Origin of the sequence: Bradyrhizobium sp. AZCC 1577, assembly GCF_036924575.1 — a bacterium.
Classification (GTDB): domain Bacteria; phylum Pseudomonadota; class Alphaproteobacteria; order Rhizobiales; family Xanthobacteraceae; genus Bradyrhizobium.
The window spans coordinates 7703576-7744523 of sequence record NZ_JAZHRQ010000001.1 but is presented as its reverse complement, the minus strand read 5'-3'; the positions used below and the strand labels follow the sequence as shown (position 1 = coordinate 7744523).

32 protein-coding genes and 4 pseudogenes (1 of these 36 only partly in view) are annotated in these 40948 nt (G+C 58.3%); 21 read left to right on the top strand and 15 right to left on the bottom strand.

The genetic code is table 11. The features are described 5' to 3' along the window. Positions 1–576: 576 nt before the first annotated feature. Positions 577–951, bottom strand: coding sequence for a hypothetical protein (locus tag V1278_RS36760; RefSeq protein WP_334384063.1), 375 nt, complete (start codon positions 949–951; stop codon positions 577–579). Between the two features lie 463 nt (positions 952–1414). Between V1278_RS36760 and V1278_RS36755 the strand changes: the two genes are divergently transcribed. Further along, positions 1415–3475, top strand: coding sequence for a glycosyltransferase family 2 protein (locus V1278_RS36755; RefSeq protein WP_334384062.1), 2061 nt, complete (start codon positions 1415–1417; stop codon positions 3473–3475). A 45-nt stretch (positions 3476–3520) separates the two neighbouring features. Beyond that, positions 3521–4222, top strand: a complete 702-nt coding sequence (gene bcsS, locus V1278_RS36750; protein ID WP_334384061.1) for a cellulose biosynthesis protein BcsS — start codon at positions 3521–3523, stop codon at positions 4220–4222. Between the two features lie 455 nt (positions 4223–4677). On the opposite strand, the gene V1278_RS36745 is transcribed toward bcsS, so the two are convergent. Further along, on the bottom strand, positions 4678–6564 hold the full coding sequence (locus tag V1278_RS36745) for a PAS domain S-box protein (RefSeq protein ID WP_442893702.1): 1887 nt from the start codon (positions 6562–6564) through the stop codon (positions 4678–4680). A gap of 719 nt (positions 6565–7283) precedes the next feature. Here V1278_RS36745 and V1278_RS36735 point away from each other — a divergent pair. The 5 genes and pseudogenes from V1278_RS36735 (at position 7284) to V1278_RS36715 (ending at position 11095) form a co-directional block, all read left to right on the top strand. Next, positions 7284–7580 (top strand): hypothetical protein, encoded by a 297-nt coding sequence (locus V1278_RS36735; RefSeq protein WP_334384060.1) that lies wholly within the window; start codon positions 7284–7286, stop codon positions 7578–7580. 764 nt (positions 7581–8344) lie between these two features. Next, positions 8345–8737, top strand: coding sequence for a hypothetical protein (locus tag V1278_RS36730; RefSeq protein WP_334384059.1), 393 nt, complete (start codon positions 8345–8347; stop codon positions 8735–8737). Beyond that, on the top strand, positions 8706–8996 hold the full coding sequence (locus V1278_RS36725; RefSeq protein WP_334384058.1) for a helix-turn-helix domain-containing protein: 291 nt from the start codon (positions 8706–8708) through the stop codon (positions 8994–8996). The genes V1278_RS36730 and V1278_RS36725 overlap by 32 nt, the downstream gene beginning before the upstream one ends. Positions 8997–9146: 150 nt before the next feature. After that, positions 9147–9515 carry a hypothetical protein gene (locus tag V1278_RS36720; protein WP_334384057.1) on the top strand — a complete coding sequence of 123 codons (369 nt, stop codon included), beginning with the start codon at positions 9147–9149 and terminating at the stop codon, positions 9513–9515. Between the two features lie 547 nt (positions 9516–10062). Next, a pseudogene (locus V1278_RS36715) lies at positions 10063–11095 on the top strand (IS110 family transposase). A 429-nt stretch (positions 11096–11524) separates the two neighbouring features. Here the strand turns inward: V1278_RS36715 and V1278_RS36710 are convergent. Then, positions 11525–11932: a hypothetical protein gene (locus V1278_RS36710; RefSeq protein ID WP_283032868.1), complete on the bottom strand. Its 408-nt coding sequence runs from the start codon at positions 11930–11932 to the stop codon at positions 11525–11527. Between the two features lie 679 nt (positions 11933–12611). Here V1278_RS36710 and V1278_RS36705 point away from each other — a divergent pair. Beyond that, positions 12612–13379, top strand: coding sequence for a dienelactone hydrolase family protein (locus V1278_RS36705; protein ID WP_334384056.1), 768 nt, complete (start codon positions 12612–12614; stop codon positions 13377–13379). A gap of 956 nt (positions 13380–14335) precedes the next feature. After that, complete coding sequence (locus V1278_RS36700) at positions 14336–15196, top strand: SDR family oxidoreductase (RefSeq protein WP_334384055.1); 861 nt, start codon at positions 14336–14338, stop codon at positions 15194–15196. Between the two features lie 415 nt (positions 15197–15611). Here V1278_RS36700 and V1278_RS36695 read toward each other — a convergent pair whose 3' ends face one another. Beyond that, positions 15612–16550: a LysR family transcriptional regulator gene (locus tag V1278_RS36695; protein ID WP_334384054.1), complete on the bottom strand. Its 939-nt coding sequence runs from the start codon at positions 16548–16550 to the stop codon at positions 15612–15614. A gap of 306 nt (positions 16551–16856) precedes the next feature. On the opposite strand from V1278_RS36695, the gene V1278_RS36690 reads away from it, so the two are divergent. The 4 genes from V1278_RS36690 (at position 16857) to V1278_RS36675 (ending at position 20639) form a co-directional block, all read left to right on the top strand. After that, entirely contained in the window at positions 16857–17825 is a 969-nt protein-coding gene (locus tag V1278_RS36690) for a Bug family tripartite tricarboxylate transporter substrate binding protein (protein WP_334384053.1), read from the top strand. A 106-nt stretch (positions 17826–17931) separates the two neighbouring features. After that, positions 17932–18735, top strand: coding sequence for a class I SAM-dependent methyltransferase (locus V1278_RS36685; RefSeq protein WP_334384052.1), 804 nt, complete (start codon positions 17932–17934; stop codon positions 18733–18735). A 422-nt stretch (positions 18736–19157) separates the two neighbouring features. After that, on the top strand, positions 19158–19868 hold the full coding sequence (locus V1278_RS36680) for a Crp/Fnr family transcriptional regulator (protein ID WP_334384051.1): 711 nt from the start codon (positions 19158–19160) through the stop codon (positions 19866–19868). Positions 19869–20396: 528 nt separating this feature from the next. Further along, positions 20397–20639, top strand: coding sequence for a DUF6894 family protein (locus V1278_RS36675; RefSeq protein ID WP_334384050.1), 243 nt, complete (start codon positions 20397–20399; stop codon positions 20637–20639). A 311-nt stretch (positions 20640–20950) separates the two neighbouring features. On the opposite strand, the gene V1278_RS36670 is transcribed toward V1278_RS36675, so the two are convergent. Next, positions 20951–21730 (bottom strand): class II aldolase/adducin family protein, encoded by a 780-nt coding sequence (locus tag V1278_RS36670; RefSeq protein WP_334384049.1) that lies wholly within the window; start codon positions 21728–21730, stop codon positions 20951–20953. Between the two features lie 78 nt (positions 21731–21808). Here V1278_RS36670 and V1278_RS36665 point away from each other — a divergent pair, with 78 nt between their 5' ends. The 3 genes from V1278_RS36665 to V1278_RS36655 all read left to right on the top strand — a co-directional run bounded on the left by V1278_RS36665 (position 21809) and on the right by V1278_RS36655 (position 24008). Next, positions 21809–21943: a hypothetical protein gene (locus tag V1278_RS36665; RefSeq protein WP_334384048.1), complete on the top strand. Its 135-nt coding sequence runs from the start codon at positions 21809–21811 to the stop codon at positions 21941–21943. Between the two features lie 92 nt (positions 21944–22035). Continuing rightward, on the top strand, positions 22036–23475 hold the full coding sequence (locus tag V1278_RS36660) for an IS1182 family transposase (RefSeq protein ID WP_334384047.1): 1440 nt from the start codon (positions 22036–22038) through the stop codon (positions 23473–23475). Between the two features lie 140 nt (positions 23476–23615). Next, a complete protein-coding gene (locus tag V1278_RS36655; protein WP_334384046.1) occupies positions 23616–24008 on the top strand; it encodes a VOC family protein in 393 nt (130 codons plus the stop codon). A gap of 953 nt (positions 24009–24961) precedes the next feature. Here V1278_RS36655 and V1278_RS36650 read toward each other — a convergent pair. The 6 genes and pseudogenes from V1278_RS36650 to V1278_RS36625 all read right to left on the bottom strand — a co-directional run bounded on the left by V1278_RS36650 (position 24962) and on the right by V1278_RS36625 (position 31662). Then, positions 24962–26338 (bottom strand): OpgC domain-containing protein, encoded by a 1377-nt coding sequence (locus tag V1278_RS36650; RefSeq protein ID WP_442893794.1) that lies wholly within the window; start codon positions 26336–26338, stop codon positions 24962–24964. A gap of 255 nt (positions 26339–26593) precedes the next feature. Next, positions 26594–27043: a hypothetical protein gene (locus V1278_RS36645; RefSeq protein WP_334384044.1), complete on the bottom strand. Its 450-nt coding sequence runs from the start codon at positions 27041–27043 to the stop codon at positions 26594–26596. Positions 27044–27736: 693 nt separating this feature from the next. After that, positions 27737–28184 (bottom strand): annotated as a pseudogene (locus V1278_RS36640) (transposase); the annotation flags it as partial. 390 nt (positions 28185–28574) lie between these two features. Next, positions 28575–28742, bottom strand: a complete 168-nt coding sequence (locus V1278_RS36635) for a hypothetical protein (RefSeq protein ID WP_334384043.1) — start codon at positions 28740–28742, stop codon at positions 28575–28577. Positions 28743–28981: 239 nt separating this feature from the next. Continuing rightward, positions 28982–29644: an SOS response-associated peptidase gene (locus V1278_RS36630; RefSeq protein ID WP_334384042.1), complete on the bottom strand. Its 663-nt coding sequence runs from the start codon at positions 29642–29644 to the stop codon at positions 28982–28984. A gap of 1199 nt (positions 29645–30843) precedes the next feature. Then, a complete protein-coding gene (locus tag V1278_RS36625) occupies positions 30844–31662 on the bottom strand; it encodes a Crp/Fnr family transcriptional regulator (RefSeq protein ID WP_334384041.1) in 819 nt (272 codons plus the stop codon). 701 nt (positions 31663–32363) lie between these two features. On the opposite strand from V1278_RS36625, the gene V1278_RS36620 reads away from it, so the two are divergent. The 3 genes from V1278_RS36620 (at position 32364) to V1278_RS36610 (ending at position 35663) form a co-directional block, all read left to right on the top strand. Next, complete coding sequence (locus V1278_RS36620) at positions 32364–33680, top strand: adenylate/guanylate cyclase domain-containing protein (RefSeq protein WP_334384040.1); 1317 nt, start codon at positions 32364–32366, stop codon at positions 33678–33680. 292 nt (positions 33681–33972) lie between these two features. After that, entirely contained in the window at positions 33973–34956 is a 984-nt protein-coding gene (locus V1278_RS36615; RefSeq protein WP_334384039.1) for an ABC transporter substrate-binding protein, read from the top strand. Positions 34957–35240: 284 nt separating this feature from the next. Continuing rightward, positions 35241–35663 (top strand): hypothetical protein, encoded by a 423-nt coding sequence (locus tag V1278_RS36610; protein WP_334384038.1) that lies wholly within the window; start codon positions 35241–35243, stop codon positions 35661–35663. 893 nt (positions 35664–36556) lie between these two features. On the opposite strand, the gene V1278_RS37110 is transcribed toward V1278_RS36610, so the two are convergent. After that, positions 36557–36817 carry a hypothetical protein gene (locus tag V1278_RS37110; protein WP_442894657.1) on the bottom strand — a complete coding sequence of 87 codons (261 nt, stop codon included), beginning with the start codon at positions 36815–36817 and terminating at the stop codon, positions 36557–36559. Between V1278_RS37110 and V1278_RS36600 the strand changes: the two are divergent. After that, positions 36755–36994, top strand: a pseudogene (locus tag V1278_RS36600) (Ku protein); the annotation flags it as partial. The gene V1278_RS37110 and the pseudogene V1278_RS36600 overlap by 63 nt on opposite strands. A gap of 37 nt (positions 36995–37031) precedes the next feature. Here V1278_RS36600 and V1278_RS36595 read toward each other — a convergent pair. The 3 genes and pseudogenes from V1278_RS36595 to V1278_RS36585 form a co-directional block, all read right to left on the bottom strand. Beyond that, the gene (locus V1278_RS36595; RefSeq protein ID WP_334384036.1) at positions 37032–37454 is read right to left on the bottom strand and encodes a hypothetical protein; all 423 of its coding nucleotides are present in this window, start codon (positions 37452–37454) and stop codon (positions 37032–37034) included. A gap of 10 nt (positions 37455–37464) precedes the next feature. Then, positions 37465–37686, bottom strand: a complete 222-nt coding sequence (locus V1278_RS36590; RefSeq protein WP_334365129.1) for a hypothetical protein — start codon at positions 37684–37686, stop codon at positions 37465–37467. A 121-nt stretch (positions 37687–37807) separates the two neighbouring features. After that, a pseudogene (locus V1278_RS36585) lies at positions 37808–38070 on the bottom strand (hypothetical protein). 647 nt (positions 38071–38717) lie between these two features. Here V1278_RS36585 and V1278_RS36580 point away from each other — a divergent pair. Then, positions 38718–40948, top strand: partial view of a peroxidase family protein gene (locus tag V1278_RS36580; RefSeq protein ID WP_334384035.1) — the 5' portion only. Its footprint extends 1066 nt past the window's final position; 2231 of the gene's 3297 nt are visible here — the first part of the coding sequence; its start codon is at positions 38718–38720; the stop codon falls past the right edge of the window.

The following is a 40948-nucleotide window of genomic DNA, read 5'->3' as shown; positions in this document are numbered from 1 at the left end:
CCAGGCCAATCGCGCGTTTTTTCTGATGCTGCTGGCTTCGGCCTATCGACCGAGCGAGCTCGGCGGGCCCGGCGGGTGCCGCTCGCGCCAAAGCCGTTCATCGGCTGACTGAGCCGCCCGTCCTGCTGCAGACCGCCGGATCGGCTTGGGGGCTTCACCGTTGGGCAGCTTCCGCTATTCTGCTCCCATTTTCCCGGACCGTGGGGCGCGTTCGCTGCTCATGAAGCCAAATTTGGAGGATTTGCAGATGATGCGCATTCTCGCCGTGCGTTTTTGACCCTGATTGCAAGCCCGGCAGCCATTGCAACGGGGATCTGTTTCGGCAGCAACGTATGTACGATTCTTCTCGCCTACCGAGCTCCGATAGCGGCGGTTCAGAAGCTGCTGCCGACTGGATGGGAGATAGATCCGCCTGCCGCCGGACCCGCCAAAGGTGCAAACCTCTAAATCGTACCGATCGATTCGGCGCTGACACTCGGCTCGGAAGGCAAACCCGTCGATGGGTCGCGCGGGTTCGTTCTTGCCATCATGCCAAGGACAAGGCGAACTATGCCCGCGGCCAGTTGTCCTGCGCCGCTATTCGACCAACGCCTGCCAGCGCTGCGCCATCAAGCAGAGCTGCGGCCCCAAATGAGCTTTTGCAAAAACGTGGCCTGCAACTCCCGGCTGACGAGCGGTCCGGCGAAACCGTTTGAAATCTTGCAGACGTCCGCTCTTGGACCCACCGCGGATGTAGGGCAGGGCAGGTGAGGACTTCTGCTTCTGACCCTGGCTGTGTAAAAACGCAAAAAGTCGAAACGTGACGAGAATGGCATTCTTCAGTTCGATTTCTAAGTTGAATGCGCTTTCGAATTGAAGGCCTAAGGCGGTCTTGGACGAATAACTTCTTCTATCGCGATTGAGAGTCTTCGCGTTTTCACACAGCCAAGGCCCAAAGCGGATATTGCTCAACTACAATTGTAGTCGGCAAATCCACATTCGGCAGATGATCAAACTAACCTACCGCTAGGTGCGCGAGCAACTCAGCGACGCGAATGGTCTGCACTTCAAATATTGCATGATGTTTAATTGAAGGGTGTGGACGCCGACTTCCAGCGCTATGAGACACTCGCGCGCTGCCTCTTTCTCCCAAAATTGAAGCGGATCGATCGGATTAGCTCTGGAGCAGATGCTTGATCCGTCGCTGCCTTGCCAATTTGCAGCCACTCTAAAAATGGCCGCAACACACGGCTACGACGGTTCCCTATTAGGGAGCGCGGAGCAGGCCATATTCTGCATGTAATTGCCATTTTTTCCCAAAGGCTGAGCCGCATTTGCGTCAACTTCATCCGCGTATTTGACCCATGTAAATCCCTCATCACCGCACCTTTCGCATCACCAGGGGCTTTTCTCCTAAATGAAGCACGAGATCCTATTGACCCGCGTCGCCGCGGGCGTAAGCACGCTCGCGTTCGCGCTTGGCCTTGCCAGCGTGATTTATGATCTGTCTCCGGCCTACGACGGGCCCTTTGTGCAGAAGGCTATCCTGACGCTCGTTTTCTGCACCGCCGTGATCAGCCTCTTCTATGGCAACATTGTTTATCAGTTGACGCGATTGGGCCAGATCAGGCGACACGTCGCTCATCGCGAGGAAGCAAACAATCGCGACATGATTTGTGAGGCGGACGCACCGAGGATCAGCATCCTCATACCGTCTTATAAGGAGCAGATCCCGGTCATAATGCAAACGGTTTTGTCGGCGGCTCTTTCCGAGCATCCCAATCGACGAATTACGCTGCTCCTTGACGATCCACCGACTGGGAAAGCTGTCGCTTTGATGGAGCTTGAAGCCTCGCGCGCCTTAGTTTCGGAGCTGGATGATCTTTTCCGTCGAGCGTCGCAGCAATTTCGTGTGGCCGCTGGCGACCATAACGCGCGCCTTGTCTCGGAAGGCTCGACTTTGGAAAAAGAGCGCATAATCCTTGCTGGACATTACGTAGCAGCCGCGAATTTCGTAAACCGGCTTGGTCGACTTTACGCAGAGCGCTCTCAGCCGGTGTTTGCTCACGCGGACGAAGTCTTCGCTCGAGAAGTCATCGGTCAACTCGATGCCGAGTATCGTAGGCACGCCGCGGCCCTTCGCAATAAGGCGGACCTCGACCTTGAGCGCATTCGGATTGAGTACAGACGATTGGTCAGTCTTTTCGACGTGTCGATCGATTGCTTCGAGCGCAAACGGTTCGGAAACCTTTCGCATGCGCCTAACAAGGCGATGAATCTCAACAGCTATATTGGCCTGATTGGACACGCATTTCGCGTTTCCAAGGACCGCGATGGCACATCGGTTCTCAAGGAATGCCTCGAAAGCGAGGCAGATCTCATCGTCCCGGTGGCAGATTACGTCATCACTATCGACGCTGACAGCATCATTCTACCCGATTACATCGGTAAGCTCGTCTCTATCATGCAATCCGATCCGGCTATCGCCATTGCGCAAACGCCTTATTCTGCCTATCCAAATCCGCCTTCAAGGTTAGAGCGAGTTGCGGGTGCAACAACCGATATCCAATATCTCGTCCATCAAGGTTTTACTGCCTACAACGCGACCTTCTGGGTGGGCGCCAACGCGGTGCTGCGCTATTCAGCACTGAATGAAATCAGAGCCATGACGACCGAGCGCGGTCATGCCCTACCTGTCTTCATTCAAGACAGGACCCTCATTGAAGACACAGGCTCGACGATTGACCTCGTTGCGCGGGGTTGGCGCTTGCATAACCATCCCGAGCGGCTTGCGTATAGCGCCACGCCTCCGGACTTTGGTGCGCTCGTCATTCAGCGTCGGCGATGGGCGAATGGCGGTTTGATCATTTTGCCGAGCCTTCTTGCGCTTTGGCGTGATCGCAGCTCAGCTCGCGCGAGTGGGCTCGAGACATTCGTCCGGTCTCATTATTTGATCTCGCCAGCGCTGGCCAACATCGGCCTGTTGCTGCTTCTCGTGGTCCCTTTCGGTGAGGGCTTCTCTAATATCTGGTTTCCGATCGCTGCTGCGCCGTATTATTTCCTGTACGGACGAGACCTTATTCGATGCGGATACACGTGGTCGGATGCAGTGCGGGTCTATGCGCTGACGCTGCTGCTGGTCCCTGTCAATCTCGCTGGAGTTTATCGGTCTCTGGAACAGATAGTTACCGGGCGTAAGAGCGCCTTCGCTCGCACTCCTAAAATCGACGGTCGAACGGCTGCGCCGCCATCCCATCTGATCTTCTTGGTCGCGCTTCTGACTACTTCCATTATTTCGGCTGCAGCCAATTTGCGGGGAGGTAGCCTGCTGTTCTGTGTCTTTTCCGCGGTGAATGCCGTGTTTCTGGCTTATGGCTTCTGGCGCCTGATTGGCTGGCGCGATGCTGTTGAGGATATCAGAGCTGGCATCTTGCTGCGAAGAGTCATGCGTGATCCACGCGGCGATACAACGGCGCTGGCCGAGCAGCGAAGCTGAGAGGCCCATGATCTCTCCTCAGTCAGACGCATTTGGAGGGAAGCGGTGAAGCTGTTGAAGAGCCTCGCTTCGATGTTTATGGCTGGTTTGGCGAGCGTCGCAGCCGCGGAGGAGGCTCCACGCCTTTCTTTGCAAAGTACCAGTGACTTTGCTTCCTACGGCGCCTTTTACACCGACCTTACGGCCCTGTATTCTCCGTTCGGGAGCTTGTGGGAGCCGGGCTGGCGTGTAGAGGGTATTGCTTCGGCCCGCCGCTACAGTTTTGTCGATAGCGGTCAGAAACGTATCGGGCTCGATGCCACATTGGATGTGCTGGCGGGCTATCAGTTCACTCCGAATGGCTGGTCATGGCTTGTTGCTGCGGGTGTGACCGCCGTGAACAGCCACCTCTATGCCGCGCCTGGCTTGGCTCCATCCAACGCGCAGCTGTACGGGCTTAAAGTTCTAACATCTCTCTACGGCAAGCCGACCGACCAAACGATGGTCTATGTCCAGGCGCATTACAACACTGCCTCGGAGTTCTATTACGCGCAGGGCAAGACAGGGATTGCAATCGCGCCAAATATTTTCGTGGGACCTGAGGCAGCCTACTCGGGCAGCTGGACCTACAACCAGGTTCGTCTCGGTGGACACATTACAGGGTTTACCGTCGCTGGTGTGAACACGGGCGTCTCGCTCGGCTTTGTGCAAGATAGCAACTACGGCAAAGGCGTCTACGGCGGCTTGAACTTTCAGTTCAATTTCTGAGCGGGTTCCCACCTTGGCTGCCCTAGCGATTATTAGTTATGAGCATTTGCATCACACGCTCCTATGCGGCGAAGATCGGCGACGTACGTTTGTGGCCCGTAGGTGAAGTGGCGGCACGTTGCATTGAGGTCCCCTCATGTACGTGTAGCGGACTAGATTTGCTCACGGTGAGTTCTTCGCATTTTGACCCGGAACGGATTGAACCTGGCCGTACTGTCCGGGACGCACCAGCGGTCTAGCGGCAATCCTCTTTTTTCGCTGCTAGTCAGGGCGAGATTGCTGGAGTTGTCTTCTCGGGCGAGGTAGGCGCCTATCTGCGCCCCTATCACTGCCGACGCACGATTGCTTTGGGAAATCGACACGGCGCGCGACTACGCTACCGTGAATGGCGTTTCGGCACGCGGTGGTGCCATGGAGGGATCCGGTCCAACCATCACGCGCGCGGCGCGAACGGGCTATTGTTCGGGAGGCAGGGTGAACTGGAACACAGCCCCCCGCGGTTCATTCGCGGTGACCCACAGCCGCCCTCCGTGCGTCTCGATGATCGAACGGCAGATGGCCAGGCCCATACCCATGCCATTCGGCTTCGTTGTGTAGAATGCCTCGAAGGGGCGATCCTCACTCTTCGGGTCCAGCCCCGGACCGGTATCCCGCACCGCGAAGAGCACACCGTTCGAGGTATCCGCATTCGTGCTGATTCGTAGCTCCCGCGCCCCTTCGTCGAGGCAGCTCATTGCTTCGACCGCATTGAGGATCAGGTTGAGAATGACCTGTTGAAGCCCGACGCGATCGCCTTTGATGAGCGGCAAGCCGGTCGCGAGGTCTGTCTGCAGCGAGACGCCATGTCTGAGCACTTCGCTTCGGGTCAGGGCGATGACGTCGAGGATAGTGTTATTGACGTCCATGCTATCTTTCCGCGCGGGTGTTTTCTTGATGAGGGCACGGATCTGGTTGATGACCTCGCCGGCTCGCTTGGCGTCATTGACAATGCGAGCGAGCGTCTGTCGCACCTCCTCCAGATTCGGAGGTTGAGAGCCGAGCCAGCGCATCGCGGCCTGGGCGTTGGTAAGCGTCGCGGCGATGGGCTGGCTGACTTCGTGGGCGACCGAGGCGGTGAGCTGGCCCATCGTTGCGACACGGCTGGCGTGCGTCAGTTCCACCTGCTTCTCGCGGAAAGCCTCAGCGGCTCGCTTACGTTCGGTGATGTCGCGGCTCAGGGAAATGAACAGTCGCCGGCCGCCGCCTTGGCAGAACTCTCGCACGCGGATCTCGACGGGGAACACCGTGCCGTCTTTTCGGCGATGGCGACTCTCGAACGTTACGATGTCGCCCGCCTTGAGGCGATCGCCGTAACGCTGCCACGTTACTGTGTTCAGATCCGCATCGAAATCGAACGGAGTCATCCCGATTAGTTCGTCCCGGCTATAGCCCAAGCTTTCGCAGGCGTTTCGATTCACGTCGAGAACAATTCCATCCTGGTTGTGGAGCATGAACGTGTCGATCGCGTGGTCGACGAAGGTGCGGAAACGCGCCTCGCTCTCCCGTAGCGCCTGGTCGGTGCGCATGCGCTCGGTAATGTGCCGCCCGACGCCGCGATAGCCGACGAAGCGCCCCGCCTTGTCAAAGACCGGGAGCCCCGAGACGGACACGTAGCGCTTGCCGCCGCCGGGCGTCGGCCGGGCGAGCTCAAAATCGTGGAACGGGAGGTGCGCATCAAGCGTCTCCCGGTGCCTGCGCCAAGCCTCTTCGTCAGGCTCCAGGTACGGCACTTCCCAGCGCGTCTTGCCGATCTCGGAGCCCGGCGCCGGCGCGTCAGCAAGGCGATCGGCGAACTCCTGGCGGATAAAGCGATGCTGCGCGTCGGTCTCCCAGTACACCTGGAAGGAGAATTGCACGAGGATGCGAAAGCGCTCCTCGCTCTCCTGCAGCGCCTCTTCCGCACGCTGGCGCGCTGCCAACGTTTCCAAGTCGGCCTGCAATACGTCGCGCCACATCAGCATGTGTCTGAGGTAAAGCTGGCTATACTCGTTCCGTTTGTTGTCACAAACACAGAGAGTTCCGAATATCTCGCCGTCGGGCCAAGCGATCGGGACACCCAGGTAAGAAATCAATCCCAGATCACTGTCAGGGCACAACTTCCACCGTTCGTCCTCGCGGACGTCAGGGACAAGCAGCGATTGGCGGGTCTTCATCACGGTCTCGCAACAGAATCCCGTATCGAGCGACACGATGTCGCAAGGATCCCTCTTGGGGCTGCTGGATATAAAGACCTTGATGCTGGGCGGCTCCGTCCGCATGATCAAGGCGGAAGGGACATGCACGATCTCGGCAAGTAGATCCACGATCTCCTGCCACTTGCTGACGATCTCAGAGGGTACTTGAGCAGGATGTGGCATGGTCGATTTTGTTGCCGAAGAACAATTGATCTCATCGAATTATATTTTTGGGACGAGTAGCTCGCCATTGCGCGTCCCGCAGCGGCAGATTGCCCCTCAACGGTCTTGAACATTGGATGCCGGTCAATCTCGCTCCAGCAGCGAATGATCGATCATGGCATATCGCATGACCACTATACTTACGTATGGCAGTGGCTAGACCTTCGCACTCCGACGCGGGATTATCCCTGACCGCTCGCTACAAACTCTCAACGTCGAATTGGATACCAACCTAATGTGCCTGCGCCTCCTGCGTTACGTGTTCGGACCGGTATCGGGGAGACAAGAACCATCATGGTCGGTAGGCAGTACCTCACGCGCCAGGCGGCGACCATGAGGGAAGTAGAACTGCCTCCTACTTGAACGAACAGAAAACCACCTCGGTTGGCGGCTTCCTTCAGACTGAGCCCGACGAGGTGATCGAATGATTCTGACTTCCGCTCTTGGCCCTAAGCCGACCAACTTCGTCACCTGCGGCTGGTCTGGTATTGAGGGCAGTCCAGACGTTCGTATCAGCGATCCTTCGACCGCCGCTTGTGACCCATCTCGGAAGTAGGCCCTAGTCCAGCAGCGGCCCAATATGCTTTGATGCCTTGGGGCTCGAACTCCGACGTATGGGTGGCCTCATGTACATGTTCATTCGAAAGTACACTAAGGTTCGTTCGATTGCGGATGCTGCCCGCCGCGCCAAAAGCGGCATCGGTCAGATCCTAAGGGAATCGCACGGATTCAGATCTTATTATGTACTGGATGCGGGCGAAGGCGTCGGTGTCGCTGTGATGATATTCGAGGACCGCGAAAGCGCCAATGCGGCGAACGATAAGGTACTGGAGTTTGTTAAAGCGAGCCTGCTTGACCTTAATCTTGGAGACCCAGAAATCATCGCCGGGGAAGTTTTGGTCAATATAGAATCTGATGCGTAATTGTTCGTAAAGGCGTCAGGGGCAGCGCGTCAAAGCTGCGGCTCCTGCGAGCGCGCTACGAACCCAATCCGTTGCTCCCGACTGTTACAGCAAAATCGACACGTTTGAGACATGTCGACGCACTCCGAAGAAGTTCGCTCATCGGGGCGGACCGGAAGTGGCCGCTCCACGACGCAAATGACCCATGTCGGACATAAACACCGCGCGATAGGAAGCCTGAGCGGCTAGTTCCAAGGCAATTCTTTATCCGTGCAGCAAGCAGCTCGGCGCGTGGAGCTATGCGGGCGTGTGCACCCATGCGCCAACGAGCGGCGGCCCAAGGTCATCGGCGTCGACGGCGTCTCCGACTTCAACGCGCTGCATTCCGGCAAGCAATGAAAAGGTACAGCTCTGCGCGTTCGATGTGCTCGCGCTGGACGGCGACGATTATCTGGATGCGCCTCCGTGCCTCCGCGCCTTACCGGACCGCGTGGGCCGGACTAGGTCAGCCGCGAACGGCGAGCGCGCGCTCTTACCGAAGCTGTTGATCTTTTTCTGTTACGGACAAGCCGATGCAGAGAAACGATCCAGGGCGTACTTGGAGCCGAACGTCGGGTTCATAAGGATGGTGATGGGCGTGCGACTCGGCAATCATGCCCGGCTGCATGGCGACGAAAGGTGCCCATCAAATGGCGTAAAACTTTGCGCGACAGTGCATCCAGATTGTCGGCTTCAGACTAGAAGTAGCGTGACGTTACAGTAACTTGCATCGAAGGAGAGCAGCTATGCCAGATTGGTTGCCGACGGTAGTGCCTTACGGCGCTGATCAGACCGTCTACCTTGTGTTCGATAGTTCCGGAGCGTCACACAATGATTGCCCCAAAAAGGGGATCGAGCGGGACGACTTCGAAACGATCATCTCCGATCTCCTAACCGGCCAATTCAAAGCTCCGGTTCGCGTCATGGCCTTCAACACACTTGAGCACTGGATCGAGGATGTTTCCAACGAAGTAGCCGAAGAAATTCAAACCCGCTGCGATATCGATGGCGTACCAGTACTCGAACACATCAGGGACTTTGTTGCAGGCCACACCGGTGCAATTCAGCGGCTTCACTTGGCTTTGAGCCTGGAGTTTGGAAAAACTCATGACCAACAACATTCTCACAAGCCTTCGTGACATCCGCAAGGCAAACAACATCAGCCAGGAATCGCTTGCTGTCAGCATCGGCATGAACAGCCAGTCGGGCATTTCTGGGCTTGAACGGGGCATCAGGTCTCCGACCTTGGCCACGCTGACCATCTGGGCTGAAGCCCTCGGCTATGAACTCGTGTTGAGGCCGAAGCAAGGAATCCAACTCCCATTCAAGTCATCGCACATAGCCAAGACCCTTAGCGGACGTTCCGAGACGCCAGACAATGCATCTTGTGAGGCATAAGAAATCGACCAAAAACAACAGTCTTGCTCAAAGCAGAAGGCTGCTTAGGAATGGGATTCCATTTTCGTCAGAATGTGGCCTGATTAATCGCCGAAAGTTAGTGTGATTCGCGGATGCTAAAATTGGTGACAGTCCATAACGGAGGCTGCCATGAAAGCGTTCGATCGCGTACTGACGACATTCGGTATTCTTCTTCTGTTTTCCATTCGTGCTGATGCGCACGATCCGTCGATGCCGCATCACGAATGGTTCAACAAGCAGGAAATGAACCCGGCTGCACAGCGTCGGCTCGGTCTTCCATACAAGTCTTGCTGTAACAACGGCGACGTATTCAAGACCCGCTTCAGGGTTGGTGAAGATCGCTCGGACCAGTGGCAATACCTGAAAGATGGCGAGTGGAAAATCATCCCACCCGATATAATAAGGGAAAGTGATACGCCCGATCGTACCCCCGTCCTGTTCATCAACAAATCCACGGGACAGGAGCTCTGCTTCTTCGTACCGCAAGGAGGCCTCTGATGAGTGGCCTAGATCCGATATTGCATCTAAGACTTGCGCAGAAGCCCCCAAGCTCTAGGTTTGGATGCCCGGTTTGTAAAACCTGCTTCGCGGCCGCAGACGGGTATACTTTCTTGACTCACTGGTACGCGGAAAACGATTGCGGTGACCGAGAATGACAAGCTGGCTATCTCTGCTTCGATAAACTCACGTGGATACTCTGTTTTGTGAACGACGAAGAATCCGGACACTGTTGAGGTGACGAAAAACATTGGCAAGCAGTCGCCCAACAAAGGCGGCGTCTCAAAAGCGCAGGCCTTCCAGAGTGACGCCCTTCCATCTTGCGGTACTAGCGAATTGATCGATTAGGCCACGACGCGCCTTCCGCTATTGGCACCTTTGAGACATGCCCGCCTATCCTGAGAATGTCCGTTCACCGGGGTAGACAGGAAGTCGCGGTGGTCCGGCCAAACCGACGCGAATGATGTGGTGGACGACGCCCGCTCCCGACATCGAATGTGCCAAAGGGTGATTGTTCAACAACGAATCACCGGAGGGGGTCGTCCACATGCAGGTTAGCACCATCGGCGTTGATCTCGCCAAGAACGTGTTCCAAGTCCATGGAGTGGACAGTGCGGGCAAGGTCGTCGTCTCCCGCCAATTGCGGCGCAAGCAGGTCATCGACTTCTTTAGCAAGATTCCCCGTTGCCTGGTCGGCATGGAAGCCTGCGGAACCGCTCATCATTGGGCGCGTGAAGTCTCCAAACTCGGTCACACCGTCCGTCTGATGCCGCCGAGCTACGTGAAGGGCTATGTCAAACGGTCGAAAAACGATGCTGCCGACGCAGCCGCCATCTGTGAGGCCGTGACACGCCCATCGATGCGGTTCGTGCCGATCAAGTCGGCCGATCAGCAAGCCTTGCTGATGTTGCATCGAACGCGGGATCTTTTAATCCGTCAGCGCACGCAGCTGATCAATGCGCTCCGAGCCCACCTTGCCGAGTTCGGCCTCGTTGCGGCGACGGGGCGCGAAGGTCTCGCGCAGCTTGCCGCGATCATCACGGACGAGAGTTAACCGCGAAGCTCTTCCATCTGCGATGAAACAGGCGTTGCAGGCCCTTGTCGATCAACTCGCTGCTCTGGAATTGCAGATCGGGACCCTGGATCGCGCCATTCACGCCCATCATCGTGCCAATGACATGAGCTGCCGCCTCGAGACCGTGCCCGGGATTGGCGTGATCGGGGCCACGGCCATTGCTTCCACTGTCACAGACCCGAGTGACTTCAAATCCGGTCGGGATTTTGCGGCATGGATCGGACTTGTTCCGCGGCAGCACTCGACGGGGGGCAAGGAGCGGCTCGGCGGCATCTCCAAGCAGGGAGATCGCTATCTCCGACGGTTGCTCGTCATCGGTGCAACAGCCGTTGTTCGACACGCCCGGCAGCAGCCCCAAAAGCATCCTTGGGTCATGAGGCTGCTGGCCAAGAAGCCGGCCAAGCTCGTCGCCGTTGCCGTTGCCAACAAGATGGCGCGCATCGCTTGGGCGATCATGGCCAAGGGAGGATACTATCGAGCGCCGGAGCTTGCTGCAGCCGCCTGAAGAGGCTTGGCAATGGGAGCCTGAGGCGACGGCGGAGCAAGACAACCGAATTGCGAGGGTGATGATGGCGTGATGCGAAACGGTCGAGCCGTCGATTGGGACAACCCGCTTCTGGGTCATGGGCGTCAAAGCCCGTGCGAATGATTGGGACCCGATCCGCGGACTACATCAGGGCCAGCAGTGTGGTGCCGCGCAAACAGGCCGGACACATGACTTGTACCCGACCGCAAGCCGAACGTCAGCTTCTTCTTGCAACGCGGGCGTCGTCCACACATGACCCAAACAAGACTCTCGGCGCCGCCTTCTCGCATCCTTCAGAGCAGCCCGGGTGCTCCGCGAATATCGAGCGCCGATGGTTGCCAGCGCGGCTGGCGCCTCGTCAGGTGCGCCATCCGCACCTGCAATCGGTCTCTTACGAAGAAACGAGCCTTAAGCCTTCAGGTCCGTGATCCTCATAATTGCGACCACGTTTCCATCATTGAACGCCTGCTCTTTTGTGTCCTTGTTGCAGGTCCAGACAAAGTTCTTCTTGGCCGTAAAGGTCTTTCCCTCCTGCTCGAGCCGAAGCTCGCCCTCGGGGATATGGCAGATCATGGCATTCATCATCGGGGGACCCATAGTCTTCGATCCCGGCTGCATAATAACATCGCGCATTGAGACAGTCTTAAAACCGGGGATGATGGATGGTGTCTCGCCATCGTAAGCGCGCACCACGACACCTGGCCACGGCGTCGTATCCTTGTAGCCCGTGGTTTGAGCGGCGGCTGGCTTTATCATGGCCGCCGAAGCCGCTGCCAACCCGATTCCCAATGCTGACCTTCGATCGATCTTATTCATCGCTTTTCTCCTGAGGTTACAACAACGAGCCGCCGCAGAAGCGGCGCGCGCATTTCGTCGAATGTGAATGGTCGTGCGAACCGAAAAAAGCGTCGGTCTGTTAAGAGAGCGTGCCTGCCGATGGCATCAGTACTGCTCGTTCGCCCCGGACGGCGATTTCGGCTGTCCCGTTTCAAGGGCAACTAGATTATACGCGACCTGACGCGCCTGAGAAACAGCATCCAAAATGCACAATGTCTCAAACTGGTTAGAGCCTGAGACTGAAGATCGGACCCGGCGTCGGCAGCTTCACTCCGGCCAACGGATATAGCAAGTCAGCGTGGCTGACCCGCCCCGCGGCTCGGTCGGCGGTAGGTACGCGGCCACGACCCGACCGACGTCCCGTCCGGAGGCGACGACTGTGGCTCCCAGGATGTCCGGAGTTGGCGCGTTTGAGACATGCCGACCATATTGAGCAATGTCCGCTTTCAGGGGTAACCCGGAAGACATTTGCTCACATTGAGTTCTTCTCAGTTTGACCCGTTGCAGACATTGGGTGGTTGTCTGAAAATGAATGGGGTTGATGGCCAACACTAGTGAGGACCCGAGAATGCTCAAGAGTGTTAACCGGCTTGTAGCAGTTGTCCTACTTGCAACCGTTTCGCCTGCGAACATGCGAGCGCAGCCGTCGGATGAACTCGTGAGATTTGACGCCGCGCCCTATATTCGCAGCCAGTTCCAACAGCGTCGCGCAACGGAGCGCGGTGAGACGGCTATGCCGACTTCTCAGGCCATCGAAGCTCATCTGTCGAAGCCGCCAGGGGCTGGTCCGTTTCCGGCGGTCATTTACTTGCACGGTTGTAGTGGGCTTAATGTCGCCTCGCGTGAACATTTCGCGAAGATGCTGAATGCTTGGGGATACGTTTCCCTAGCCGTGGATAGCTTTGCGACCCGAGGCATTAAGGAGGATTGTGGCCATCCGATGCCGGGTCGAGAAGCGGATGCAACGGGAGCTTTGGTATACTTGTCAAAACTCGCCTTCGTCGATCAAGGACGTATTGCCGTTGTGGGATCATCCGAAGGCGGCATCGTTACATTGCGTTTAGCTGCCGCGCGGGACGCAAAGGTCTTTGACGTCCCAAACGATCTAAGCTTCCGCGCCGCGATTGCCTTCTACCCTCTTTGCAGCGCCGCCTCGGAGCAGATGGCAATCCCAACGTTGGTCCTCATCGGCGAATTGGATGACTGGACACCGGCCAAAAACTGCGAGCGATGGATGCAGTTGCGCAACGGGAAAGGCGCGCCTGTCAAGTTGGTCATTTATCCGGGCGCGTATCACGCTTTCGACTTTCCCGGGCTAAAGGATGGCATGAGCCGACTTGGTCATTGGCTGAAATACGATGCCGAGGCCGCTCGACAATCGACGGAAGAGATGCATGACTTTCTGGCTGCCCGTCTCGCGAGGTAAGCATCGCACCGCTAATTCTGAACGTCGGCTCATGGCACTTTCCGGACCTGCCCGACCTCGCCGATGATGTCCGGTCATTGTGCTAGAGAGGACATGATCTGGGACACTCAGCCCACCAGCCCCGCAGACGCATGCCCTGATAGGAGCGCGCGCGGCTATGTCGAAGATGTTGGCTGACTGTGAAGTACTTTACATCCCTGTGTGTTCTTGGCCCGGGCTAAGATGGCGAAGGCTTTCTTACTTTGAAGGAGGCATCCGATGCTCGCGACAATCAAATGGAACTTCCGATATAACGCTCGCGAATGGGTGATGATGGCTGGGGCGCTCGTCGTCCAACTCAGCGCACTGAATGCAAAACGACAGAAGAGTGAAAGCAAACCAAGGCGGCCACTCTGGAAACACTTTGACGACACCCATCATTGGGACTCAACCGCGGAGGAATGGGTCCCCAACCATGATCGATGATCGTGCAACGCGCTATGCGTCCCGCAGGCCGAATTCCGAGACTTCAAGATTCCTCTCACTGACGGGCCTGTCGAGCGGTGCGGTCGCGTACAAGTAGCTGGATCGGGATGTGAGTTCCTGCCGCCGCTTGATAATGGTCAAGCAATTGACTTATGGGCCACTTGCCGACCGCCTCGGTAAACCGTCTGGATGGCCGATCTTAGCACCTTTATGCGTCATGGGTTGATGTCCGTTGGCGGCGAAGGAGGCGTGCTGGGACGCCGTCGGGGTCGACGCGAATGATCCATGGGATACATGACGATCCCTCACGCATCCTAACCTAACGTCGATCAACGCACGAACGTAATTCTTAGCTTTCTAATTCGTCGCCTCGAAACGTCATTTGAGGCGACCACGCCGTTAATGGGTGTTGCGGCGGTCCCTGGCGCATGACTAGATAATCGGGTTGTATTGTAAAACGCATACGCTTCAGCAGTTTGGGAGAGATACCAATGACCATTGCATTGGTTACCGGAACGAGCAGCGGAATTGGATTGGCGACCGCGGTGACGCTCGCGCGGGGCGGCCATACTGTCATTGCGACGATGCGAAACCTGGAGAGTGCAGGAGAGCTTCAGAAGATCGTCGCGGCCGAGAAACTTCCGGTTAGCCTGGCGACGCTCGACGTGGATGATGACGCTTCGGTCGAAAGTGCGTTGGGCAAGGTCCTCGCGGAGCACGGTCGCCTCGACGTCCTGGTGAACAACGCAGGGATTGGTGGCGGCGGATCGGTGGAGGAGAGCTCCACGGCACGGTTTCGTGAAGTCATGGAGACCAATTTTTTCGGCGCGCTGCGCTGCATCAAGGCCGTCGTCCCCGGGATGCGTGAACGGCGGCATGGTTGCATCGTCAATGTCACGTCGATCTCCGGACGACTGGCCATGGCGCCGGCAGCAGCTTACTGCGCGTCCAAATTTGCCCTGGAGGCACTGAGCGAGTGCCTCGCGCAGGAAATGAAGGCTTTCAACGTGCGGGTTGCCATCATTGAACCCGGCGTCATCGCCACGCCGATATTCTCCAAGGCAAAGCCGACACCCGACAATACTCCTTATCCACATGCCCGGCGCCAAAGGGCTTTGTTTGCCCAGTCGCTGACCAACCCAACATCGCCCTACATTGTCGGAGAAAAAATCCGCGAGATTGTCGACGGCAACAGCTGGCAGCTCCGTTATCCCGTGGGTCCGGACGCGGTACCGTTTCTCAAATGGCGGGCGAGCAAGACCGACGAAGAAGTGGTCAACCTTGGCGGAGCGAGCGACGAGGAATTCAAACTCCTAGCCAAGCAAGAGTTCGGCCTCGACGTAAACCTTTGAGTACCGTCTGACATTTTCTCTAAGGTCAGGGCAGGGGTTTTGCAACGTTAGGTCGGTTGGTGACGGACTTGCTAAGGTCGTGGCGTGTTCGTGCGGTCACGGGTTTGCAAGGAGTGTGGTGGACCTGGCGTTGATTTTCTTGCGAGTGCAGGATTCGATCGCGATGCTGCGGCGGGATTTGGCCCGGCGAAAAAGGGTATATCGGGGTAATTTATAGGCTTGTGGTCGACCGCTCCGCTGCGTTTGGCGGGACGAACGAAGTTCAACAATGTCCTTTCTAGCGCGGAAAGCAGACTTCTCTGTCTGCCGGTTTCAAGGCAGCTTTTGACCCTTCTCGAACCATGATGCGTGCCTTTTGAAGACATAACGTCACGCGGGGATCACGTTTAAAAATTCGACCACGAAACTGTTGACGTTAGCGCGCACGAAGGCCCACGGAGCGGTTGGTCTTGGTAGGCTTTGTGACAGGGAAGACGGTGTGGATGTAGCGGGCCAGGTGTTCGCAAAAAGTGAGGGCGTACGGCGGAAGTGGACGGCGCCTGTCCCACTGAACCGCAACGCGTTCTCGAATGGGCTTGCCCCCGTGCGTTATTCGGGCGACGCGCACTTTGTAGCGATCAGTTCGCTGAAGAGATGGGACGATCGCCACACCTTGCCCAGCCTCTGCCAAGGTCAATAGCGTATGCGATGCGCGGCTCTCCAGCATTACCTTGGGATGGACTTTTGCCAGGCGGCAAGCCGCCTCGAACAGGCGGCGGACGGAATAGCCCGACGGTAACAGGAGCGGGTATGAGATAAGCCGCTCGATCGTTATGACACCGGCTTTGCCGAGTTCGACGGATGCAGCACTGACAGCCAACACATCCGCGGACTGTAGGACGCGCGTCTCGAAGCGAGGATCATCACCTGGGTCAATTCTGATGCCGACATGAGCTTCACCGCGCTCGAGTAGGGCGGGTTGCTCAGGCCCAAGGGCCTCAGTCAATTCGACATGAACCTGCGGAAAGCTCTCAGCATACCGCGGTAGAAACCCGGATAGCACGCTTTCAATCGTGTGCGGCGGGGCTAAGACTTTCAGCCTGCCGCTGTCGCCGCGCCGAAGCGCCGCTGCCCGCTCGTGCACGCTGTTGAGGCCGGTTAGGACGCGCCGACAATCCACGAGGAGCTGCTCGCCTTGGGCCGTTAGAACCAAGCGGCGTCCTACACGATCAAAGAGACGTAGCTCGAGCTCCTGCTGAAGATCGCTGATTTGGCGCGACAGCGCGGGCTGCCCAATGCGCAGGTGCACCGCCGCTTTGGACACCGTGCCAAGTTCGGCAATGGTAACAAATGTTTTCAGGCGCCTCAGATCCATGGTGGCATTTCTATTCCGCGGCGGCATGCTTTACTAGCGCAATTATGCATTGGACGAGCGTCCGGTCGGGCGGCAGTGTTCACACAGCTTGGAAGATGGCTCACGCATGCCACTGACCGCTGAGCGACGCGCTAGGTGGGAACCGCGCAGCCGAGGAGAGGAACCAAGCGACGTCACATGCCGTCAAAGCTCGTGAACCTTCAGCGGCGGCGAGCAATCAATCGTCGTCCTGGCCTTGCTGAGCGATAATGCATTGATCTTTCAACATGCCCCCGAAGGTGAAACCACAAGCGAAGGAGAAAGCCGATGTGCATAAAACAGCTTTTGTTCGCGAGCCTGACATGCGCTGCCGCTTTTGCGACAACCGCTCAAGCGCAGTATCCCGAGCGCGCCATAAAGATCGTCGTCCCGCAAGCCCCCGGCAGCGCCACAGACAATGGCGCACGCATTCTCGCGCAGGAGCTGTCAAAGGAGCTCGGCCAATCTATCATCATCGAGAACCGGCCAGGCGGCGCTTTCGTCATCGGCAATGACGCGGTCGCAAAGGCGCAGCCCGACGGCTACACGCTGCTGTTCGCCAGTATCGGTGCGTTCGCGATCGCGCAGCATATGGTCGCCAAGCCGCCTTACGATATCGAGCGCGACTTCCAGCCTATCGCGCTAGTCACGACCGGGCACCTCCTGCTTGCTGTCGCGCCCTCGCTGCCGATCCACAGCGTCGTCGAACTGGTCGAGTACGCCAAGAAGAACCCCGGCAAGCTTTCGAACGCGTCGTCGGGCAGCGGTTCGCCGGGCCATGTCAGCGGCGAGCTATTCAAATTCATGAGCGGCACCGACATCGTGCACGTGCCCTACAAGGGCGGGACCGCCGCCATCACGGACCTCATTGCGGGGCGCGTCGATCTCATGTTCGAGAGCCTCACGTCCATCGCGCCGCATGCCAGGCAGAAGGCTATCCGGGCGTTGGGCGTCACCGGTCCGAAGCGTTCGGCCGGCTTCCCCGAGCTGCCGACGATCGCCGAGGCCGGCGTTCCCGGTTATGAAGCGCCGATATGGTTTGGCGTCGCGGCACCAGCCGGCACGCCTCGCCCGATCGCCGATAAACTCAACGCGGCCATCAACCGTGCAATCCAATCTGACTTCTTCAAAGCGCGCTATGAGCAAATCGGCGACGAACCGGCTGGCGGGACGCCAGAGGAGTTCGCAGCGCTGATCAAGAAGGAATCGGCGAAATGGGCCGATGTCGTGAAGCGCTCCGGCGCGAAATTGGAGTAGGCGCTTATCACAGCGGACGCATGCCAAAACGAATGCCATTGAAGAGGTTGGATGATGCTCACAGCCAAGAGCGTAGTCCGCCTGAACTACGGAAAAGCGGTGAACAATGCCCTCGAACTTTGTGGCGCGCGATCCGGAGGCTTATGACTCTTACATGGGACGGTGGAGCAAACGACTTGCTTCAGATTTCCTTGACTTCGCGGGGCTCGTTGAGGGTGGGGCGGTTCTGGACGTAGGCTGTGGGACCGGAAGTTTGACCTTCGAAATCGCCGCCCGGCGCAAAGCCGCATCGATCGATGCTTTGGACTATGAGTCCGAATTTGTGGAGGCGCTAAACACCCGGAAGGGAGCAGCATCGATCAATGTACGACAAGGCGATGCGATGGCTTTGCCATACGAGTCGGCTCAATTCGAAATGGCCTTATCTCTTCTGGTTCTTCACTTCGTGCCCGACGCGGTCAGAGCCATTTCTGAGATGGTTCGTGTTGTGAAGCGGGGCGGTGTCGTTGCCGCAGCGGTCTGGGATACTTTCGGAGGAATGCCAAGCCGGCGAATGTTCTGGGACACGGTTGCAGCGATCCATCCGCCGGCGGAGCAGCGAAGGTCAGGTCTACTGATCCGTCCGATGACACGGCCGAATGAGCTGCAGACCGCTTTCCAACATGCTGGCCTCTCGGACGTGGCTGCGACACTCCTCACTATTCGGATGGACTTCGAGAACTTTGAAGACTTTTGGATCCCGGCTGTTTTCGGCCAAGGGACCCACAGTGAGTTCTTGGCTGGTTTGCCTGAGCCGACACAGCGGCAGATCCAGTCAAGCGTCAGGGCAGCTTATCTGGCCGGCCTTCCGGACGGCCCGCGCAGTTTTGCAAGTAGTGCCTGGGCCGTTCGAGGAATGGTAACGCGATGACAAACCCTAGTGAACGGAAACTCGGTGCGGATTGCAGCCCGATTGCGCCCGCTCCTTGTCGATGCTGGCAGGGCCGGAGCACGGCCGGGCCATTCCATTAGAGCGGAATTTCTGCGCACCCGCGTATGTCGGCTTGTGGCACCTTTCGGACCTGACGCACCCGCTCGGCGATGTCCGCTGATCGGGGAAGAGCAGAAGTTCGCGGCGCGCTGTCAAAGTGACGCGATTGACCCTAAGCGGCCATCGAATGCCCAATGCAGGGAATATATCGGGCGAACTGTCGGATACCCGACTATTGTCGCACAATTAATTCGCTATTGGCCGCTTGTGCGCCCATGGTGGGTCTATTGCCGAAATTGTCCTCAGGTATCGGTGACAGAGAGCGTTGAAGCTCCCGCCTGAATTTTTGTGCTGGAGCTAATGTGGCCGCTGAAAATCATCTTTTAAGTTTGCTCGATTCTTCGACGCTAACCCTATTGAAACCTCACATGAGGACAATGACTGTCGAGCATGGTGAGTTGCTTCATGGCTCCTCATCGGACATCGAATTCGCCTACTTCCCGCAATCCACTATCATCTCGGTCCTCGCACGCACCGAACAGGGCGGGAGCGCCGAGACTTCCATCGTTGGCCGAGAGGGAATGATCGGTTCGTCTTCGATCCACGGCATTATGACTTCATTTGCCGAGTGCGTCGTTCAAGTCAGAGGCGAAACTGTGCGCGTCCCGGCGTCGGAAATCCACCGCATCGGGAAAGACAGCGAAAGTTTCCGAAAGATTATTGCGCTGTTCGATTTGTCCCTGCTCGCACAAGCGCAGCAATCGACTGCCTGCCAGGCACTTCATCACGTTGAGAGTCGCGCAGCAAGGTGGCTTCTCCAGTGCAGTAAACGGTTGGGAAGCAATGACATCCGGCTGACGCAGGAATTTTTCGGACAGATGCTTGGCGTCCAGCGAACCACCATCAATCTGGTCGAGCGCACCCTCCAACAAGCCGGCCTTATTCAAATCGGCAGGGGGCGCATCTCCATTCTGGACATCGAAAGCCTCCATGCAGTCGCCTGCGATTGTTACGATCGGATAGAGCAGCGCTACGATGAACTTCTCGGTCCCCTCAAGCCAAACTCCCTTTGATCTTGGAACTATCCGCCGTAAATGGCCATGCACGAGCCACGACGGGCTCGTTGCCACTGTCCTATGTCCTGAATTGGTCCTGTCGGATACCTTACAGACGCCAACATCGTTTTTGGTATATTTTTAACGCGGGGATAGCTCGCTGGGAGGCAGGGATAGCTCACCGGGAGAGTGTCCATGCGCGGAAGTGGATTACCTCAACTGTTGCCGACCGAACGTCCTCGCTGCCCGACGTGTCGCGAATGCATGGATTTGCAGCGTGTAGACCCCGGCATGAGAGGATTCGAGAACCGCGTCTTCGAGTGCGGCAGGTGCTACACGATGAAAGCCGTTCCTGCGGCGATTGGTCGAACGAAATCTCGTAGAGCCAAGTCGGCCGAAAGTCGATTGCTCAGCCAAGGAGAACTCTAACAACCGGGCCGAAACCGGCTCGTACATCAGCGAGTGGCTACCTCGCCCAGACTGCAACCGCCGAAGTAGGAACGTTCATCAAGGCCGGCGGTCGCGGTTTCCAAAGGAGTCTGACGGATGCCCAGATTTTTCATTCATTCACGAGGTGGCGGGGAGATTGTCCGGGATGTTGAGGGCCAAGAGTTGCCCGGCTTGGAAGCGGCCCAAGCGGCGGCGACTACTACTGTCCGAGAACTCTTGGCCGACGGGATCAAGCACGCAACGGGCCTGCCGTTGGAGAGCGTGATTATCGCGGATGAAAGCGGGAAAGAACTTATGACTATCCGGGCAAAGGATATTTTGCCGGAGGCGTTGAAGTAAGGCCGCCTGGCGGCGTCACTTTCATTTCGCGAACGATCCGATGTCGCCTATTGGCACCTTTGAGACATGGCGACCGGCCCTGACGATGTCCGTTCACCGGGGTACACCGGAAGTCTTCGTCGGACGGTGTAAACGACGCTTTTGACCCGGAACGGACCTCGTGATTCAATTTAGTGCACCCTTGGCCGTTGGCTCAACTGCTTGAAGCCGGGCGGGCAGGCAGCCTACCCAGGGCATCAGGCGCGGAGAGTCGGCCTGCTCTTGCACAAGGACACTGGAATCTGCCGAGCGGGCAAGCTAGTCGCAAATAGCTAGTCCCGAAATGACGGATCCAACCGATCCAACTTGCGAAGCAGTGCTGGCCAGGCGAGTGCGCCGGGGCCGACCCCCCGAGTGACCTTATTCCGAGCCATTTGAATGCCGTCGAGAATGGGTTTGGGGATGGGGATCAGCTCGCTGCCACCGGATTGCGCGCGGACCTGAATCATGCAGCTCGCTTCAAAAGTGTACATGAATGCGAATGCGTCGGCGATCGAGGCGGCCGCGGTGAGCAGGCCGTGATTGCGCAGCATCAGGAAGTTCTTGTCGCCGAGATCGCGCACGAGGCGCGGTTTTTCATCCTCGTTGAGCGCGAGGCCCTCGTAGTCGTGATAGGAGAGTGAAGAAAGGACGAACATCGACTGTTGCGAGATCGGCAGCAGGCCGTTCTTCTGCGCGGATACCGCGACGCCATTGGGCGTATGAGTGTGCATCACGCATAATGCGTCCTGGCGCGCAGCGTGCACCGCGCTGTGAATGGTAAAGCCGGCGGGATTGATGTCATATTCCGAGGGCATCACCTTGCGGCCCTCAAGATCAATTTTCACGAGCGAAGACGCGGTGATCTCCTCGAACATCCACCCGTATGGATTGATGAGGAAATGGTGCTCGGGTCCCGGCACGCGAGCGGAGATGTGGGTAAAGACGAGATCATCCCACCCGTATAGCGCGACGAGGCGGTAGGCTGCAGCGAGGTTGACGCGCGCATCCCATTCATCCTTGCTGACTTGATCGCGGACGTTGAGGGAGCTCTTGGGGTTAGCGACGCTCATGGCACTCTCCTTCATGCGGAAGTTGCAGGTACACTTTAGCACGGCTTGGAACGCACAAAATCAGGCAATCTCACGGGTGTGACCTCGTTGAATGTCGAACTCGGATCGAAGCGGCTGGAGTTGCTGACGGCGAAAGTCGATCTGATAAACCTCAAGACCGCTAAGGCGCTCGGCATTACCGTGCCGCAGGCACTCCTTGCCCGCACGAGGTAATCGAATGAATGACGAGATGTCCGTTCATGACCCTGGCTGTGTGAAAACGCCGTGCCGCTGTTATGATTCTCCCGTGATTCTAGGGGGGATCGATGAGGCGCTTCGTTGAGGAGGCCGATCGTGGGCAATGGACGCTACTGCCCGAGTGCCTCGATGATTTCATTGACGAGGGCAACCCCGTCCGCGTCATCGACGTGTTTGTCGGTGCGCTCGATTTGGCTGAGATGAGCTTTGAAGGAGTGGAGCCGGCGGCGACTGGTCGGCCCTCGTACCATCCCTCGGTTCTGCTTAAGCTTTACATTTACGGCTACCTAAACCGGGTGCAGTCGAGCCGCCGGCTCGAACGAGAAGCCGGACGCAATGTCGAGGTGATGTGGCTGCTGGGCCGGCTCGCTCCCGATCACAAGACGATCGCGGACTTCCGGAAGGATAACGGCTTGGCGCTTCGCAAGGTCTGTGCGCGCTTCGTCGAACTTTGCCGCGAAATGGGGCTTCTTGCGACGGCGAGCGTCGCCATCGATGGCAGCAAGTTCAAGGCCGTGAGCAATCGGGACAGGAACTTCACAAAGGCGAAGGTGCAACGGCGGCGTGCTCAGCTTGAGGAGAGCGTCGCTCGCTATCTGAGCCAGCTTGACACGGCCGATCGACAGGAGCCGAGCGAGGCGCTGGCCGCAAAGGTAACAAGGCTCACCGAGAAGCTGACGAAGCTGAAGGAGGAAATGGGCAAGCTTGCGGTTTACGAGAAGCAGATGCTGGATTCGCCAGACCAGCAAATCTCCCTGACCGATCCGGACAGCCGCTCGATGGCGACGAGCGGCCGCGGTTCCGGCGTTGTCGGCTACAACGTGCAGGTCGCCGTGGATACCAAGCACCACCTGATTGTGACGCATGAGGTAACGAACAACGGTTCAGATCGGGCACAACTTGCCAATATGGGCAAGCAGGCGAAGGCTGTTCTACAGACCGAGACGCTCGAGGCCGTTGCCGATCGCGGCTACTTCAGCAGCGCGGAGATCCTCGCCTGCCACGAGGCCGGCATCACAGTAACTCTGCCCAAGCCGCAGACGTCTGGCGCCAAATCGGATGGACGCTTCGGCAAGCAGGACTTTGTCTATTTGCCGGAGGAGGACGCCTATCGCTGTCCGGCTGGAGAGCAACTGCCATATCGTTTTACGAGCGAGGAAGATGGCAAGCAGATAAGGCGTTACTGGACCAGCGCCTGCCAAAATTGTTCGCTCAAGTCTCAGTGCACGACAGGGCCAGAGCGGCGGATTCCGCGATGGGAGCACGAGCATCTGCTCGAAGCTGTGCAGCAGCGCCTTGATGCCACGCCCCAAGCCATGCGCCAGCGTCGCGAGACGGTCGAGCATCCGTTCGGCACGATGAAGGCCCGCATGGGGGCGACACACTTCCTCACCAAAACGCTTCCAAAAGTAGCCGCCGAGATGGCTCTCTCGGTCCTGGCCTATAATCTGACACGGGTCATGAACATCGTCGGAGCCAAGCCGCTGATGGCTGCGATCGCAGCCTGAGACTGAACCGGTCCTGGCCTCTCATCGACTTCCTGGAAGGGCGTTTTTACACGGCCAAGACCCATAGCCGACGAAGAAGAACACCTTGAATAAGTCGTGCTAATCTCCTGCATCCAACTGCGCCGGTAGGAGAGGCGGCTATGGTTCTTGTACATGTTTACGTCGAGGTGACCGAAGCAAATCTGGGAATTGACTTTTATTGTCATGGTCTCGGCCTGATTTTGAAGCGCCGGTTGAGCCCAACATGGATCGAGCTCGCGGGAGCGAATTGCCCCCTTTATCTTCTTGCTAATAGGCCGGCGATTGCGGACCTCGGCAGTACAAAGGTGTGCCGCAGCTACGAACGGCACTGGACGCCGGTTCACCTAGATTTTGTTGTGTCTGATATCGACGCAACTGTCTCGCGATTGATCGCCTTGGGAGGTTCGCTTGATCGCGAAGTTAAGATACGCGAATACGGTCGCATTGCGAACATGGCAGACCCATTTGGGAACGGCTTGGATCTGATCGAAGTTCTCCGGCTCGGGCTATGATGGCGTTTCGCGGTCTTGAGTGTCCGCCGCCGCCGGGCGACTTAAATACGCGCGAGAGAAGCTTCTGCTTTTGGCACGAAACGGGCCTGCCGGGCCGACCTGACGGTGTCCGTTGACGGGGGCTGGCCGGACGTCGGCGCTACGCAGTCAAACCGACGCGATTGACCGTGCGCTCCGAGGGCGCGAACTACCAGTGAGGGAGGGTCTCACCCGGATAATTGTCGATTGGTCCGGAAGCTGGCAGGCGGCACGGCCGGGTAACTGGCTGGGTCGAAGCCCTGCGACGAAGGCGGCCTTGGGCTGCTGAGCGATTCGATGGGCCGTAACAAAGTGAAGCCCGAGCAGGCCTCGAAAGTTCGAATGCGGATGCCGACCCTCCGGTCATTTGGGGAAGGCCGCACGCGTGGGGAAGTAATCGACACGCGCACCCACGCGATCCGCCGGGGTAGTGGGCACGGCACGTCGGAAGGGTGGTTCGCAGTTACAGGGGGAGACCCGTCGCGGACGAGGGTAGCGGCCTCAGCATCGCAATAGGCGGTGGTCACGGCGGGAGTCGGACGGGGCAATAAGAGCGTTGATGCCGGGTAATGCCGGCGGAGCAAAGGGCCCCGACTTCTGGTGCGCTTTTGAAGATGGCGAGGTCGTGGTGATTGGCGATGAGCCTGCAAACACCAACAATGACAGGCGCCGCCGGAGATTGCTGTGTCGAGGGGCGAAGGAGAGTTACTCACCGTGCCGAAGCCGCGTGCGGTTAGTTTGTCTCCGTGTGCCTTGCGGTGAAGCCAGTCGGAAAGCCGGGTGCCGGCAATCGGCACGCCCGGTTTGATGAGCGGGGATGGGAAACGGGGCGTTGGCCATAGGCCCCAAGCTACCGCGCCCATCCTCGACTCTACCGGAACGGACATTTGACTGCTTTGGATAAGCTCAAAAGCGTTTACGCTCCAGTCGCGTCCTCAAGTCACTCCTGGTTGCTGCCTTGGTTTGATCTTGATCGAGCTCAGCAGCGTTGCGGCCGCGATCATCATCAGGATGCCAGCGAGACTGAGCGCGATCTGCATCGGAAGTCCATCCGAGATGTCGACCAGCGCTATGTGGCTGGCGAGCGCCAGCAGAACGCCAAGGCAATAGATTGCCAGGGAGTTCTCGCCACAGCGGATCGCGCCGCGCATCACCGGCGTCGTCAGCCATTGCCAATTCCGAGGTACGAGCCAGACCGCCAAAATCGCAAGTGCAAAAAAATGCAGCAATCGCAAAGGATCGAGATTCGATTTGTCCACCGGGTAAACCAGCTTCGCCAGCGCTTGTGGGACCAGCGCTTCCGGTGGTTTGAGACTCCAACTCAATGCGATGATCAGGCTAACTGCCAGATAGAGAACGGCAAGCACAAGTGCCGTGCGCGAGGTCAACCACGGCCGCAACCCCTTGCCCGCGATAACGCACCACGCGCCAAGCACGACCAGCAACTGCCAGGCCAGCGGATTGAAGAACCAGACGTTGTTTGGCCATGCCGGGACGGTCCAGCCGAAGACGTGCACCAACGCATAAAGCAACAGCGAGGCACTGAGTGTCAGATTCGGCACTCGCAACAGCAGCCACAATAGCGGCGCGAACAAAAGATGACAAACTACGAAGATCGGCAAGACGTCGGTGTTGACCGGACGGTATTGAAGGATCGCCGCGTGTGCGAATGTCGCGCCGGGATATTCCAACAGAATACGCGTATTGCTCTCGTCGGCAAACCGTCCGGCGCCTGCGAGGTAAACCATCATGGCGCAAGCGACAGTGAGCAGCAGAAATGCGGCGTAAATGTCCCAGCTTCGCCACAGCGTACGGCTGATCACGCCGGCCCAGCCGTCGCGCGAACATGCCTTGGCGTAGGCCAGCGCGCAGGTCACACCCGAGACGAATATGAACACTTCCGCGGTATCGCTGAAACCGTAATTCCGCAGCGTCAGCCAGCTTCCGATGTTGTTGGGGACGTGGTCAAGAAAGATGCACCAGAGCGCAATGCCGCGGCAAGCATCGATGCGCAGGTCCCGGCCGAGCCCTTTCAGCTCCGGCAGCGCACCCACCAGTGGCTTCGCAGGTGTCGCGAGCAGCTCGGGTTCGAGGTGCAGATGCCGACCGCGCAACACCTTGGCATTGCGTTCGATCTCCGCCAGCATCCGCCGGATGTCTGGCGCGGCCCTGCCACGATCCTTGTCGAGGTCGACAGCCGCGTCACTATCCGGGCGCCATCGCATCGGCTTCCGAGAAGCGGCCAGATCGATCGAACTGATCGTTACCATCTCGACGGAGCTGTGGGGTGCCGGCGCAGGCACCATCATCATGGTGGCGACGGGCCGAAAGGACGGAAATGACAAGCCTTCCATCGACTCTTCGTCGGTAATAACCTCATATGAGCCAGCCGGAAACAGCCGTTCGACGCTCGCGATCCGGAACGGGTGCTTGAACACCACCGTTTCACGTCGCGATCGGGTCACCGTCATGATCATCCTCATACGTTGGCGACGAGGCGCCGCCGCAGCCGATAAGAACTGGCACACAGAGACGATGTCGCGGGCGCTGCGCGCTCTGAGCAGGCGCTATTCAGCACTGCGGGCGAAAGCGCTTCCACTGCAAACTGAAACCGGAAACTCCGCATCAGAGCCCTGCGCGTCCGGGTTAATACTTATCGAATATTGGTTACCGTCCCGACAGCCAATGCTCCAGGTATCGACCCCAGATTCGGTGCCGCCTTGATACATGGTCCGAACAACAACACCACAAGCCTGCTTTCTATTTTTCAGAACGGAGGTCCAGAAAGCGAGATGCCTAGCCTGATCCAGTGCAAGTATCCTCGTCGTCCTTTGGTTAGCGGCGTGGGCCGTTTTGAAAGGCTCGGAAGCTACGGCCTTGGATGGCATGGCTGTTGATGTAGCGGCATCCGCCTTTCTAAAATGCAGATCAGCATCCAGAACAAACCAGGGAACCAGCCATATGACGGCGAAGCTCGCGGCAGCCACCAAAAAGAGAATAGGCGATCGCTTCATCATGTCTCTCCCTCCCGGAGATCGAGACATTGGCGGCCATCGCGGCGTCGCGAGGCCCGCAGAAACCTGACGAATTAAGGACTTCGCGAATAACGCCGATGGAGCTGCAATCCGCTGCGTGCTGGGCTCGAAACTTCGATGAGTAGCTCATCGAAGGTGTCGCACCACCGGCAAGAGGTTTCAGGCAGCGGCACTTACATGTCGCGAAAGATGAAGGTGGGACTGACTGGCTACTTTTGGAACCGTGTCAGCTCGGCTCGACCCGTTGCGGCGAGTAGCGGACCGAGATGCGTAACCTGGCATCCTTAGCTGGATGTCAAATTCGGTCATACGCGACTTGATCGAAAGGCAGAGGCTGGTCCGATCATCGGCAAAGTCAATTCACGAATTATGAACGCGTGAAGGTTTAACACAACCGCTGGCTAACTAACGGAAGGGCAGGCTGCGGTGTGGCGTCTCTGATCTCGATCCATCGGGTTTATCAGCGATACAGCGCGCCCTCGTTAGCGTCGCACAAACTAATTACATCAACTCGCCCGTCGCGCTGAGCGAGAAGGAACGTCTGCTTCTGGCAGATTCCGTTGAAGAAGTCGGTTCGCGACCGAGGCGGCCGCAAAATGCGGTGCAGCCGACCGCTTCTCAGGCCGGATTTGGCTGCGGCATTGGGACCAGCTTGGCTAGTTTCCGGAGGTTCTGGGCGACTGGCGTCGACCGCAAAGCCTTCTCCGCCAACCAGACCCTCGTCGATGCAGCGGCGCAAGATGGCTTCGAACAGCCGTCGCAGCAGATCACTGTCGCGGAAACGGCCATGCCGGTTCTTCGAGAAGGTCGAATGGTCGGGCACGTCACCATCGAGCCCAAGGCGGCAGAACCAGCGGTATGCCAGGTTGAGGTGAACCTCTTCGCACAAGCGCCGCTCCGAGCGGATGCCGAAGCAGTAACCGACTAACAGCATCCGGATCATCAGCTCGGGGGCGATCGAGGGACGACCGATCGCGCTGTAGAAGGGAGACAACTCTCGCCTCAACTCGTCAAGGTCCACGAACCTGTCAATCGATCGCAACAGGTGATCGGCCGGAACGTGCCGCTCGAGCGAAAACTCATAGAACAACGCGGCCTGCTCAATTCGCTGATGTCCCATCATGATTCAGTCCTCTCGCAACGACTGAATCAGCGAACATCAACCCGCGCAACCGAAGACTTTTTCAACACAATCGGCACAAAGCGGACCAGCCAATCGCACGGGGCGGATGTCCGCTTTCGAGGGACTAGCGAACTTGGACTAAGTACCTGCGAGGCCGCGCGGCCCAGCGTTGCAGCCGCACCGTTTCATCCGGGCTGGCACCGCCACCGCATGGTATTGGCGGACACGGCCCCGCGCCCTCTCGGGGGCATGGGGTTGAGGCGGGGGCCGCGCCGGGCCACCGATACGCGTACTGAGTGGCCCACAAACGAAACTGGTTCGCAGACAAGGTTGTTCCTAGCGATCTGACGTGGCCTGCCCGGATAAGGTTGCGGCAGTGCTGGTGGCAGATTATTTCTTCTTCTCGGTTTTGAATGAAACGCCCAACCGCATTGCAACTTTGCGGATGCGCTCAGGCGTGCGCTTCATGATTCGAGCGGCTTCCTCTAAAGACTTCGATGCTTTGGCAAGCTCGATAACGCGACGTTCATCTGCAAAAGACCAAGACTTGCCAGCCATCGGTGGCGCGCTCCTTTGAAGGCAAAGCCGCCAGCGGAGTATGTTCGCTGACGGCTTTGCTTGGGGACCGGACGAGGGCAATTGCCCGGCGGGTCTATCGATAACTCAACTTCTCGATAGAGCAACGCATGTCGCGCGTTAAGCTAACTGCTCAACCTTACCGATGCGGGTATTCCAAGCGGCGGTTGCACGACTTCCGTATTTTTACGGTAGGTTAGTTTGCGCTTGGAGGAGGCCGTTTATGCTGCAGCCCGATCTTCCTTGTCCGCTCCCCGCATAACGATCTCCAGAGCATCATCCGGCAGCGGTCGCTGCAGCGACTTCGCTTCATCCCGCGGTACCCTCATCCACACATCGCGCTCCTCGTCTGTCTGCAGGATGACCGGCATCGCCTTGGGATGGATCGGCTCGACGACGGCGTTGGGAGAGGTAGTGAGAAAGCCGTAGACATTGTGCGGACCGGGGATGGGTTTCGATTTCGTGCCACGGTCGCCCTTGAACTCGGTCCAAATGCCCGCGAAGCAGGTCAGCGGCCGATCGTCATTGATTGCGAACCAAACGACGTCTTTCTTCTTGGTCTCCGGGTTCGGTTCGGGCGCATACTCAGCGAAGCTATTGAAAGGCACTAGGCAACGGCTTTCCGGCTTCAACCAGCCCTGCCAATGCGGCGAGGAAGTGTTGCGGATATTAGTCACTGGCGGCCCGCCTGTCCGCGGCGGTGGCGGCATGCCCCAGCGCATCAGGACCAATTCGCGTTCAGTGCCCGCGTTGCGGACGATCGGCGCCGGATAATCGGGAAACACTCCCGGCATCGGCGGCAGATTGCCGACGTAGCGGTTCATCACGCGGAAGAGTGCGCGGATCGCTTCTTGGTTGGTGGTGATGCTGTAGAGATTGCACATCGAAGGCTGCCGCGAAGGATCGTTCTTGCGCTAGTCTCTATTGCTATGCAGGTCCCTTAGCTTGCGCATGTAGTAGCCCTGCTTCTGGAGCGCGGAGTTGATCTCGTCACTGACTTTGACAACTCTTTTCTTGCTCTTACGCCATTTCCCCGACGCTCCAACAAGTGCCATCGGAAATCCCTTCTTCACAACGAGCAGATCACGTTTGGCGCTTAAATATACGTCCACCATATGGCCTCACAGGCCGTCTCGGCTTCGGTGTACGTCTTAAAGGGTGATCCGCCCAACCCTGATCGCTGTTTTGTTAATATGGATAGGGCGCCAAGAAGCTACAAAGCCGGGATTGCCGTGAAGTCCCGGCCCACCGCGACTCTCGTTACTGATTACGAACGAAAAGCCGCACTCGCTCGCGCTCCATATCTCTAACTCCTCTGTCGCAGGACCAATGCGGCTGAAGTGCAGGGCCATTTCACCCTCAACGGCGGTGGTAAGGTTTGGTTTGCCTTGACTCGACGCTTCTCCGCTTCCACCGTTCCAACCCTCTTGCAACTTTTCCCTTGGTCCTGCCGCGGCTGGCTTGACCAAGTGGAAGTGCCACGGAGGCGATGTCATCTCTAAGGGTCGTGGATTGCGAGTCGGGCGCCGTAGCGCTGTAATTGCGAGTCATGAGCACCAAGAAACGCGAGGTCATTTGGGGCGGCCGGATCATGGGCGCGGATATGCGCGCCCAAACGGCCCGCCAAAACGCTAAGAAGGCCGCCCGCGCAGCGGGCAGGAGTTCTGGCTGCGAGCAGCTATTGGGCCCATTCCCGGTCAATTCGTCCTGCTGGCCGGACTGGCTTTCCACGCAACGTGGATCGCAATTGCGATTGCCACATATAGAAGCCGAAGGGGCGCAGGGCGCGCGCGGCCGCAGACTCCCGAGAGGGATCGGCTGCTCGATCTTGCACGAGGATAGGGGTAATCACGCAAAGTGCTGCTGGCGACACCGCTGCGCTCATCGTGCATTAGTCCGCTGTTGGCCCTTAGCTGAAGATCAGAACCTACGCCGCAGCGTCGGCTTTTTGAGGTGGATCGGACGTAGCTGCCGTTAGCCTCGACCGCCGCACTTGACCCGAACCGGAAATTGTTGCCTCGCGAGACCCGCACTGCGTCGGGATGTCCTGTTACCAAAAGTGCGGGACATCAAGAGCCAAAGGTTAAGCTATGTCATCCGTAGCTAGAGTCTGCCGCGCGGCTTTCTCTTGTGCGATAATTCCTTCGAGCCGCGAGATGTTTTCCAGCAGGCGCTGGCTGGTCAGGACGAGAAAGTAATAGCCGAATTGCGGATTTTGAAAGTAGATTTCGAGCAGCCTTTCATAAGTTATGGTCAGGACTTGTCCGTCTTCTATGCATTCGACGGTCGCGGTTCGCCGTTTATTGGGAGTAAGGAAGCCAAGTTCGCCCATGAGACGTCCCGGCGGAATTTCGACGCTGATCTCCGTGACCAGGAACTTTCCAGTGACCGTCAGGAACATCTCGGTGGCCGCATCATCTTTCTTGAACAATTTATCGCCGCTGCGATATTTGCGCTCGGTCATGAACGGTTTGAGCCATTCCAATGAGGTATCGCCCTCCGTCGCGATGCGTGCCCTCTTGATCAGATTGAGCATCTGGCGGAGGCGAATTGCATTGATCGGCAGCAACAGCAGATACAGGATAAAAGTCCCGACGTTTCCAGAGAGCGCGCCAAAGGCGACGAAGAATGTACAGCCGGCCATGTTCGCGACGCGCAGCGGCACCATTGTATGCATCAGCAAGGTAGCGACAAGAAAGATGGCGCCAACCAGGGCGAACATATTGGCAAGCGTGATGTTGGCCAGCACAATTTCCAGCAGCCGGTTGAATAGTGCGTCGTAGGTGATGTTGTTCGGATCGAGACCCATCTGAACCAGAATCTTTGCGATCCTGAGATTGTCCGCCGCCGCATCAAGAATGCGGTCTAGTATCGTCGAAGAATCTGCACTGCTGGACTCCATCGGATCATCCTCCGCGCAAAAGCCGTCGGTATTCGTCGGATATCCCGGATACTGATAATTGAAGTCGGATAACGACCGTTTGAGTAAGATTACCAGCGGTCTCGGTGCAATCGATCGATTTTACCTCGGGCGGTGAATTCGGCAATTGCCCGCTCTCTAGTTCGCTTTGCCGTCGCATCTGCCCTGAGCTGAAGAGAGGTAACGCCGGCTCCCAGGCGGCTTTCGCAAGTGCAGGGCAATAGTGTCGCAAAATCGGGAACTTCCGAGTCTGGCACATTTGAGACATGCCGACGCACGGTCGCGATGTCTGTTGATACGGGCTGAGCCGAAGTCGTCGATACACGGTCAAACTGACTCGATTGACCCAATTCGGACGTGCAGCCTGATCGCGTCTCTTGCGAGTTGCGGGCCATCGGTGGCTCATGCGCGGGCTCCGCTCCTTGGACTCTTTTTGCGGGATTTCGCATTCTCAGCGAGGCTGGATCATTCGTCCGAGCCTGTGAATGGTTTGATGAGCGATCGCTCCGCCGGCCAGTTCCACCCGAGTAAGTAGAACTTCGGCCGTCGGATAGTCGCGCCGCTGTGGTGGCGTTGTTGGCCTATGGCTATCCGCGCAGTCTGATCTGGGTCGGATTTAGGCCCGGCGCAGTGTGGTAACTGCGTCGGAAAGTAGTAAGCTCAAACGCCTCGCGGAGGTCCCGATGCTGGTTCCGGACACTCTATACGCCAAGAGCGGTCACGTTCGCATCGCTTATCAGGTCGTGGGCGACGGACCCTTCGATCTCGTGTTTGTTCCCGGCTTTATTTCCAACCTCGATCTGGCATGGGAAGATCCAGTCCGGGCGCAGGTCTGGACCCGCCTCGCTGCCTTCTCGCGCCTTATCTTGTTTGACAAGCGGGGTACCGGACTATCCGACCGAATAGGGGGAGTGCCAACACTTGAAGAGCGAATGGACGATGTGCGCGCAGTGATGGATGCAGTTGGCTCGCGCCAGGCGGGTCTTTTCGGCGCCTCGGAGGGTGGCGCGATGTCAATGCTGTTTGCAGCCAGTTATCCGGACCGCACCCGGGCGTTGGCCCTGTATGGTGCCTTTAGCCACTTCCTCTCGTGGGTTATGCCCCCAGATCAACTTGAGGCATTTCTTGAACGTTTGGAGAAAAACTGGGGGACGGGTCAAAGCCTTGCTCTGTTTGCCCCCAGTCTGCTCTCTGACAACGCGTGTAAGCGACGCTACGCACGCTTCGAACGCCTCAGTGCGAGCCCGTCGTCGGCCACTGCACTCATTCGCATGAATAGTGAAATCGACATTCGCCCAATCCTTCCGTCAATCCAAGTGCCCACGCTTATTGTCCATCGAGAAGGAGATGCTAACGTTAACGTTGAAGCGGGGCGGTTCTTGGCTAATCAAATCCCAAACGCGAAATACGTCGAGTTGCCTGGAAATGATCATTTGCTGTGGGTCGGCAACACGGAACGGGTGGTGGACGAGGTCGAGGAGTTCTTGACGGGGTCGCGGCATATACCAGAGCCCGACCGTGTGCTTGCCACCGTTCTGTTTACCGACATCGTAGGCTCGACAAAGAGAGCGGAGGCAATTGGGGATAGGGCCTGGCATGACTTGCTCGATCGACACAATGAGATCGTACGGCGAGAGATCCTGCACCATCGCGGGCGTGAGGTGAAAACGACCGGAGATGGGTTTCTCATCACCTTTGATGGTCCGGCGCGATCAATTAGGTGTTCGCTGGCCATAACCGAGGCCGTTGAGGATCTTGGCTTGCAGGTCAGGGCCGGACTTCACACGGGCGAAATCGAAATGACGGACAATGACCTAAGCGGTATTGCAGTCCACATCGCATCGCGCATTGCGGCAATGGCACAGCCTGGACAGGTTCTCGTATCGAGCACGGTCCGCGACCTTGTCGCAGGATCAAACATTCGCTTCCGCGATGAAGGTAGCCACCGCCTGAAAGGCCTGGAAGAAAGCGTCAGGCTGTTTGCTGCGGGACACCGATAGTTAGCTCGTAAGCTCGGTGATCGGAGCACGTAAACCCGTCTCCGACGAACTGATCTGTTGCGCTCAATAAAGCAAGAGTCCGCTCATGGCACTTTGCGACCTGCCGACCGGTTCTGAAATTGTCCGCTTATCGGGGTAGATCGGAAGTGATCGGCGCATGGCCAAACCGGCGCTTTTGACCCATAGCGGTCATTTGTGGTCGCCCGCTCGTCCCGAAGTTGCTATAACTCAGACCTGCCGGAGCATTGCTTGACCTGCGCGGAAGCTGTCCGTTCGTTGACACGGTGATCGCATGAGACGATTTGCCGTTACGGTGCCGATCCTTCTCGTTGTGCTGCTGACCTTCGCGTCAGCCACAGCTCAATCGGGGCGAAAAATGGCGCGGATCGGCGTGCTTTGCGCGCCCGCTTGCAAGCTTGGCCCCCATGATGCGTTTATGGACGAGCTTCAGAAATTCGGCTGGATTGAGGGCACCACCATCGCGATTGAGTGGAAGAGCCCAGATTATCATCTCGACCGGCTTCCGGCGCTTGCCGCGGACCTCGTGCGCTCGAAGCCCGATCTCATCGTCGCTTTCACACCTCCGGCTGCGCGGGCTGCGAAGAACGCAACCTCCGACATTCCAATTGTCATGCTGTTCGTCGCAGATCCCGTCGGCATGGGACTTGCGTCAAGTCTTGCCCATCCCGGCGGAAACTTGACGGGCGTCGCCACGCTCGTTCCGGGCGGTTTTAACACCAAAGGGCTCGAAATCATTCGAGAGCTTTTGCCCGAGGCGAAGCGCGTAGCCGTGTTCATCAATCCTGCAAATGAGATCCATCGGCTGCTTTATCCGAAAGAGTATCCACCTGGGGTCGCCAAGTTCGGATTTCAGCTCGATCTTTTTGAGCTACGAGACCCTGCCGAATTGCCTGACGCCGTTGCCACGGCCAAGGCGAGGGGTGCAGAGGCTTTGTCTGTGTGGTCTGACCCGTTGTTCGACTTCCCGCCAAACCGATTGCCCGATCTCGCGCTGCATGCGGGCTTGCCGTCGTTCTCCCTGTTTCCCCACTTCGTACAAGCGGGCGGATTGTGCGCTTATGGGCCCGACCCTCTTGCCTTAGCTCGCCGTGGGGTACATTACATCGATCGAATTTTGAAAGGCGCCAAACCTTCTGAACTTCCCATTGAGCAACCCACCAAATTCCTGCTTTTTCTCAACCTAAAGACCGCGAAATCGCTCGGCCTAGAATTGCCCGCGTCGCTTCTCACCCGCGCTGACGAGGTCATCGAATAGGGGACCATGTCGCCTGTTGGCACCTTTGAGACATGCCGAAGCAGGCCCAGGATGTCTGTTTATCGGTGTTGACCGGAAGTGATCTGCCGGCAGTCAGAATGACGCGATTGACCCATAGCGGTCATGCACGGCCATTGAGGCGTGCAATTACATTGGTTGCGGACGAAGATCGAGTCGGCACCAGGGGCCTGCGCGCGCCGCCGACATTGCCGCGAACGGTCGTCACGGATATCTCTCGCGAGGTCTCGTCGTGTTTGCGAGCTCTTGAAGGGTTGGAGATGACCATGAGCAACGAGTCACGCCACTTGGCCGGCATTCTTCTGATCGTCATGCCGACGGTCATGTATGGTGGCGTAAGCATCCTTTCTCTTCTGATCGGCGACCCGAAGTACATGGAGAACCCGTTGCGCCAGGATTTATGGCGCGCCGGGCATGCACATGCAGGCGTTTGGCTCATCCTGGCGCTCGTGGCGCTGCGCTACGTGGATGAGGCCAACCTCTCAAACGCGATGAAATGGCTTGTGCGAGGTTCGATCCCCATCGCCGCAATCCTGGTTCCGGCGGCCTTTTTCCTGTCCGTCATACCGCCCCACGCACGGGCCCCGAGCGGGCTCATCTATCTGGCCTATGTTGGCGCAGTGGTGCTGGCAGTCGGCGTGCTCGTCCTCGGCATCGGCCTCGTCAGACGTCCTGCACAACGATCTTAGGTGATGTTCGCCGGCGTCGTTCACAGTTTTGGAAATCATCGGCGCGCCCTTCTTCATTTGGCGGCAGGCCCGTTTGGCGAGATGAAGTAGAGTTACTCTGCGCGACGCGAACCCCGGCCACACGAGTCCGCTAATGGCGCTAACAGCCAATTCAATTTTGCGCGGTGGATGTCAGCAACACGATGCCTGCCATGGCTAAGGCAGCGCCGCCAATGCGTTTTGCGTTGCGCCGGCTTTAGCTACTGGACCGAGGCAAAAACGGATCCACGGACTCAGCTAACCGGACCGCCAATTGGGTAGTGGCCGGCGTGGACTGCTTCACGGATGGCAATGAGTCGACAGAATAGACTGTCAGCCCAGCAGCAGTGACAAAGGCAGCTATCGCAATCGCAGCGAGATATCTCATGGCGATGGTCCTCCATCGGTCCCACAAACTAACCGGGCACTCTCACAAATGGTTCCAGAGCGTATGAGGACCCTAGCCCCTCGGACGGGCTCGGGCGCGCAATCAGCAAACGCCGTATTGAAGTTGATCGCCTCGCCGCAATCCAAGCGCGTGTCGACGGAGCCGCATGTCGTGCATTCCAGGTGCGCGCGCTGATCGCCTGCCAATCAGGCACGCTGTCGAGCCGCAGTTCCGCGCCGCGGTCGCTATTGGGAGAGGAGCGGAAGTGGTCCCGACATCGCTAAGCCGACGCAACTGACCCTTAGCTCACATCGATGACTGAGCTGAACATTGCCGGACCCGATTCTCTACTCGGCCCCGTACTCATTCGGCCAACATCGCCTCAGCCGGCCAGGAGCGGCGCCCGGCTTCACTGTTGTCGGGAAAACGGCCTTACCCATTTTCAACGCGTTGCAACGAGCCGCGTTAAGCGCCAGAACAAAGGTCCTCACATGCCGTGGCTGGCAAATACTTTTTGGCAGCTCTTGCTCAGTCTGGTCCTGTTCTGCTGCAAGCATTGTTGAACCGCTCCATCATCGCCCAATTGCTGTCGGGAAAAGCGCTGCGCATCTCGTCTACAGGCCTGCTGCTCTTGTGGCGTGCCCATGTGACCCTGTGATGGGGACCTCCGGCCGCCCCAAGACTTCGGAAGCGCGCCGGCAAGCCGATCACCCCGAAGGAGCGGCCGGCCGCTGGCAATGTGGTCGATCTAATGGAGGCGTTGCGCCGGAGCGTGGGTTCGGAGCAGGCGTCCAAGCCCGCGAAAAAGCCCAAGAAGGCGTCCGTCGGACAGAAGGAGATGCTGCTACCGATCGCCAGCAAGAAGCCAGCAAAGGAAGCGACCGCGAAGAAACCCACCGCCAAACACCAGCGTAAGTCGGCATAGAGCGGCTCCGCCACAGCAACGACGCCGATTTGCGTTCTCAGCCGAGAGGTCGGCTTTGCCTGAAATGGAAACTGTTCGGAGTGAACCTCCTGGCCACGGCGCGCGCCTGGCCCTCGCATGTCTCCAGCGCGATCTTCTGGGCAAGCATAACGTCTCCGATCGGCAGAGCGCCGATCGGCATGAAACACAGCCCCTCCAGCAGGCGACCTCTTTTGTCGATCTCGCATACATTCACCGAGGCCCCGGCGTGGATCCTGTACCGCTTTCCGCTGTCGCTTCCGACGACCTCGAAGTAGCCCTTCCTGGCGAACTGCTCTCGCTGCGCCGGCGACAACCATTCTCGCAAGAGCCGCAGCGAGCGGCCCTCCGGCGTGCCCTCGGCGCCGTGCCCGATGAACAGTGCTCGCGTCGCGCTTATGCGGGAGCGGCCGCCCGGCGGCCACGGTCGAAAGCCGAACATGGCCGGGCCGTTACCCGCCGACCAGCCTGGGGAAGAAGACAGTTTCTTCCGCAGTGGGGTCGAACGATCGTAGGTGCGAGGTCTGACCCGGACCCGTCCTAACTGCCGCGGTGAAGCCGGCATTGGTGAGCTCGTAGAACCGCTGCTCCGCTTTCGCCAGTTCTTGTGCGTCATCCGAATTGAAGGGGTGACGGCGGTCGCCGCTGCGGTCCATCACGATCTGGATCGGCATGATCATCCTCCTGGGACTGCTGGTGGCAAGGACCTGCTCCAGTATCCGACCGACCTCACGGACTTTCAAGAAGAACATTCCATCGCAATCGCCGATCGTCTGCCGATCGCAGCAAGCGCAATCAGGCTGGCAGACGCTCCGGGCAGGTGTCGCCGAGCGAGTCCAGGCGTCCCGAACTTCAGCGACGGCCGCCTCCGGAGAGACGCCGGACGGCGGATCCTGACGGGCGATGACGAGAGCGCGCTGTTGGGCATGGGGATCAGCGCGGGCCTGCATCCAGCCATGCTCCTCGCATTCGCGGATCGGTCCGGCTTCCTGCAACACGGAGACGGCCCAGCCCCGCAGCGTCCTCATAGCGGGCTGCCGTTCCTTCGTCATCCGCATCGAAATGGCTCCTGCCGAAGACCACGTCTTCCGATCCGGCTGCTAACAAAGTTCAGGGATTCGTAAATGCAAGGTCTGCTGGTTGTCCCCGGGTCTGACGAGGCGGGAAAACGCTACGCAGCCACTGCCTGCGATCTCGTCTCTAACGTCTGCTGTCCAAGATGAACCGGACCAAGATTTGCCAAGCGGGAACCGCCGCTTGTGACCCGACTCGGACCTCCCGCGATGTCCGCTTTCGCGCCGCTATCGGCGGACCTTTAATTATCGCGACCCACCACCGAAGTTCGCCGACATTTTTCAGTCAACGGAAATCATGTTCTGGTCGGTCACGGACATCCACACGCGCTCGCAGATGCGGATCTATCTCGGCGACCGCGCCGCATCGAGCCTGAAGCCATCGACGCGATGTCCCAGGCGCTATCGGACGAAGCCTGCGAGTGCGGTTATAACGTGGCAACTTCTATGAAATGTTGCGGACCGCGTCGGCGTCGGTTGCTGCCAAATATGTGGCTGCCTGTGCGCGATAAAGCTTTCATCCTTTCGCATTGTTATCTCTAAAGCGCCACAGAGTGGGCTCCCGCTCCCCAGCCTGCATGCCTTCGCAGAGGCGTCCGGAATTCCACAGCTCGGAAATCAGGGAGACGGACATGCAACTCATTCGATCAGACCTTGATTTCATTCTCGCGCAAATTCGATTCGCCGAAACCGGCGCTCGTTTGGAGGACCCTTCTCTTCCGTTCGGGCTGCGGACGGTTGACGGCACGAACAACAGCGTGGTGCCAGGCCAGTCGGACTTCGGCGCCGCGGATCGGGTGTTCCCGCGGATGACCGATCCTGTGTTCCGCGAAGCGGATCTCGGGACGTCCTACTCCCAGCCCAAAGATACAGTGATCGACGCCCAACCGCGGATCATCAGCAATCTGATTGCCGACCAGAATGCGAACAGCAACCCGGCGGCCGCCGCAGTCGACAGCGATGGCGACGGGGTTATTCCGAACGTGGATTCCGATGGCGCGGCGCCGTTCAATCAGTGGTTCACGTTCTTCGGCCAGTTCTTCGACCATGGCCTGGATCTGGTGAACAAGGGCGACAGCGGGACAGTGTTTATCCCACTGCAGCCGGACGACCCTCTCTACGTTGAAGGCAGCCCGACCAATTTCATGGTGTTGACGCGTGCGACCAACCTGGCCGGGGCAGACGGGGTCGTGGGAACTTCGGACGATGTCCACGAGCACACGAACCAGACGACACCGTTCATCGATCAGAACCAGACGTACACGTCGCATCCGTCACACCAGGTTTTTCTGCGCGAGTACATGCTTGACCCCAACGGCAATCCGGTGGCAACCGGGCGTCTGCTCGAAGGCGTCAATGGCGGCCTGGCAACATGGGCTGACGTCAAAGCGCAAGCGCGGGAGCTGCTCGGCATCGACCTGACCGATGCCGATGTGACCAACATTCCCTTGCTGGCAACCGACTCTTATGGGCGCTTCCTGGCCGGAGCTCATGGATACGCCCAACTCGTGATGCCCGGCGCTGACGGCATTGCGGGCACGCCCGACGACATCCTGACAGAAGGCAACCCCACCAATCCCATCAGCACCACCGGGGCGATCCGCACCGGACACGCCTTTCTGAACGACATTGCCCATGATGCCGTTCCGACCGACAAGGTCGCGGACGGCGACACGGAGGTCAGCCTCTCGAACCTTGACGGGTCGGATACGAGCGGCAACTACGACAATGAGCTGCTCGATGCCCACTACATCACCGGCGACGGACGCGGGAATGAGAATATTGGCTTGACCGCCGTTCATCACGTTTTCCACGCGGAACACAACCGGCTGATCGGGCACCTGAAGGAGGTGATCCTGGCCGAAGCGGACAATGATCCAGCATTCGTGAGCCCGTGGCTGAAGCCGGGAGCGGATATGTCCGACGGCATCCAGGACAGTGACTGGAATGGCGAGTACCTGTTCCAGGCCGGCAGATTTGCGACCGAGATGCAATACCAGCATCTTGTCTTCGAGGACTTTGCACGCAGCATCCAGCCGAACATCGATGAGTTCGAGGCGCACGACGTCACCATCGATCCGGCGATCGTCGCCGAGTTCGCGCACACGGTCTATCGGTTCGGGCACTCGCTGCTGCGCGAGACTGTTGACCGTCTGGATGCCGACGGCAACGTGGTCGACGCCAATGCCGAGGTGGCGGGCGACCAGCAGCTCAGCCTGATTGACGCCTTCCTCAATCCGCTCGCCTATGCGGAGCGTGGCGCCGACGGCGATGCTGCAGCGGAGATCGTGCGCGGAGCAACGGGCGAGGTCGCCAACAGCGTCGACGAATTCGTTACCGGTGCGCTGCGCAACAATCTTCTCGGTTTGCCTCTGGACCTTGCGACAATCAACCTCGCGCGCGGCCGTGACACCGGCGTGGCACCGCTCAACAGTGTCCGCGAGCAGTTCTACGCAACAACCGGAGATCCCGATCTCAAGCCATATGCGAGCTGGGCGGAATTCGGGAGCGGCATTAAGCACCCAGAGTCTCTTGTGAACTTCATTGCAGCGTACGGCGTTCATCCGTTGCTCGCTGATGCCGCCACGGTGGCGGAGAAACGTGACGCGGCCGTCACGCTTGTCTATGGGACGGCGGATGACCCGACCACGGCGGCAGACGAGAGCGTTGGCCCGGACACTGATTTTCTCAACGGCACTGGAGCCTTCGCCGGCGTCGAGACTGGTCTCAATGACGTTGATCTGTGGATCGGGGGCCTGGCGGAGAAGCCGCTGGCGTCGGGCGGGCTGCTGGGCTCGACCTTCAACTTCGTGTTCGAGACTCAGATGGAAAATTTGCAGAATGGTGACCGCTTTTACTACCT

Coding starts and splice junctions, on each gene's coding strand:
- V1278_RS36735 (WP_334384060.1), top strand. CDS start 7,284: ATGTACATGTTCATTCGAAAGTACACTAAGGTTCGTTCGATTGCGGAT.
- V1278_RS36730 (WP_334384059.1), top strand. CDS start 8,345: ATGCCAGATTGGTTGCCGACGGTAGTGCCTTACGGCGCTGATCAGACC.
- V1278_RS36725 (WP_334384058.1), top strand. CDS start 8,706: ATGACCAACAACATTCTCACAAGCCTTCGTGACATCCGCAAGGCAAAC.
- V1278_RS36720 (WP_334384057.1), top strand. CDS start 9,147: ATGAAAGCGTTCGATCGCGTACTGACGACATTCGGTATTCTTCTTCTG.
- V1278_RS36710 (WP_283032868.1), bottom strand. CDS start 11,932: ATGAATAAGATCGATCGAAGGTCAGCATTGGGAATCGGGTTGGCAGCG.
- V1278_RS36700 (WP_334384055.1), top strand. CDS start 14,336: ATGACCATTGCATTGGTTACCGGAACGAGCAGCGGAATTGGATTGGCG.
- V1278_RS36695 (WP_334384054.1), bottom strand. CDS start 16,550: ATGGATCTGAGGCGCCTGAAAACATTTGTTACCATTGCCGAACTTGGC.
- V1278_RS36690 (WP_334384053.1), top strand. CDS start 16,857: ATGTGCATAAAACAGCTTTTGTTCGCGAGCCTGACATGCGCTGCCGCT.
- V1278_RS36685 (WP_334384052.1), top strand. CDS start 17,932: ATGCCCTCGAACTTTGTGGCGCGCGATCCGGAGGCTTATGACTCTTAC.
- V1278_RS36675 (WP_334384050.1), top strand. CDS start 20,397: ATGCCCAGATTTTTCATTCATTCACGAGGTGGCGGGGAGATTGTCCGG.
- V1278_RS36670 (WP_334384049.1), bottom strand. CDS start 21,730: ATGAGCGTCGCTAACCCCAAGAGCTCCCTCAACGTCCGCGATCAAGTC.
- V1278_RS36660 (WP_334384047.1), top strand. CDS start 22,036: ATGAGGCGCTTCGTTGAGGAGGCCGATCGTGGGCAATGGACGCTACTG.
- V1278_RS36655 (WP_334384046.1), top strand. CDS start 23,616: ATGGTTCTTGTACATGTTTACGTCGAGGTGACCGAAGCAAATCTGGGA.
- V1278_RS36650 (WP_442893794.1), bottom strand. CDS start 26,338: ATGATGATGGTGCCTGCGCCGGCACCCCACAGCTCCGTCGAGATGGTA.
- V1278_RS36645 (WP_334384044.1), bottom strand. CDS start 27,043: ATGATGAAGCGATCGCCTATTCTCTTTTTGGTGGCTGCCGCGAGCTTC.
- V1278_RS36635 (WP_334384043.1), bottom strand. CDS start 28,742: ATGGCTGGCAAGTCTTGGTCTTTTGCAGATGAACGTCGCGTTATCGAG.
- V1278_RS36630 (WP_334384042.1), bottom strand. CDS start 29,644: ATGTGCAATCTCTACAGCATCACCACCAACCAAGAAGCGATCCGCGCA.
- V1278_RS36625 (WP_334384041.1), bottom strand. CDS start 31,662: ATGGAGTCCAGCAGTGCAGATTCTTCGACGATACTAGACCGCATTCTT.
- V1278_RS36620 (WP_334384040.1), top strand. CDS start 32,364: ATGCTGGTTCCGGACACTCTATACGCCAAGAGCGGTCACGTTCGCATC.
- V1278_RS36615 (WP_334384039.1), top strand. CDS start 33,973: ATGAGACGATTTGCCGTTACGGTGCCGATCCTTCTCGTTGTGCTGCTG.
- V1278_RS36610 (WP_334384038.1), top strand. CDS start 35,241: ATGAGCAACGAGTCACGCCACTTGGCCGGCATTCTTCTGATCGTCATG.
- V1278_RS36595 (WP_334384036.1), bottom strand. CDS start 37,454: ATGTTCGGCTTTCGACCGTGGCCGCCGGGCGGCCGCTCCCGCATAAGC.
- V1278_RS36590 (WP_334365129.1), bottom strand. CDS start 37,686: ATGCCGATCCAGATCGTGATGGACCGCAGCGGCGACCGCCGTCACCCC.